Source organism: Pseudomonas sp. PS1(2021), assembly GCF_020405165.1.
Lineage (GTDB): Bacteria > Pseudomonadota > Gammaproteobacteria > Pseudomonadales > Pseudomonadaceae > Pseudomonas > Pseudomonas aeruginosa.
This window is the reverse complement of the sequence record NZ_CP084484.1, coordinates 5,488,583-5,544,918: the sequence shown is the minus strand read 5'-3', so window position 1 is coordinate 5,544,918 and position 56,336 is coordinate 5,488,583. Positions and strand designations below refer to the sequence as shown.

The window sequence follows — 56,336 nt, the reverse complement described above, 5'->3', positions numbered from 1 at the left end:
CAGTTCATCGACCCGCACCAGCCGCTGCTGGCGCAATACCTGATCATGGGCGGCACCATGATCGTCGTCGACCTGATCGTCATGGCCGGCTACACCGGGCTGGCTGCGCGCGTGCTACGCGTACTGCGTTCGCCGCGCCAGCAGAAGCTGGTGAACCGTACCTTCGCCAGCCTGTTCGTCGGTGCCGCGGGGCTGCTGGCGACGGTACGCCGAGCGCCGCTCTGAGCCGCCCGACACGCTGATGGGCGTGATTGTTACAGAGTATTTCTTGCATGGGCGGGAAGGCGAAGGGACAATTTAATCTCTTCCATTCTCACTTCGTCTTCGCCATGCACCCTCCGAAAATCCTGCTGTGGCTGCTGCCGCTGGTCTGCGCGTTCAGCCTTGGAGCTCTTGCCGACACGGCCGTCGACCCCTCCCAAGCCTTGCATCTGTTGAGTTACCTGGCGGCCGACTATCCGCCGACCGTGGCTGACGGCAAGATCGTCGACCCCAGCGAATACCAGGAACAGGTGGAGTTCGTCGGCAACCTGCAGGCATTGGTCCTGACCCTGCCGATGCGCCCCGAGCGCGCCGAGCTGGAGAGGGGCGTCGCCAGCCTGCGCCAGGCCATCGAGCAGCGCTTGCCGGGAAGGGACGTGGCCCTCCAGGCGCGCAACCTCGAGGCACGGGTGGCGGATATCTACCAGGTGGTGCAGACCCCCGCGATCACCCCCGACCCGAGCCGCGCGGCGCCGATCTATGCCCAGCAGTGCGCGATCTGCCATGGCGATGCGGGCAAGGGCGACGGCCCCGCCGGCATCGGCCTGGAACCGCCGCCAGCGAACCTCACCGATCGCCAGCGCCTCGACCACCTGAGCCTCTACGACCTGCGTAACGTCATCGGCCTGGGCGTGGCGGGCACCGACATGCCGGCGTTCGCCGACCAGCTCGACGAACGCCAGCGCTGGGATCTGGCCAGCTATGTGGCCGGCCTGAGCGCCCGCAGTGCGCAGCCGGACAAGGCCCATGCCTACCCGCTGGCGACCCTGGCCACGCAGACTCCGGCCGAAGTCGCCGAGTACGACGGCGAGGCCGCTGCGGAGAGCTTCCGCGCCCTGCGTGCGCATCCGCCGCTGGAGCAGCGCGGTCCTGGGCAGTTGATCGACTATACCACCGCCACCCTGGACAAGAGCTTCGCGGTCTATCGCGAAGGCGACCGCGACCAGGCCTACGACCTGTCGGTGGCGGCCTACCTGGAAGGCTTCGAGCTGGTGGAAAGCTCGCTGGACAACGTCGACGCCGATTTGCGCCGCTCCACCGAGAAGCAGCTGATGGCCTACCGCCAGGCGTTGCGCGATGGCCTCCCGGAAACCCAGGTGGCGCAACAGCTGGAGCTGGCCAAGGGCAAGCTGGCAGAGGCCGCCAAGCAGCTTGGCGGCGACTCGCTGAGTTTCTCCATCAGTTTCGTTTCCGCCTTGTTGATCCTGTTGCGCGAAGGGGTAGAGGCAATCCTGGTGCTTGCCGCCATCCTCGCCTTCCTGCGCAATACCGGGCAGGAAAGTGCCGTGCGTGGCGTGCACGTCGGCTGGGGGCTGGCCTTCGTCGCCGGCTTCGCCACCTGGGCGTTGGCCGCCTATGTGATCGATATCGGCGGTGCCCAGCGCGAGCTGATGGAGGGCTTCACCTCTCTGTTCGCCTGCGTGATGGTGCTCTGGCTCGGCGTCTGGATGCACGACCGCCGCCACGCGGCAGCCTGGCAGGACTACATCCGCAGCAGCCTGGTGGGCGGTGGCGGACGCTTCGGCTTCGCAGTGCTGGCGTTCTTCTCGGTCTACCGCGAGTTGTTCGAGGTCATCCTGTTCTACGAAACCCTCTGGTTGCAGGCCGGACCGGCCGGGCACAATGCCGTGATCGGCGGTGCGGCGACCGCCGTGGTCCTGTTGATCGGCCTGGCCTGGGTGATCCTGCGTGGTTCGGCGAAACTGCCGCTGGGGTTGTTCTTCAGCATCAACGCGGCGTTGCTCTGTGCGCTCTCGGTGGTGTTCGCCGGACATGGCGTCATCGCCTTGCAGGAAGCCGGGGTGATCGGCACTCGTCCGGTCCCGTTCTTCGACTTCGACTGGCTGGGGATCAAGGCCGACGCCTATTCGCTGTCGGCCCAGGCCATGGCGCTGGTGGCCATCGCGCTGCTCTACGGACGTAGCCGGATCGTCGAGCGCCGGCGTGCGGCGGCCAACGCGGCCGACTGAGCGGGTTCGCGCAACCACGACGGCCAGTGCGATACTGGCCGTCGTCATTTCTACGGAAGTCCGTTCATGCGTATCTGGATCGATGCCGACGCCTGCCCCAAGGCGGCCAAGGAACTGGTCTGCAAGTTCGCCCTCAAGCGCAAGCTGGAAGTCTGGATGGTCGCCGGCCAGCCGCAGGTCAAGCCGCCGTTCGCCTGCGTGCGTCTGGTGGTGGTGGAAAGCGGGATGGATGCGGCTGACGATTACCTGGTGGAGCAGGCCGAGCCGGGCGACCTGGCGATCTGCAGCGACGTACCGCTGGCCGATCGGCTGATCAAGAAACAGGTTGCCGCCCTCGATCCTCGCGGCCGCGAGTTCGACGCGCGGAACATGGGCGATAAGCTGGCCATGCGCAACCTGATGGCCGACCTGCGTGACCAGGGGCAGATGGGCGGCGGCCAGGCGCCCTACGGTGAGCGTGACCGCCAGGCGTTCGCCAACGCCCTGGACCGCCTGCTCACCCGCCTGCAGCGGGAAGCCGATCTACGCGCGAGTCAGCCGCACAGATAGGTACCGGTACCGACGGCGACCAGCGTGCCGTCGTCGCTATGCAGTTCCGAGCGCACCACTGCGACCTTGTTGCCCGAGCGAAGCGGCACCGCATGGGCGGTGAACGTCCGGCCGCGTCCCGGGCGCAGGTAGTCGACGCGCAAGTCGATGGTGCCGAGTTTCGACAGCCGCGCCATGCGCTCGTGGCCTGGCAGTTCGCGATGCCGTTCGAGGGCGCCGATCAGGGCCATCGCTCCGCCGGTGACGTCGAGCAGGCTGGAGATCACCCCGCCGTGGAGAATGCCCTGGACGAAGTTGCCGATCAGTTCGTCCTTCATCGGCAGGTCGAGGACTACCCGCTCGCGGCCCAGGCTCGCCACGCGGATGCCGAGCATGCGGTTGAAGGGGATGCGCTGGAAGAAATCCGCCACCAGTTGGTGGACGTCGTCAGGCAGGGCGGAGGAGGGCGTTTCGCTCATCGCGGCGTCTCGATTCGATGGTTTCGAGACGCACGCTGGCGTAGCGGCACGGATTTGAAAAGGGCGGCGGCGCGACCGCCCTCGTGCTTGGCCGATCAGGCCTTGTCCTGGTCCACCAGTTCGAGCACCCGGTCGACCAGCTTGTTGATCCCGGAAGCGGCTTCGGCTATCGACTGGGCGAGCATGTAGGCCGGGGTGGTCACCAGCTTGCGCGCGCTGTCTTCGACGATCTCGTCCACCGGCGCGTCGATGTGCTCGGCACCCATCTGCTTCAGCGCGTCGGCGGTGTCGGCGTCGTTGCCGATGGTGCATTGGACGCCGGCGCCGTAGATCTTCGCCGCCATCGCCGGAGCGATGCAGATCAGCCCGACTGGCTTGCCGGCTTCGGCGAAAGCCTTGGCCAGCGCCAGCACGTCCGGCTGCACCTGGCATTGCGCGCCGTTGATGGCAAAGTCGCTGAGGTTCTTCGCAGCGCCGAAGCCACCGGGCACGATCAGCGCGTCGTAGTCCTCGGCGCGGGCTTCGCGCAGGTCCTTGACTTCGCCGCGGGCGATACGCGCGGACTCGACCAGGACATTGCGGCTTTCCGGCATTTCCTCGCCGGTCAGGTGGTTGACCACATGGTGCTGGGCGATGTTCGGCGCGAAGCATTGTGCCTCGGCGCCACGCTGGCTGAGGCGGAGCAGGGTGATCACGCTTTCGTGGATTTCCGCGCCATCGTAGACGCCACAACCGGAGAGGATGACGGCAACTTTCTTGTGCATGAGGCTTACTCCTTGGGAACGCAGGATCCGGACCGGACGGGCCTGGCCGGGGTCGGTATCGCGCAAGCATAGCGAGCCGCCGGCCCCGGCGGCCAGCCGGAGCGGAGGGTACAAGGAGTTGGAGTGTACGAAGGGGCCGGCTGTTCAGTCGCGTCGGCGCGGGTTCACTCGGATTTGTCGGCGTTGCCGCCCGCGCCGTTGCCGCGCGGTGTCTTGAAACGCCGCCATAGCCAGAGCAGCAGGCCCAGCACGATCAGGCCGCCGAGGACCATGAGTTCGTATTTCTTGATGTTGCCGAGCATGCCTTCCAGTACGCTGCCGAAATAGTAGGCGGCGGAGCCCAGCGCGGCGGCCCAGACGATGGCGCCGATGCCGTTGAGAAGAAGATAGCGGGCCGGTGGATAGCCGGACAGGCCGATGGCCACCGGCATCACCGTACGCAGGCCATAGACGAAGCGGAAACTCAGCACCCACAGGTCGGGATGGCGGCGCACATGGTCCAGCGCCTTGTCGCCGAGCTTCTGCCAGCGCGGCTTGCGCGCCAGCAACCGGCGGCCGTGGCGGCGGCCGAGGAAGTACCAGAGTTGGTCACCGGCGTAGCTGCCGAGGAAGGCGGTGAGAATCACGGTATCCAGCTGCATGTAGCCGCGGAAGGCAAGGAACCCGGCCAGCACGAGAATGGTTTCGCCCTCGAAGAAAGTACCGAGAAAAAGGGCGAAATAGCCGAAGTCCTGCAGGAATTGTTGGAGCATCATCGGGGCAGCGAAGCGAAATGAACGCGCAGCCTAACTCGGTTGAGGGCGTGGGGAAAGCGCGATCGTCACGGCCCAGGTCATTGATTGTGCAATGAATGGCCTTTGCCGCTGGCTTTTTGCGATGATTGGCGGTGCGGCAGGATGCCGCGACCTTGAGTCACTGTCGTCGCTTGTTGCCAATCCGTCATAATCAGGGACTATAACTGTCACACTGTGCCCGTTATCTGGGCCCTGGAGTAAACCGTGAGCTTCACTCCCGCCAATCGCGCCTATCCCTACACCCGCCTGCGGCGCAATCGCCGCGATGACTTCTCCCGCCGCCTGGTCCGCGAGAATGTCCTCACCGTCGACGACCTGATCCTGCCGGTGTTCGTCCTCGATGGGGTCAACCAGCGTGAAAGCATTCCGTCGATGCCCGGCGTCGAGCGCCTGTCCATCGACCAGTTGCTGATCGAGGCGGAAGAGTGGGTGGCCCTGGGCATTCCGGCGCTGGCGCTGTTCCCGGTGACCCCGGTGGAGAAGAAGTCCCTGGACGCCGCCGAGGCATACAACCCGGAAGGCATCGCCCAGCGCGCCACCCGCGCCCTGCGCGAGCGCTTTCCGGAGCTGGGCATCATCACCGACGTGGCGCTCGACCCGTTCACCACCCATGGCCAGGACGGCATCCTGGATGACGATGGCTACGTCCTCAACGACGTCAGCATCGACGTGCTGGTACGGCAGGCGCTGTCCCACGCCGAGGCCGGCGCCCAGGTGGTAGCGCCCTCGGACATGATGGACGGTCGCATCGGTGCGATCCGCGAGGCCCTGGAGTCTGCCGGCCACACCAATGTGCGGATCATGGCCTACTCGGCCAAGTACGCCAGCGCCTACTACGGTCCGTTCCGCGATGCGGTCGGCTCGGCTTCGAACCTCGGCAAGGGCAACAAGGCCACCTACCAGATGGATCCGGCGAACAGCGACGAGGCACTTCACGAAGTGGCCGCCGACCTGGCCGAAGGCGCCGACATGGTGATGGTCAAGCCGGGCATGCCCTACCTCGACATCGTGCGTCGGGTGAAGGATGAATTCCGCGCCCCGACCTTTGTCTACCAGGTCAGCGGCGAGTATGCGATGCACATGGGCGCCATCCAGAACGGCTGGCTGGCCGAATCGGTGATCCTCGAGTCCCTTACCGCCTTCAAACGTGCCGGCGCCGATGGCATTCTGACCTACTTCGCCAAGCAGGCCGCAGAACAATTAAGACGGGGGCGTTGACCCCCTCGGGAAGATGAATGAATACGCAGCAAGGACTTGATGAGATCGAACGTATCGCCGCCGACGAAACCGTAGTGGCGAACGTGGAAAGCGAAGCAGAAGTGAAGATGGCCGAAACGATCCCGGTGGAAACGCCACCTGCGGTGGTTCCCAGCGTGGATGACAGCAGCCTGTACATTCATCGCGAGCTCTCCCAGTTGCAGTTCAACATCCGCGTGCTGGAACAGGCGCTGGACGAGTCCTACCCGCTCCTGGAGCGGCTGAAGTTCCTCCTCATCTTCTCGAGCAACCTCGACGAGTTCTTCGAGATCCGCATCGCCGGCCTGAAGAAGCAGATCACCTTCGCCCGCGAGCAGGCCGGCGCCGACGGCCTGCTGCCGCACCAGGCACTGGCGCGGATCAGCGAGCTGGTCCACGAGCAGGTGTCGCGGCAGTACCGGATCCTCAACGAGACCCTGTTGCCGGAGCTGGCCAAGCACCAGATCCGCTTCATCCGCCGGCGTCACTGGACGCTGAAGATCAAGACCTGGGTGCGGCGCTTCTTCCGCGACGAGATCGCGCCGATCATCACCCCGATCGGCCTCGACCCGACCCACCCGTTCCCGCTGCTGGTGAACAAGAGCCTCAACTTCATCGTCGAGCTGGAGGGGATGGATGCCTTCGGCCGCGACTCCGGCCTGGCGATCATCCCGGCGCCGCGCCTGCTGCCACGGATCATCAGGCTGCCGGAAGACGTTGGCGGCGAGGGCGACAACTACGTGTTCCTGTCGTCGATGATCCACGCCCACGCCGACGACCTGTTCCCCGGCATGAAGGTGAAGGGCTGCTACCAGTTCCGCCTGACCCGCAACGCCGACCTGTCGGTGGACACCGAGGATGTCGAGGACCTGGCCCGCGCGCTGCGCGGCGAGCTGTTCTCGCGTCGCTACGGGGATGCGGTACGCCTGGAGGTGGTGGATACCTGCCCGCAGAACCTGACCAACTACCTGCTCAAGCAGTTCGGCCTGTCCGAAAGCGAGTTGTACAAGGTCAGCGGCCCGGTCAACCTGACCCGCCTGTTCAGCGTCACCGGCCTGGAAAGCCATCCGGAGCTGCAGTACCCGCCCTTCACCCCGGCGATCCCGCGTCTTTTGCAGAAGAAGGAAAACCTCTTCAACGTCCTCAGCAAGCTCGACGTGTTGCTGATGCACCCGTTCGAGTCCTTCACTCCGGTGATCGACCTGCTGCGCCAGGCCGCCAAGGATCCGAACGTGCTGGCGATCAAGCAGACCCTGTACCGCAGCGGCGCCAACTCTGAGATCGTCGACGCCCTGGTCGAGGCGGCACGCAACGGCAAGGAGGTCACCGCGGTGATCGAGCTGCGCGCCCGCTTCGACGAAGAGTCCAACCTGCAACTGGCCAGCCGCCTGCAACAGGCCGGCGCGGTAGTGATCTACGGCGTGGTCGGCTTCAAGACCCACGCCAAGATGATGCTGATCCTCCGTCGCGAGGACGGCGAACTGCGCCGCTACGCGCACCTGGGCACCGGCAACTACCATGCCGGCAACGCTCGCCTGTACACCGACTACAGCCTGCTGACCGCCGACGTGGCGCTCTGCGAGGACCTGCACAAGCTGTTCAACCAACTGATCGGGATGGGCAAGACGCTGCGCATGAAGAAGCTGTTGCATGCGCCGTTCACCCTGAAGAAGAACCTGCTGGAAATGATCAACCGCGAGGCGGCCCAGGCGGCGCTCGGCCAGCCGGCGCACATCATGGCCAAGGTCAACTCGCTGACCGATCCGAAGGTCATCCGCGCCCTGTACAAGGCCAGCCAGGCCGGGGTCAGGATCGACCTGGTGGTGCGTGGCATGTGCTGCCTGCGGCCAGGCATCCCGGGGGTCTCGCACAATATCCACGTGCGCTCGATCATCGGACGCTTCCTCGAGCACAGCCGCATCTACTACTTCCTCAACGGCGGCGACGAGAAGCTCTATCTATCCAGCGCCGACTGGATGGAGCGCAACCTCGACATGCGCGTCGAGACCTGCTTCCCGGTGGAAGGCAAGAAGCTGGTGCAGCGGGTCAAGAAGGAACTGGAAACGTATCTGACCGACAACACCCAGGCCTGGGTGTTGCAGGCCGACGGTAGCTACCAGCGGCTCAGCCCCACCGGTAACCAGAACCCCCGCAATACCCAGGCGACCCTGCTGGAGAAGCTGGCCGCGCCAGTGCTTACCGCACGTTGAGGCTGTAGCCGACTCGCTTGAGCCATTCGGCTTCCTGGGCGAAGTCGGCCTGGGTCAGCGGGTTGGCTTCCAGCCAGCCCTCGGGGAAGGTCACCGAAAGGCTCTTGGGCTCTGCCTTCAGGCGCACCGAGGGCATTTCCTGGGTGCCGCGAATGTGGTGGAAGAGGATCGCGAAGCGCAGCACGATGCACAGGCGTACCAGCTTGTCGCCTTCCTCGGCGAACTCCGCCAGCTTGTCCGCCGGAATGTTGCGGCGGTGGCCGCGTACCAGTAGCGACAGCATCTGCTGGTCCTGGCGCGAGAAGCCAGCCAGGTCGGAGTGCTCGATCAGGTAGGCGCCGTGCTTGTGGTAGTGGTAATGGGCGATGTCCAGGCCGATCTCGTGGACCCGTGCGCCCCAGCTCAGCAGGTCGCGGTGCAGTTCGCCGTTCAGCTCCCAGGCGTCGCCGACTTCGGCAAGCACCTTGAGGGCCTTGGCCTCCACCCGCGAAGCCTGCTCCGGATCGACGTGGTAGCGCTGCATCAGCGAGCTGATGGTGCGTTCGCGCACGTCCTCGTGCTGGTGACGGCCGACCAGGTCGTAGAGAACGCCTTCGCGCAGGGCGCCCTCGGAGTGAACCATCTGTTCCAGTTCCAGCGCGTCGAAGATCGCTTCGAGAATGGCCAGTCCGGCCGGGAAGATGGTCCGGCGGTCCGGCTTGATCCCTTCCAGATCGAGCTTCTCCACGTCGCCGAGCTTGAGCACCTTGCGCTTCAGCCAGGCCAGTCCGTCCGGGCTGATCTCGCCGTTGCCGTGGCCGCCGGCCTTGATCGCCAGCGCCACTGCGCGGATGGTGCCGGAGGCGCCGACCGCCTGTTGCCAGCCGAGGCGCCGCAGGCTGTTCTCGATGCCCATCAGTTCCAGGCGTGCAGCAGTGTACGCCTGGGCGTAGCGGGCCGGGGTGATCTTGCCGTCGCGGAAGTAGCGTTGGGTGTAGCTGACGCAACCCATCTGCAGGCTTTCCCGCAGCTCGGACTCGAAACCCTGGCCGATGATGAACTCGGTGCTGCCGCCGCCGATGTCGCTGACCAGCCGGCGACCGCCGCTGTCGGGCATGCTGTTGGCGACGCCGAGGTAGATCAGGCGGGCTTCCTCGCGGCCGGAGATGACTTCCACGGGATGGCCGAGAACCTCTTCCGCACGACGGATGAAATCGCTGCGGTTGCGCGCCTCGCGCAAGGCGTTGGTCGCGACCACGCGTACGGAACCCTGGGGCATGCCGCTGATGAACTGGGCGAAGCGGCGCAGGCAGTCGAGGCCGCGCTGGGTGGCCTCTTCGCTGAGATTGCGCTCCTCGTCGAGGCCGGCGGCCAGTTGGACCTTCTCGCCCAGCCGTTCGAGGATGCGGACTTCGCCGTGGATATTGGCCTTGGCCAGACAGAGGTGGAAACTGTTGGAACCCAGGTCCAGGGCGGCAATCAGCGGGAATGCCTCGGCAGGTTTTTGCGGCATGCTTTGCAAGTCCATTGGAAAACTGCGCCATCCTGCCACGATAGGGCGAGGGTCGCCAATGCGGCAGCCGATCAATCGGGAATCAGCCGACCAACGATAGAGACTCTCAATCGGCTGCGCCTTCCGGCGAGGGTCAAGGCGGGATATGATGGTCGGCACTTTCGCGTTTCAATTCGCGTCCGACTACGGAGAGATTTCATGAGCGAACATATCGTCAACGTTACTGATGCCAGCTTCGAGCAGGACGTGCTGAAGGCCGACGGCCCTGTGCTGGTGGACTACTGGGCCGAGTGGTGCGGTCCGTGCAAGATGATCGCGCCGGTGCTGGACGAAGTCGCCAGGGACTATCAGGGCAAGCTGAAGGTCTGCAAGCTGAACATCGACGAGAACCAGGATACCCCGCCGAAATACGGCGTGCGTGGCATCCCTACCCTGATGCTGTTCAAGGACGGCAATGTCGAGGCGACCAAGGTCGGCGCACTGTCCAAGTCGCAGCTGGCGGCCTTCCTCGACGCCAATATCTGAGCCGGGCCCAGGCCTCGCTGGAAAGCCCCGCGATTCGCGGGGCTTTTTTTTGCGTTTCTATAGACGCCACGCGGCCACGGTGTTAAATTCGGGTTCGCGACGTTTTTTCCGTCGCCTTCTGCATGCCGTCCCGGACGCACTTCCTACTCGAACTTTCTAGCGCTCCTGTCGCCCCCTTGCGACACGGCTTTCCCAAGCTCGACGCTTTCTCCAATTCCTCTTTCTGCGTACCTATCTCTTTCCTATGAATCTGACCGAACTCAAGCAAAAGCCGATTGCCGAACTGCTGGAAATGTCCGATGCCATGGGCCTGGAAAACATGGCCCGTTCGCGCAAGCAGGACATCATCTTCGCCCTGCTGAAGAAGCACGCGAAAAGTGGTGAAGAGATCTCCGGCGATGGCGTGCTGGAGATTCTTCAGGACGGCTTCGGCTTCCTGCGCTCCGCCGACTCTTCCTACCTGGCCGGCCCCGACGACATCTATGTCTCGCCGAGCCAGATCCGGCGCTTCAACCTGCGCACGGGCGACACCATCATCGGCAAGATCCGGCCGCCGAAAGAGGGCGAGCGTTACTTCGCCCTGCTCAAGGTCGACTCGATCAACTTCGATCGTCCGGAGAATGCGAAGAACAAGATTCTCTTCGAGAACCTGACGCCGCTGTTCCCCAACGAGCGGATGAAGATGGAAGCCGGCAACGGCTCCACCGAAGACCTGACCGGCCGCGTCATCGATCTCTGCGCGCCGATCGGCAAGGGCCAGCGCGGCCTGATCGTGGCGCCGCCGAAGGCGGGCAAGACCATCATGCTGCAGAACATCGCCAGCAACATCACCCGCAACAACCCCGAATGCCACCTGATCGTCCTGCTGATCGACGAGCGCCCTGAGGAAGTGACCGAAATGCAGCGCACCGTGCGCGGCGAAGTGGTCGCCTCGACCTTTGACGAACCGCCGACCCGTCACGTACAGGTCGCCGAGATGGTGATCGAGAAGGCCAAGCGCCTGGTCGAGCACAAGAAGGACGTGGTCATCCTGCTCGACTCCATCACCCGTCTGGCGCGGGCCTACAACACCGTGATCCCCAGCTCCGGCAAGGTGCTCACCGGCGGTGTCGACGCCCATGCCCTGGAGAAGCCGAAGCGCTTCTTCGGCGCCGCGCGGAACATCGAAGAGGGCGGTTCTCTTACGATTCTCGCCACGGCGTTGGTGGAAACCGGCTCGAAGATGGACGAGGTGATCTACGAGGAATTCAAGGGTACCGGCAACATGGAACTCCCATTGGATCGCAAGATCGCCGAGAAGCGCGTGTTCCCGGCCATCAACATCAACCGTTCGGGTACCCGCCGCGAAGAGCTGCTGACCAGCGAGGACGAGCTCCAGCGCATGTGGATCCTGCGCAAGATCCTGCACCCGATGGACGAGATCTCCGCGATCGAATTCCTCATCGACAAGCTCAAGCAGACCAAGACCAACGATGAGTTCTTCGATTCGATGAAACGGAAGTAGTCTTCCAGGGAATTGAAGAAGGCGCTCCGGTTTGACCGGAGCGCCTTTTTTCATGCCTGGAGAAAAATAGATGTCGAGCCTGCCTTATCGAAGAGATATCGATGGATTGCGCGCACTGGCCATCTTGCCGGTGGTGTTCTATCACTTGGGCTTGGGCGGTTTCACCGGCGGGTATGTCGGCGTCGATGTCTTTCTGGTGATTTCCGGCTACCTGATCACTTCGATCATCCGGCGCGATCGGCAGGCCGGGCGTTTCAGCTTCGTCGATTTCTGGGCTCGCCGGGCGCGACGCATCCTCCCCGCTTTGTTCGTTATGATGGCCGTCAGCCTGGCGGCCGGCTGGTTCCTGATGGAGCCGCGGGACTACGAGCAACTGGGTCGTGCGGTGCGTTACCAGACGATGGTCGCCTCGAACATCCTGTTCTGGAAGCAGGATGGCTATTTCGACGCCGCGTCCGAATTCAAGCCGCTATTGCATACCTGGTCGTTGTCGGTGGAAGAGCAGTTCTACATTCTCTTCCCGCTACTGCTGGCCGCGATCTCCGGGCGCCTGCTGCGCTGGCGGCTCGCCATCCTCCTCGCGGTTCTGGCGCTATCGCTGGCGGCCAGCGTCTGGGCGGTGAGCCAGCGACCTGGCAGTGCATTCTTCCTCCTGCCGATGCGCGCCTGGGAACTCCTGGCGGGTGCCGCGCTGGCGTTGCTGCCGGGCGCTAGCCGCGGTCATTCGCAGTGGTCCCTGCAACTGGCGGCCACCCTCGGCATAGCGGCGATTCTCCTGCCGGTGTTCTTCTACGACAGCGACACTCCTTTCCCCGGCCTCGCGGCGCTGCCGGCGGTGCTTGGCACCGCCCTGCTGATCTGGGCCAACGGCGCAGGCGACACCTGGGCTCGCCGCCTGCTGGGCTGGCAACCGCTGGTCTGGTTCGGTCTGATCTCCTATTCGCTGTACCTCTGGCACTGGCCGCTGTACGTCTTCGTCCAGTACCACGCACTGGAAACCCTGGGCCTGCCGGCACGCCTGGGGTTGCTGGCGGCGAGCATCGGCCTGGCGGCACTGTCGCTGTACTGCGTCGAGGCACCGTTCCGCGAGCGCAAGCTGTTCGCCGGGCGCCGGCAGATGCTTGGCGCGGCGCTGTGCAGCTTGCTGCTGCTGGGAGTCATCGGCCAGTTGGTGCGGCATTACGACGGCGTGCCGTCGCGTCTTTCCGAGGAAGCCTTGCGTTATGCCAAGGCGTCCAAATGGCGCGATGGGCAGACCGACTGCATGTTCGACAAGAAGGCGCTCAGTCAGGAAAGCATCTGCCGCTTCCCGGCGGAACTGGCTGCCGAACGACCGCTGCTGGTCAGTTGGGGCGACAGCCATTCCGCGGCGTTGAGCCCGCTGCTGCGCGAACTGGCTACCAGTCGCCGACTGCCGATCTGGCAGGCTTCGCTGGCGGGCTGTCCGCCGTTGCTGGGGATGCTGGAAAAGGACAATTGCCTGCGTTTCAACCAGCAGATGCTCGAGTTCGTCGAACAGCAGCGGCCGGGCGGGGTGATCCTCGCCGGGCGCTGGGACATGTATATATACGGCGACTCGCAGGATGGTACCCGCAACATTCTCCGCGAGCCGGACGACACGCCGGACAGCTCGATCGCCGAGGCGCTGCTGCGGCAACGCCTGAGCGGGATGATCGAAAGGCTGAACGCGGCCGACGTACATGTCTGGCTGGTCAAGGACGTACCGCTGCTGCCATTCAAGGCACCGGCGCGGCTGGTGCGGCTGAGTCTGAGCGGGGAGGATGTCGGGCGCGCACGTTTTCCCTTCGCTGAGCACGCCGCGCGCGTCGCCTACGTGAATGCGCTGTTCGATGCGTTGGCCGAAGGCAACCCGCGGGTGAGCGTGCTCGACCCCTCCAGCGTGCTCTGCGATGGCCTGGATTGTTTCGCCGAACGTGATGGCTGGTCGCTGTACATGGATAACAACCACCTTTCGACCCAGGGGGCCCATGAACTCGGGCCTTTGTTCGAGCCGATGCTACAGAGCCTCGACGACTCGAGGATCGCCAGCCAGCAGTGACCGAATGCCGCGTTTGCCTGCTGCCGGATGGGCCGGGAGCAGGTAGGATGTGGGGTCTTGCAGTGAATGGTTAGGCCAATGACGTTCAAGGATCTCCGCGATTTCATCGCCCAGCTGGAGCAGCGCGGTGCGTTGAAGCGCATCCAGGTGCCGATTTCCCCCGTGCTCGAGATGACCGAGGTGTGCGACCGCACGTTGCGCGCCAAGGGCCCGGCATTGCTGTTCGAAAAGCCGACCGGCTTCGACATGCCGGTGCTCGGCAACCTGTTCGGTACGCCGGAGCGCGTGGCGCTGGGCATGGGCGCCGAGGACGTCGGCGCGCTGCGCGAGATCGGCAAGCTGCTGGCGCAACTCAAGGAGCCCGAGCCGCCGAAGGGCCTCAAGGACGCCTGGGCCAAGCTGCCGATGTACAGGAAGGTCCTGTCCATGGCGCCGAAGGTGCTCAAGGACGCTCCCTGCCAGGAAGTGGTCGAGGAGGGCGAGGACGTCGACCTCGGCCGGCTGCCGGTCCAGACCTGCTGGCCGGGCGATGTCGGGCCGCTGATCACCTGGGGCCTGACCGTTACCCGCGGGCCGAACAAGGAACGGCAGAACCTGGGCATCTACCGCCAGCAGGTGATCGGCCGCAACAAGGTGATCATGCGCTGGCTCAGCCATCGCGGCGGCGCACTGGACTACCGCGAGTGGTGCCAGAAGCATCCGGGCCAGCCCTATCCGGTAGCCGTGGCGCTGGGCGCCGATCCGGCGACCATCCTCGGTGCGGTGACGCCGGTGCCGGACACCCTTTCCGAATACGCTTTCGCCGGCCTGTTGCGCGGGCATCGTACCGAGCTGGTCAAGTGTCGCGGGAGCGACTTGCAGGTGCCGGCCAGCGCCGAGATCGTCCTCGAAGGGGTGATCCACCCCGGCGAGATGGCCGACGAAGGTCCCTATGGCGATCACACCGGCTACTACAACGAGGTCGATCGCTTCCCGGTGTTCACCGTCGAGCGCGTCACCCGCCGGCAGAAACCGATCTACCACAGCACCTACACCGGGCGTCCGCCGGACGAGCCGGCGATCCTCGGGGTGGCGCTGAACGAAGTGTTCGTGCCGATCCTGCAGAAGCAGTTCCCGGAAATCGTCGATTTCTACCTGCCGCCGGAAGGTTGTTCCTACCGGATGGCGGTGGTGACCATGAAGAAGCAGTACCCAGGGCACGCCAAGCGCGTGATGCTCGGGGTCTGGTCGTTCCTGCGGCAGTTCATGTACACCAAGTTCGTCATCGTCACCGACGATGACATCGATGCGCGCGACTGGAACGATGTGATCTGGGCCATCACCACGCGGATGGACCCCAAGCGCGACACGGTGATGATCGACAACACGCCCATCGACTACCTCGACTTCGCCTCGCCGGTTTCCGGCCTCGGCTCGAAGATGGGGCTTGATGCCACCCACAAGTGGCCGGGCGAGACCAGCCGCGAATGGGGGCGCGCCATCGTCAAGGACGAAGCGGTGACACGGCGCATCGACGCGCTCTGGTCGAGCCTCGGGATCGACTGATGCGTATCGTCCTGCAACCGTCCGGCGCCTGCCTCGAGCTGCTGCCGGGGGAACGCATCCTCGATGGCGCCCGGCGGCTTGGCTACGACTGTCCGCAGAGCTGCCGCAACGGCAACTGCCATATCTGCGCGGCGCTGCTGGTGGAGGGGCGGGTACGCCAGAACGGCGAGGTACGCGATCATGGCGAACTCTTCACCTGCCTCGCTGAGCCGCTGGAAGACTGCGTGCTGCATTGGGACGGGGTGCTGGCGCCGGGTGAACTGCCTCTGCGCAAGCTGACCTGCCAGTTGAGCTTCTGCGAAGAGGTCGGCGGCGACGTCTACCGGGTCGGCCTGCGCGCGCCGGCCGGCAAGCCGCCACGCTATCACGCCGGGCAGTACCTGTTGCTGGAGCGTGACGGCGGCGACAGCGCGGCGTTTTCCCTGGCCTCCGCGCCGCATGCGGGACGCGACCTTGAGTTGCACATCCTGGCCAAGGAAGACAGTGCCGTCGCGCTGATCGCGCAATTGCAGCGCGAGCGCCTGGCACGGATCCAGCTGCCGTTCGGCGACGCGCACCTGGCGGAACTGCCCGACGGTCCGCTGGTGCTGATCGCCGCGGGAACCGGCATGTCGCAGATGCACAGCCTGATCGAGCACTGCCGCGCCGCCGGCTTCGCCCATCCTGTACATCTCTACTGGGGCGTTCGGCGTCCGGAGGATTTCTACCGTCTGCCGCACTGGACGGAGTGGGAAGGCCTGCCGAACCTGTTCCTGCACCGGGTGGTCAGCGACCTCTGTGGCTGGGAGGGGCGTTGCGGCTTGCTGCACGAGGCGGTGCGCGAGGATTTCGCCGACCTGTCGAGCCTGCATGTGTATGCCAGCGGCTCGCCGGCGATGGTCTACGCGACCCTGGATGCCCTGGTCGAAGCAGGGATGGATGCGCACCAGATGCGCGCCGACGTGTTCGCCTACGCGCCGCGGGACTGAACGCGGCTCCGGCCTGGCGCCGGAGCCGCCGCGTCATCAGCCGGCTTGCTGCGGCGCGGCCTGGACCGCGGGTTTGCGCAGGGTCAGGCAGAGGAACAGGATGGCCAGCAGGCAGGCGCCGATCAGCAGCTTGAAGCCACCGTCCCAGCCGAAGTGGTCCACCGTGTAGCCGACCAGGGCGTTGGCCGCCACCGAGCCGCCGAGGTAGCCGAACAGACCGGTGAAGCCGGCGGCGGTGCCGGCCGCTTTCTTCGGCGCCAGTTCCAGGGCCTGCAAGCCGATCAGCATCACCGGGCCGTAGATCAGGAAGCCGATCATGATCAGCGCAGCCATGTCGATCGCCGGGTTGCCGGCCGGGTTCAGCCAGTAGATCAGGGTGCCGACGGTCACCAGGATCATGAACACCACGCCGGTGGCGCCGCGATTGCCCTTGAACAGCTTGTCCGACAGCCAGCCGCAGAGCAGGGTGCCGGGAATCCCCGCCCATTCGTAGAAGAAGTACGCCCAGGACGACTTGTCGACGTTGAAGTGCTTGGCCTCCTTGAGGTAGGTCGGCGCCCAGTCGAGCACACCGTAGCGCAGCAGGTAGACGAACACGTTGGCCAGGGCGATGTACCAGAGCAGCTTGTTGCGCAGCACGTAGGTGACGAAGATCTCCTTGGTCGACAGCTCGCGCTCGTGGTGTTCGTCGTAGCCTTCGGGGTAGTCGTCCTTGTGCTTCTCGATCGGTGGCAGGCCGCAGGATTGCGGGGTGTCGCGCATGGCGAAATAGGCGAACACGGCTACGCCCACGGCGACGATGGCCGGCACGTAGAAGGCCGAGCGCCAGTCGCCGAACAGCGCCAGGCCGAGCAGGAACAGCGGGCCGATCAGGCCGCCGCCGACGTTGTGGGCGACGTTCCACACCGAGACCACGCTGCCGCGCTCCTTCTGCGACCACCAGTGGACCATGGTCCGTCCGCTCGGCGGCCAGCCCATGCCCTGGGCCCAGCCGTTGATGAAGAGCAGGACGAACATGATGGCGACGCTGGAGGTAGCCCAGTGCGCGAATCCGAAAATGAACATCACCGCCGCCGACACCAACAGGCCGAACGGCAGGAAGACCCGTGGGTTGGAACGATCCGAGACCAGGCCCATGATGAATTTCGACAGGCCGTAGGCGATGGCGATGGCCGACATCGCGACGCCCAGTTGACCGCGGCTGTAGCCGTCCTCGATGAGGTAGGGCATGGCCAGGGAGAAGTTCTTGCGCAGCAGGTAGTAACCCGCGTAGCCGATGAAGATACCGGCGAAGATCTGCCAGCGCAGGCGCCGGTAGGTGCTGTCCACCTCGGCATCGGGCAGTGGCGCCTGGTGTGGCGCGGGACGAAAGATTCCGAACATCGCGAGCTCCGCTTGTTGTTGTGTCGCGCCTTTTTGCGCGGTTGCGAACACTACATTTTTCGTAAATGAAAAAATAGCGGAAATGTTACAGGTTGAGTGCATTGGTCGGAAATAAGAAAGCCCCGGTCGGAAACCGGGGCCTTCATAGGGGAAAAACATCTGACAGCGTGGGCCTCGGCCGGTGTATCGCTCCGGCCCGCCATGCCTTTCTCCGCACGGGCGGGAGGCAATACTCGCCGCCTTCGTGGCTCAGCGAACCTCCACCACCACCTTGCCGACCGCCCTGCGCTGGCCGAGGGCGTCGATAGCGTCGCCGGCCCGTTCCAGCGGGAAGCGCTGCGACACCAGCGGCTTCAGTTTGCCTTCGGCGTGCCAGGCGAACAGCTGGCGGAAGTTGTCAGCGTTGTCCTGCGGCTGGCGTTGGGCGAACGATCCCCAGAACACGCCGACCAGCGAGGCGCCCTTGAGCAGGGTCAGGTTGGCCGGCAGCGAAGGGATGCTGCCGCTGGCGAAGCCGACCACCAGCATCCGTCCGTTCCAGGCGATGCTGCGGAAGGCCTCCTCGAACAGTTCGCCGCCCACCGGATCGTAGATCACATCGACGCCCTGGCCGCCGGTCAAGGCCTTGAGCTGCTCGCGCAGGCTACCTTCGCTGTAGTTGATCAGTTCGTCGGCGCCGGCGGCCTTGGCCACGGCGAGCTTGTCGGGGGTACTGGCGGCAGCGATCACCCGCGCGCCCATGGCCTTGCCGATCTCCACGGCAGCCAGCCCGACCCCGCCGGAAGCGCCGAGCACCAGCAGGGTCTCGCCGGGTTGCAGATTGGCGCGCTGTTTCAGGGCGTGCATCGAGGTGCCGTAGGTCATGCCGAAGGCGGCGGCGCTGGCGAAGTCCATGCCTTCGGGAATCGGCATCACGTTATAGCCGGGCACCTTGACCTGCTCGGCGAAGCTGCCCCAGCCGGTCAGGGCCATGACCCGGTCGCCGGGCCTGACGTGGGCGACCTTTTCACCGACCGCGGCGACCACCCCGGCCGCCTCGCCGCCCGGGGAGAAGGGGAAGGGTGGCTTGAACTGATACTTGCCCTCGATGATCAGGGTGTCTGGGAAGTTGACCCCGGCGGCGTGCACATCGAGGAGGATTTCGTTCTTCGCCGGGCTCGGGCTGGCGATTTCTTCCAGGACCAGGCTGCTGGCCGGGCCGAAGGCTTTGCAGAGGACGGCTTTCATCGGGGACGCTCCAGTTTGCGGTCCGGCCAGTGTAGGAGGGAGACGCCGGGGGTCAATCAGCATCGCCGCAACTGATGGTTGTCCATAAACCCCGGGCTTGGGCCCGGCCGAGAGTCTGGCTATGCTTGCCGGCATTCGTCGAGGAGATGCGCCCGTGAGAACCCCCATTGCCCTGTCGCTGGCCCTGTGCCTGAGTCTGTTCCCGTCGTTCGCCTCGGCCGAGGAGGCCGCGCCGGAAGGCGAGGGCGCGAACAAGCCGGTCTACGTCGACCTGACCCCGGCGCTGGTCGGCAACTACGGCAGCGGGCCGCGCCTGCAGTACTACAAGGCCGACATCGCCCTGCAGGTGGCCGACAAGGACGCGGCGACCAAGGTCGAGCATCACGAGCCCTTGATCCGCAACCAGTTGATCATGCTGTTCGCCCAGCAGACCGACCAGAGCCTGGGTACGGTCGAGGCCAAGGAAAGCCTGCGCCAGGAGGCGCTGAAGCAGGTCCAGCAGACCCTCGAGCAGGAAGAGGGCAAGCCGCTGGTGACCGACCTGCTGTTCAACAACCTCATCGTCCAGCCCTGAGGTCAACTATCCGTTCTGTCCCGCGCTCCCGGATGCGAGGCACCGGCGATTCTGCTTTCCTGTGAGATTCGGTCGGGCGCGTCTGACGTGCATCAACACCCGCGCGCCGCCCTGGAGGGACAATCGAGCCAGTGAAGTCCGCGGCGGCCGCGCTTTCCAGCGTGAGCGCCATCGCCGCGGCCTGGCCGGACGTGCGAGGAGAAGGGATGAAACAGGAAAGCAAACGGTGGCTGAGCCGTGCCTTGATCGTGGCGGCGCTGCTCGGCGTAGGCGTGCTGGTCTGGCAGGTATCGCGACCGACCGGCCTGGGCGAGGGATTCGCCAGCGGCAACGGACGCATCGAGGCCACCGAGGTGGACGTGGCGGCCAAGCTTCCCGGGCGGGTCGCCGAGATCAAGGTCGACGAGGGCGACTTCGTCAAGGCCGGCGAAATCGTCGCGCGGATGGATACCCAGGTGCTCGAGGCGCAGTTGGCCCAGGCCCAGGCCCAGGTGCGCCAGGCGGAGAACGCCAAGCTCACCGCGACCTCGCTGGTGGCCCAGCGCGAGAGCGAGAAGAGCACCGCCCAGGCCGTGGTGGCGCAGCGCCAGGCAGAGCTGACAGCGGCGCAGAAGCGCTTCACCCGTACCGAGGCGCTGGTCAAGCGCAATGCCCTGCCGCAACAGCAACTCGACGACGATCGGGCGACCCTGCAGAGCGCCCAGGCGGCGTTGTCCGCGGCACGCTCGCAAGTGATTTCGGCGCAGGCGGCGATCGAGGCCGGGCGTTCCCAGGTAATCGAGGCGCAGTCGGCCATCGAGGCGGCCAAGGCCAGCGTCGCCCGGCTCCAGGCGGATATCGACGACAGCCTGCTCAAGGCGCCGCGCAACGGCCGCGTGCAGTACCGCGTGGCACAGCCGGGGGAAGTGCTGCCGGCCGGTGGCAAGCTCCTCAACATGGTCGACCTGGCCGACGTCTACATGACTTTCTTCCTGCCATCCATGCAGGCCGGCAGGGTCGGACTGGGCCAGGAAGTGCGCTTGGTGATCGACGCGGTGCCGGACTACGTGATCCCGGCCAAGGTGTCCTATGTCGCCAGTGTCGCCCAGTTCACCCCGAAAACGGTGGAAACCGCCAACGAGCGGGAGAAGCTGATGTTCCGGGTCAAGGCGCGGCTCGATCCGGCGCTGCTGGAAAAATACATCACCTACGTCAAGACCGGCGTGCCCGGAATGGCCTACCTGCGACTGGACCCTGAGGTCGAGTGGCCGGCCAACCTGCAGATCAAGGTTCCGCAATGACCGCTGGCGGGAGCGGCGTGGCGAGCCTCCGGGGCGTTTCGCTGCGCTACGGCGAGACGCGTGCGGTTGACGACGTCAGCCTGGAGATCCCGGCCAACCGCATGGTCGGCCTGATCGGTCCGGACGGGGTCGGCAAGTCCAGCCTGCTGGCGCTGCTGGCCGGCGCACGGAAGATGCAGGATGGCGAGATCCGCGTACTCGATGGCGACATGCGCGACCGCCGCCACCGCCGGGCGGTCTGCCCGCGCATCGCCTACATGCCCCAGGGGCTGGGCAAGAACCTCTACCCGACGCTCTCGGTGTTCGAGAACGTCGACTTCTTCGGTCGGCTGTTCGGCCACGACAAGGCCGAGCGCGAGCGGCGCATCGCCGATCTGCTGCAAAGCACCGGATTGGCGCCGTTCGCCGAGCGTCCTGCGGGCAAGCTGTCCGGCGGCATGAAGCAGAAGCTCGGGCTGTGCTGCGCGCTGATCCACGATCCCGACCTGCTGATCCTCGACGAGCCGACCACCGGCGTCGACCCGCTGTCGCGCAACCAGTTCTGGGAGCTGATCGGCCGTATCCGCGCGGGCCGCGAAGGCATGAGCGTGCTGGTCGCCACCGCCTACATGGAGGAAGCCGAGCGCTTCGACTGGCTGGTGGCGATGGACGACGGAAAGGTCCTGGCCACCGGTACGCCGCAGGAGCTGCGCGAGCGTACCGGGACGCAGAGCCTCGAGTCGGCGTTCATCGCCCTGCTGCCGGAAAGCAAGCGCGCCGGCCACCATCGATTGGTGATCCCGCCGCGACCGCAGAGCGAAGGCGCGCCGCGGATCGCCATCGAGGCCGAGGGCCTGACCTGTCGTTTCGGCGACTTCGTCGCGGTCGATCACGTCAGCTTCCGTATCGAGCGTGGGGAGATCTTCGGCTTCCTCGGCTCCAACGGCTGCGGCAAGTCCACCACCATGAAGATGCTCACCGGCCTGCTGCCGGCCAGCGAAGGCACGTGCGCGCTGTTCGGCCAGCCGGTGGACGCCAGCGACATGGCGACCCGTCGCCGGGTCGGCTACATGTCCCAGGCCTTTTCCCTGTATGCCGAGCTGAGCGTGCGGCAGAACCTGGTGTTGCACGCCCGGCTGTTCCACCTGCCGGCGGATGGCATCCCGGCACGGGTCGGCGAAATGCTCCGGCGCTTCGACCTGGAGAAGGTGGCCGACGAGCTGCCCAACGACCTGCCGCTGGGCATTCGCCAGCGTCTGTCGTTGGCGGTGGCGGTGATCCACAAGCCGGAGATCCTGATCCTCGACGAGCCCACCTCGGGGGTCGATCCGGTGGCTCGCGACGGCTTCTGGGAACTGATGGTCGAGCTGTCGCGCCGCGACGGGGTGACCATCTTCATTTCCACCCACTTCATGAACGAGGCCCAGCGCTGCGATCGCATCTCGCTGATGCATGCCGGCAAGGTACTGGCCAGCGATACTCCCGATGAGCTGGTGCGCCAGCGTGGCCTGCCGACCCTGGAAGCGACCTTCATCGCGTACCTGGAAGAAGCCGCCGGTGCCGCCGCGCCAGCGCAACCGGCCGAGGCGCCGGCCGTCGCGGAGCAGCCCGGCGATGGCCAGGGGCGCCAGGCGCAACGCGAACGCTTCAGCCCCCTGCGGCTGTTCAGCTATGCGCGCCGCGAAGCCATGGAACTGCGCCGCGACCCGATCCGCCTGACCCTGGCCCTGCTCGGCACCGCGCTGCTGATGTTCATCATCGGCTACGGCATCAACATGGACGTCGAGGACCTCTCCTGGGCGGTCCTCGACCGTGACCAGACCACCACCAGCCAGGCCTACGCGCTGAATATCGCCGGCTCGCGCTATTTCGTCGAACATGCGCCGATCACCGACCCGGACGACCTCGACCGGCGCCTGCGCAGCGGCGAGCTGAGCCTGGCGGTGGAGATTCCGCCGAACTTCGGGCGCGATCTCAAGCGTGGCTCCGATCCGGCCATCGGCGTGTGGATCGACGGAGCGATGCCGACCCGTGCCAACACCGTGCTCGGCTACGTGCAGGGTCTGCACACCAGCTACCTGGCGGACCTCTCGCGGCAGGCGGGTGGGGCCGAGGCCAGCGCGGCGGCCAGCACCGAGGTGCGCTATCGCTACAACCCCGACGTGGAAAGCCTGAAGGCGATGGTGCCGGCGGTGATCCCGCTGCTGCTGATCATGATCCCGGCCATGCTCACCGCCCTCGGCGTGGTGCGCGAAAAGGAACTGGGTTCGATCACCAACCTCTATGTCACCCCGGTGACGCGCCTGGAGTTCCTGGTCGGCAAGCAGCTGCCCTACGTCGCCATGGGCATGATCAACTTCCTGCTGATGCTGGTCCTGGCCATCGTGGTATTTCGCGTGCCGCTCAAGGGCAGCTTCCTGGCGTTGACCATCGGCGCTTTCCTCTATGTGGTCACCAGCACTGGCCTAGGGCTGTTCCTCTCGACGTTCATGCGCAGCCAGATCGCCGCTGTATTCGGCGTGGCGATCGCCACCATGATCCCGGCGATCCAGTTCTCCGGGCTGATCCACCCGGTGTCCTCGCTGGAGGGTGCGGCGGCCTGGATCGGCAAGCTCTATCCGACCTCGCATTTCCTGGTGGTCAGCCGCGGCGCCTTTTCCAAATCGCTGGGCCTGTCCGATCTCTGGGCCTACTACCTGCCGCTTGCCGCTTCCATCGTGGTGCTGACCCTGCTCAGCGTGGCCTGCCTGAAGAAGCAGGAGGACTGAGCGATGCGCAGCCTGGCCAACATCTTCAACCTGGGCATCAAGGAGTTCCGCAGTCTCGGCCGCGACTACGCGATGCTGGCACTGATCGTCTGGGCCTTCACCCTGGGCGTCTACAGTTCCGCCACCGGTATTCCGGAAACCTTGCATCACGCGCCGATCGCGGTGGTCGACGAGGACCGCTCGCAGCTCTCGTCGCGTATCGTCAATGCCTTCCAGCCCCCATACTTCCGGCCGCCGGAAATGATCGGACATGCCGAGATGGATCGCGGCATGGACGTCGGCCTGTATACCTTCACCCTCGATATTCCGCCGGACTTCCAGCGCGACGTGCTCGCCGGGCGCAAGCCCTCGATCCAGGTCAACGTCGACGCGACCCAGACCGGGCAGGCCTTCTCCGGCGCGGGCTACATCCAGAACATCGTCGCCACCGAGGTGCGCGAATTCGTCAGCCGCTACCGCGCGGAGCCGAGCATGCCGGCGCAGATCGAGGTGCGCATGGAATTCAACCCGAACCTGACCCAGGCCTGGTTCGGTGGGGTGATGGAAGTGATCAACCAGATCACCATGCTGTCGATCATCCTCACCGGCGCCGCGCTGATCCGCGAGCGCGAGCACGGCACCGTCGAGCACCTGCTGGTGATGCCGCTGTCGGCCTTCGAGATCATGATGGCCAAGGTCTGGTCGATGGGGTTGGTGGTGCTGGTGGCGGCGGGGCTCTCGTTGCAGTGGGTGGTGCGTGGCTGGCTGGACGTGCCGATCAGCGGCTCGGTGGGACTGTTCCTGCTCGGCGCCGGATTGCATCTGTTCGCCACCACCTCCATGGGCATATTCCTCGGCACGGTGGCGCGTTCGATGCCGCAGCTCGGACTGTTGACCATCCTCGTGCTGCTGCCGCTGAACATTCTTTCGGGCGGCACCACGCCACGGGAAAGCATGCCGGAACTGGTGCAGAACATCATGCTGGCGGCGCCGACCACGCATTTCGTCAGCCTGGCCCAGGCGATCCTGTTCCGCGGCGCCGGTTTCGACATCGTCTGGCCGCAGTTCGCCGGTATCGTGGTGATCGGTTCGGCGTTCTTCTTCGGCGCGCTCTGGCGTTTCCGCCGGACCATCTCGCAGATGGCCTGAGCGATGGCTTCAGCGTTTCGCCAGCGGCAGGATCGCCTGCCATTCCTCGGCGCTGACCGGCATTACCGAGAGGCGGCTGCCCTTCTGCACCAGGGCGAGGTTGGCCAGGGCGTCCTGGGCCTTCAGCCGGGCCAGTGGAACGACCTCGGCGAAGGCTTCGACGAAGCTGACGTCGCGGGCGCTCCAGGGGTTCTTCCCGGCGCTGGCCTTGGGGTCGTGGTAGGGGCTGGCGGGATCCAGGGCCGTGGGATCGGGGTAGGCTTCGCTCTCGATGCGGGCGATACCGGCGATGCCGGGCTGCGGGCAACTGGAGTGGTAGAAGAAGAACAGGTCGCCGGGGTTCATGCTGCGGATGAAGTTGCGCGCCTGGTAGTTGCGCACGCCATCCCAGCGGGCGGTTCCGAGGCGCTGCAGGTCGCGGATCGAGAGTTCGTCCGGCTCGGATTTCATCAGCCAGTAGGCAGGCATGAACTTTGCTCCTCTTTCGTAGATGTACGTAGGAAACGTCTGCGCGTGACCACCGGTCGCCGGTGTAATTGCGTATGACTTCAGCTTATCGGAAAATGCCGTTTTTCAGCGGGGCAGGGTGCTCAGGCGATAAGATAATCGCAAGGACCGGCCTCGAAAATTGCCTGGAAGGGGGAGGCAATCGATGAAGCGCAAGCCAGACTTGCTGTGGGTTTTGGTCATCATCTTCGGACTTGGGGTCGTCACCACCGGTTATACCCAGAGCCTCTGGGAACGACAGGCCAGTACGCCCGCCCAGGTGACGCAACAGCCGTAAGACTCGCCGGGTATCGCATGGAACGCGGTACCCAGGGTTCTCCCTCCTTCCTAGCGTTTCCCTGCCACGTACCAGCCCGCATCGGTCACCGTTCCCGCCAGGGGAATGTCCCAGCTGGCCAGCGCCAGTCGATCCACCTTCTGACATTCATGGGCCAGGCCGATCAGCGTCGGTTTGTGACCATTTTTGCGCCTCGCCAGGTAGGCCAGGCTGCGGTCGTAGAAGCCGCCGCCCATGCCCAGGCGCCCGCCCTGTTCGTCGAACCCCACCAGCGGCAGCAGTACCAGGTCCAGCGCCCAGGCCTTGCGCTGGCGGCCGGCGTCGGCCAGCGGTTCGCTGATGCGGAAGCGGTTGCGGGTCCAGCGTTCGCCGCTGCCGACCCGCTGGAATACCATGCGCGTCCGCGGCCAGGGCGCCAGCACCGGCAGGTAGGTGGCCTTGCCGCGCTTCTGCGCCGCACGCAGCAGCGGACGCGGGTCGATCTCGCCGTCGTTGGGCAGGTACAGGGCGATATGGCGGGCACGGCGGAAAAGGGGATGCTGCGCCAGTTGTCGATAGAGGGCGCGGGCGGCGAGGCGTTGCTGCAGGGGGGAGAGCGCGCGGCGCGCCTGGCGGAGCTTGCGGCGCAGGGCCGGGCGGCTGAGGTCTTGCGATTCGATCATGTGGAAAGGTAGCTCCCCGGTCGTGCCGCTGTCGGGTTAGCCCTTGAACCCGAAAGTTCAAGGTGGCGGTTGCAGTAGACCTTAAGGCTTTCCGTCGTGCGGACATGCACACCGGTCCAACTGGCAACCTCCGTTGTTGCAGTTATCGGCTCAGGGACATCACCGACTGGCCAACACACCAGGGAGCGGAGGCCAGTATACCCGAATTGGCCGCGCCCGGGTCAGGCTTCGCCGGCATCGGCCGGATTCGCCAGGGCGCGGTCGACGCGATCGAGCAGTTCGCGCACGCGCTCGCGGGTCGAGCTGCTTTCCTGGTCCAGGCGCTCCTTGCGGTGCAGCAGGTCGTGGGTGATGTTGAGGGCGGCCATCACGGCAACCCGGTCGGCGCCGATGACTTTGCCGCTGGAGCGGATCTCGCGCATCTTGCCGTCCAGGTAACGGGCGGCGCTTTCCAGGTTGGCGCGCTCGTCGTCCGGGCAATTGATGCAGTATTCCTTGTCGAGAATCTGCACGGTGAGGGTATTCGACTGGCTCATGTGTCCTGCTCCAAGGCTTTCAGACGCAAAATCATCGCTTCGACCTTGTGTCTCGCCATTTCGTTCTTTTCGATCAGATGAGCGCGCTCTTCGCGCCAGGACTTTTCGTTCGCCCGCAGCAGCCGGTTCTCCGCCTTGAGCTGTTCCAGCTTCTGGAGCAGCTGGTCGAACTTGGCCGTCAACAATTGCAGATCGGCGTCTTCCATGGGCTCTCGCTTGGGAATTGGGGTGATTGGACAACTATATAGGATCGTCCCCGGTCGGGGCCAATGCCCCGGCCGGGCCGGCGCGCCGGCAACCGGTCGCATGGTCTTGCCGGGGCGGGCGGTGCTAGGATAACCATCTTCATTTCACGTGTAGCGCCCCAATGGCGCCCAGCCGTCAGGGTCCCGAGATGTCCACTCAGAATTCCGCCTACAGCGCCTTTTCCTCCCTTCTCGCCGAGGCGGCCATGCCGGTCTCGCCGGCCGAACTGCACGGCCATCTGCTGGGTCGGGTCTGCGCCGGCGCCGGCTTCGACGAGGCCGCCTGGCAACACGCTGCCGCCGAACTGCTCGGCGGCGCGCCGGGCGAACGACTCAAGGCCGCGTTGTCCGGCCTGCTCGGCATGGTCCGGCAGGACTTTTCCGCCGGCGAGGTCGCCGTCGTCATGCTCCTGCCCGACGACGAAACCCCGCTCGCCCAGCGCACCGAGGCGCTCGGCCAATGGTGCCAGGGTTTCCTCGCCGGTTTCGGCCTCACCGCCCGCGAAGGCAGCCTGACCGGCGAAGCCGAGGAAGTGCTGCAGGACATGGCCGCCATCGCCCAGGTCCAGGGCCAGCTGGAAGACAGCGAGGACGGCGAGACGGACTATATGGAAGTCATGGAATACCTGCGGGTCGCTCCGCTGCTGCTGTTCGCCGAGTGCGGCAAGCCGCTGGAGCCCGCTCCCAAGCCTTCACTGCACTGAGGTTTCTGCATGATCCGTATCCCCAAGTCGGAGTACGCCCGTCGGCGCAAGGCGCTGATGGCGCAGATGGAACCCAACAGCATCGCCATCCTGCCGGCGGCGCCGATGTACATCCGCAATCGCGACGTCGAGCATGTCTACCGCCAGGACAGCGACTTCCAGTACCTCACCGGCTTCCCCGAGCCGGAGGCGGTGATGGCGCTGATTCCCGGCCGTGCCCACGGCGAATACGTGCTTTTCTGCCGCGAGCGGGATCCGGAGCGTGAACTGTGGGACGGCCTGCGCGCCGGCCAGGACGGTGCGATCGGCCAGTACGGCGCCGACGACGCCTTTCCCATCGGCGATATCGACGACATCCTGCCCGGCCTGATCGAAGGCCGCGACCGGGTCTACTACGCCCTTGGCGCCAATCCCGACTTCGACCGCCGGCTGATGGACTGGATCAACGTGATCCGCTCCAAGGCCCGCCAGGGCGCGCAGCCGCCGAACGAGTTCGTTGCCCTCGACCACCTGCTGCACGACCAGCGGCTGTACAAGAGCGCCAACGAAGTGAAGGTCATGCGCTACGCCGCCGAGGTCTCCGCCCGGGCGCACATCCGGGCGATGGAGGTGTGCCGGCCGGGGCTGTTCGAGTACCACCTGGAAGCCGAACTGGAATACGAGTTCCGCAAGGGCGGGGCGAAGATGCCGGCCTACGGCTCGATCGTCGCCGCCGGACGCAACGCCTGCATCCTGCACTACCGCGAGAACGATGCGGCGATCAAGGACGGCGACCTGATCCTGATCGATGCCGGCTGCGAGATCGACTGCTACGCCAGCGACATCACCCGTACCTTCCCCGCCAATGGCCGCTTCAGTCCCGAGCAGAAGGCGATCTACGAACTGGTGCTGGAAGCCAACATGGCGGCGTTCGACTACATCGCCCCCGGTCGCCACTGGAACGAGGCCCATGAGGCCACCGTACGGGTCATCACCGCCGGGCTGGTGCGCCTGGGCCTGCTGGAGGGCGACGTCGACGAGCTGATCGCCCACGAGGCCTACAAGGCTTTCTACATGCACCGCGCCGGCCACTGGCTGGGGATGGACGTGCACGACGTCGGCGAGTACCGCGTCGGCGGCGAATGGCGGGTGCTCGAACCGGGCATGGCGATGACCGTCGAGCCGGGCATTTACATCGCCCCGGACAATACCTCGGTGGCGAAGAAGTGGCGCGGTATCGGCGTACGCATCGAGGACGACGTGGTGGTCACCCGCAATGGCTGCGAAGTGCTGACCAACGGCGTGCCGAAGACCGTCGCCGAGATCGAGGCGCTGATGGCCGCGGCCAAGAGCGAGGCAGCCTGAGGTGACGATGAGCAAGGTCAACCTGGCGATCATCGGCGGGGGCCTGGTCGGCGCCTCGCTGGCGCTGGCCCTGCAGGCCGGCGCTCGGGAGCGCGGCTGGTCGATCGTGCTGATCGAACCCTTCGCCCCCGGCAATGCCTACCAGCCCAGCTACGACGCCCGCTCTTCGGCGCTGTCCTACGGCAGCCGGCAGATCTACGAGCGACTCGGCCTGTGGCCGGCGATCGCCGAGCGCGCCGAGCCGATCCTGCATATCCATGTTTCCGACCGCGGCCGCTTCGGCGCCACCCGCCTGACCGCCATTGAGGAAGGCGTGCCGGCGCTGGGCTACGTGGTGGAGAACGCCTGGCTCGGCCAGTGCCTGTGGAAGGCGCTCGACCCCGAGGTGGTGCGCTGGCACTGCCCGGCCGAAGTGAAGACCCTGGAAGCCCGGGAGGGCGGTTACCGGCTTACCCTCGACGACGAGACGCAACTCGATTGCGAGCTGGCGATCCTCGCCGATGGCGGTCGTTCCGGGCTGCGCGAACAACTCGGCATCGCCGTGGAGCAGACGCCGTACCGGCAGACTGCGCTGATCGCCAACGTATCGCCCTCCGAGGCGCACCTCGGGCAGGCCTTCGAGCGCTTCACCCCCAGCGGTCCGATGGCCCTGCTGCCGTTGCCGGAGAACCGTTGCGCGCTGATCTGGACCCGCCCAGGCAAGGACGCCGAACGTCTGCGTGGCCTCGATGACGCGGCCTTCCTCGGCGAGCTGCAGGCTGCCTTCGGCTACCGCCTCGGCGCCTTCCGCCAGGTCGGCGCACGGCACTGCTACCCCTTGCACCTGGTCGAGGCCCGCGAGCAGGTGCGTCCGCACCTGGTGGTGCTGGGCAACGCTGCGCACAGTCTGCACCCCATCGCCGGCCAGGGATTCAACCTGTCGTTGCGCGACACCCTGGCGCTGGTCGACGCCCTGCTCCACGACGACGCGCCGCTGGGCGAGTTCGCCGTGCTGCAGCGCTACCTCGATGGGCAGCGCCTGGACCAGCAGATGACCGTCGGCTTCTCCGACCGGGTGACCCGGCTGTTCTCCAACGACCGCGCGCTGCTCGGCGCCGGGCGCAACCTCGGCCTGCTCGGGCTCGACCTGCTGCCGCCGGCCAAGCGCTGGTTCGCCCGTCAGGCCATGGGCCTCGGCGCGCGGCCGCTGTAGCGCCATGCCGGTCTGGTCGAGGGCGCGCAAGGCCCGCCTGCTGCGCTTCGCCATGAACCTCTACCCGCCCTTCCTGGGGGCGGGCATCCGTGTGCGGCACATCGCCGGCGATTTCCGCGAGGTTCGGGTGCGCATGGGCCTGAACCGGCTCAATCGCAACTATGTAGGCACCCAGTTCGGTGGCAGCCTCTACGCGATGACCGACCCGTTCTTCATGCTGATGCTGATGGAGAACCTGGGCCGCGACTACGTGGTCTGGGACAAGGCGGCCAACATCGAGTTCGTCAGCCCGGGCAAGGGCCCGGTGCATGCGCATTTCAGCATCGACCAGAAGCTGCTCGACGAGGTCCGTGAGCGGACCGCCGGCGGCGAGAAGTACCTGCCCCGGCTGCACGCCGAAGTGCGCGACGACGCCGGCACCCTGGTGGCGCGGGTTCAGAAAACCCTGTACGTGCGGCTCAAGCCGCGCCTGCGGAACGCGGCCTGAAGAGGGCCCACGAGTGGAGAACGAGGATATGCACGCGGATCTGGTCATCGTCGGCGCCGGCATGGTCGGTAGCGCCCTGGCCCTGGCCCTGGAGGGCAGCGGCCTGGAGGTGCTGCTGGTGGACGGCGGCTCGCTCGACGTGGCGCCGTTCAAGCCGGAGGCGCCCTACGAGCCGCGGGTCAGCGCGCTGTCCGAAGCCAGCCGGCGGATTCTCCAGCGCCTGCACGCCTGGGACGGCATCGTCGCGCGCCGCGCCGAGCCCTATCGCGAGATGCAGGTGTGGGATGGCTCCGGCACCGGGCGGATCGGCTTCAGCGCCGCCAGCGTGCACGCCGAGGTGCTCGGCCATATCGTCGAGAACCGGGTGGTGCAGGACGCTCTGCTGGAACGCCTGCACGATTCCACCACCGGCCTGCTGGCCAACGCGCGCCTGGAACAGATGCGCCACTCCGGTGACGACTGGCTGCTGACCCTGGCCGACGGCCGTCAGTTGCGCGCGCCGCTGGTGGTCGCTGCTGACGGCGCCAACTCGGCGGTACGCCGCCTGGCCGGCTGCGCCACCCGCGAATGGGATTACCTGCACCACGCCATCGTCACCAGCGTGCGCTGCGAGAACGCGCACCGCGCAACCGCCTGGCAGCGCTTCACCGACGACGGCCCGCTGGCCTTCCTGCCCCTGCCGGACCGCGGCGACGAACACTGGTGCTCGATCGTCTGGTCGACCACCCCGGAACAGGCAGAACGGCTGATGGCGCTGGACGAGGATGGCTTCCGCGCTGCCCTCGGCGAAGCTTTCGAACGGCGCCTGGGCGCCATCCTGCATGCCGACCGGCGCCTGTGCATCCCGCTGCGCCAGCGGCACGCCAAGCGTTACGTCGAGCCGGGCCTGGCGCTGGTCGGCGATGCTGCGCACACCATCCACCCGCTGGCCGGACAGGGCGTGAACCTGGGCTTCCTCGATGCGGCGGTGCTGTCCGAGGTCCTGTTGCACGCCCTGGAGCGCGGCGAACGGCTTGCCGACGAACGCGTGCTGAGTCGCTTCGAGCGGCGGCGGATGCCGCACAACCTGGGCATGATGACGGCGATGGAAGGCTTCGAGCGCCTGTTCCAGGCCGACCGGTTGCCGCTGCGCTGGCTGCGCAACGCCGGCCTGCGCCTGGTCGACGGCCATCACGAGGCGAAGGCGCTGTTCGTCCGCCAGGCGCTTGGCCTCAGCGGCGACCTGCCGATGCTGGCACGAGTCTGAGCGGGGCGGCCCCCCTGACGGGAGGGCCGCCAGTCCTCAGAACAGCGCCGCGCAGTCACGCATGACCTGCGCCTTGTTGCGCAGGTAGAGCCCGAACAGGTTGCGCGCGGCTTCTTCGTTCACCTCGATTTCCATCGCCTCGACGAAGGCGTTCACCGCCGCCGTGGCGTGGGCGAAGTGATTGCTCTCGGTGCCGCCGGTGTGCACCGTTACCCAGGCCACGGTGGCGCGGGCGCGTTCGGCGGGTACGCCCATGTCGCGGCTGAACCATTCCTTGTACAGCGGGTGGATGTACTCCACCTCGCCGTGGGTATAGACCTCGTGTACCAGCGTGGTCAGCAGTCCCTGCATCAGGTCGCGCTCGCGCAGGCGCTGGCGGTCGGTCCAGTCCTTGAACGCCTGCGCCGAAGGCAGGCAGTTCTCGCGCAGCAGCCAGCGGTCGTCGCCGCAAAGGGTGGTGGCCATGGTGTAGAAAAGATCGGCATGCACGGTGTTGCCGAGGGCGCCGAGGTCTTCGTCGGTGATCCGTTGCAGGCTGCCGCAGGCTCGATAGAGCTGGTCTGCCGCTGCCGAACCCTGTTCCGAACGGGCCAGCAGGGTCAGGCGATTGGCCAGTCCGGAAACGCTGGCCGCCGAGTTGTTGGTCTTCGACCAACTGGCGAAGAACTTGCGCAGCGGCTCGACCGCCTGGCGCCGGGCGGTGACCCGGGCGAAGGCGTCCTCGATGTCCAGCAACGACGCCGTCTCGTCCCAGAAGGCCCGGAACAGTGCGTGGCGCAGGGTTCCGGCGGGCATGTCGTTGAGGACCGGCTCGATGACGCCGAGCAGCTTGCTGTGGGGGGTGATGACATGGTTCATGGCTAACCTCCTGTCGGTTCTTGTTGTTCTTGCGATGGTTACGGTCTTCCTTGCGACGCGCGCAGGGCCGCGCGTTCGGCCTGTGGTGCGGACCAGCCGTAGCGGGTCAGAAGCAACGGCAGCAACTGGGCCAGGAGGATCAGGCCCAGGCAGCCCGGCCAGCCCCAGCGCTCCCAGAATGGCGCCGGCAGTACCGCGCCGAGGCTGCCGCCGGCGTAGTAGCAGGTCAGGTAGAGGCCGACGGCACCGGCCTTGTCGGTCCCGGCGTTGCTGGCGGTGAAGGCGTTGACCGTGGACTGTGCGAGGAACACGCCGGTGGCGCTGAGGGCCAGGCCGACGAGAATCGTCGGCAGGCCCGGCGCCAGGGTCAGCAGCGAGCCGCACACGCCCAGCAGCGATGCGCCCAGCAGCAACTGGCGGTGCGGGCGGGTGCAGGCCAGGCGGCCGCTGGCGGGAATCACCAGCAGGGCGAGGAGGAACACCGCGTAGATCGAGCCGAGCTGAGCGGTGTCCAGGCTGTACGGCGGACGGCTGAGATGGATGCCGATATAGGTGAACATGGCGACCTGGGAAAAGAGGACACAGAACCCCACCGCGTAGGACGACAGCAGCGGAGCCCGGAACAGTTCACGGGATACTAAGGGGCGTTTCCCGGGCGCGGGCGCGTGCCTGCCAGAATTGGCAGGGAGCAGCGCACGGATGGCGACGGCGATGAGCAGGGTCAGCCCGGCGAGGATCCGGAAGGCGACGCGCCAATCCCATTCCTCGGTCAGCAGGCCGGTGAGGAAGCGTCCGGCGAAGCCGCCGAGGATGGTCCCGGCGACATAGAGGCTGGTCAGCTCGATGACCGCGCCGCCGCTCCAGCGTTCGCCGATGTAGGCCACGCTGCTGGCGAACAGCAGCGGAATCAGCATCCCCTCGGCGAAGCGCCAGAGCAGGAAGGCGGCGAAGCTGCCGGCATGGGCGGCCAGCAGCATGGGCACGCAGAGCAGGCTGGCGGCGAAGGCGATCACCCGGCTGCGCTCGCGGCCGCCGCTGAGCCGGCCGACGAAGGGCGCGGCGAGGGCCACCGCCAGGGTGGTGGCGGTGATGCTCCAGTTCGATTGATGGGCGCTGATGTGGAAGCTCGCCGCCAGTTCGTCGAAGATGCCCTGGGTGGTATAGAGATTGAGGAACGCAGCGCAACCGCAGAGAAACAGCGCGAGGCGGGGGAAACCCTGGGACGAATTCATGGAACGCTCTGCCTGGACGAGAAACCCCCTGTTATAGGGGCGCTCCCGACGGGCTGGCCAATACCGATTCAGGACCGATCGATACCGAGGAACCGCATGCTCGACCTACGCCGCCTGCGCTGCTTCGCAGCCGTTGCCGAAACCCTGCATTTCGGCCGCGCCGCCCAGCGCCTGCACATGGCGCAGCCGCCCTTGACCCGGCAGATATCCGCGCTGGAGGAAGAGCTGGGCTTTCGCCTGTTCGACCGCTCCAGCCGGGCGGTGACCCTCACCGCCGAGGGCAGCCTGTTCCTGCCTTACGCACGCGCCCTGCTGGACCAACTGGAGCGCACCGCCGGCTTCGCCCGCAAGCTGGCGCAGGGGCTGGCCGGCCACCTGACCCTCGGCTACGCCAGCTCCATCGCCCTGTCGGACCTGTTCACCGAGGCGATCCGACTGTTCCGCGAGCGCCATCCGGAGGTGCAACTGGAGCTGCTCGAAGGCGCTTCGGCGGCGCAATGGGCGCAGATCGCCGAAGGCGGCATCGATGTGGGGCTGGGGCGCCTGCCGCCGCCGGAAGGCCAGGTCGGCATCGAGGTGCTGGCCCTGGGCGGCGAGCCGCTGGTGGTGGCCGTGCCCAACGGCGATCCGCTGGCGCGGCAAGAGCGGATCGACCTGTACGATCTGCGTGATCGGCCGCTGATCCTGTTTCCACTGGACTACGGCTCCGGCCTCAACGAACTGATCGAGCGCCTCTACCGGAAGGCCGGGCTGGCGCTGACGAGGGGACCGGCCGGACGCCAGATCACCTCGATCATCGCCCTGGTCGCGGCCGGCCAGGGCGTTGCCCTGGTGCCGCGTTGCAGCACCGCGCTGGCCCGGGCCGGAGTCGTCTATCGCCCGCTGGCCGAGCCCGAGGCGCTGGCCGATTTCCTCGTCTTCACCCGCCGCCATGGCCGCAGCGCCGCGGTGGAGGCGTTCCTCGCCATCCTCGGTGGCTTGGACGCAGGCGAAACACCCCGACACATTTAGTCGCGCGGGTTCGCAAGCGAGATTTCTTATCATTCGTGCCTACGTTCCGCTGACGAGGCTGTTCTTCATGCAGGCAAGCAAAGCTCTACTCGCCGCCCTGGCCCTGGGCATTACCGGCCTGGCCCAGGCCGCCGACGAAGTGGTGGTGTATTCCTCGCGCATCGACGAGCTGATCAAGCCGGTGTTCGATGCCTACACCAGCAAGACCGGCGTGAAGGTCAAGTTCATCACCGACAAGGAAGCGCCGCTGATGGCGCGGATCAAGGCCGAAGGCGCTAACACCCCGGCCGACCTGCTGCTCACCGTGGACGCCGGCAACCTCTGGCAGGCCGAGCAGATGGGCCTGCTGCAACCGTTCAAGTCGGCCACCATCGAACGGAACATTCTCTCGCAGTATCGTTCCAGCACCGATAGCTGGACCGGACTGTCGCTGCGCGCGCGGACCATCGTCTACTCCACCGAGCGGGTCAAGCCGGAAGAGCTGAGCACCTACGAAGCCCTGGCCGACAAGCAATGGGAAGGCCGCCTGTGCCTGCGCACGGCGAAGAAGGTCTACAACCAGTCGCTGACCGGGACCCTGATCGAGACCCACGGGGCGCAGAAGACCGAGGAAATCCTCCAGGGCTGGGTGAACAACCTGGCCACCGACGTATTCGCCGACGACAACGCGGTGATCCAGGCGGTGGACGCCGGCCAGTGCGACGTCGGCATCGTCAATACCTACTACTACGGGCGCCTGCACAAGCAGAACCCGAACCTGCGGGTCAAGCTGTTCTGGCCGAACCAGGCCGACCGCGGCGTCCACGTCAACCTGTCGGGCATCGGCCTGACTCGCCACGCGCCGCATCCCGAGGCAGCCAAGGCGCTGGTGGAATGGATGACCGGGCCCGACGCCCAGGCGCTGTTCGCCGGGATCAACCAGGAATTCCCGGCCAACCCGCAGGTCGCGCCGTCAGCCGAAGTCGCCAGCTGGGGCAGCTTCAAGGCCGACAGCATCCCGGTGGAAGTCGCCGGCAAGCGCCAGGCCGAGGCGATTCGCCTGATGGACCGCGCCGGCTGGAACTGACCGCCGGTTATACTCGACGCCCCGGCTCGTCCGAGCGGGGCGTCGTTCGTTCCGCACCGAGGATTTCGTGGCCCATCCCGCTCCCCGCCGCTGGTACCCCATCACCTTCACCGTTGCCGCGCTGGTGCTGCTGCCGCTCAGCGTGCTGCTGCTGAGCTGGCTGGAGATCGACCGGGAAATCTGGAGCCACCTGTGGGATACCCAGTTGCCGCGCCTGCTCGGCAACACCCTGACCCTGGTGCTCGGCGTCGGCATCGGCGTGACTCTGCTCGGGGTCAGCCTGGCCTGGCTCACCAGCCTCTGCGAATTCCCCGGGCGGCGCTGGCTGGACTGGGCGCTGATGTTGCCGTTCGCGATCCCGGCCTACGTCCTGGCGTTCGTCTTCGTCGGCCTGCTGGATTTCGCCGGACCGGTGCAGAGCCTGCTGCGCGAGTGGTTCGGCAGCGGCCTGCGGTTGCCGCGCGTACGCTCCACCGGCGGGGTGATCCTGGTCCTGGTGCTGGTGTTCTATCCCTATGTCTACCTGCTCGCGCGCAGCGCCTTCATCGCCCAGGGCAAGGGCCTGATGGAAGCCGCGCGGGTTCTCGGCCTGTCGCCCTGGCAGGCGTTCCTGCGGGTCGCCCTGCCGATGGCGCGGCCGGCGATCGGCGCCGGCCTGGCGCTGGCGGTGATGGAAACCCTGGCCGACTTCGGCGCGGTATCGGTGTTCAACTTCGACACCTTCACCACCGCCATCTACAAGACCTGGTACGGCTTCTACAGCCTCTCCAGCGCCGCCCAGCTGGCCAGCCTGTTGTTGCTCGGGGTATGCCTGGTGCTGCTCGGCGAGCGCCACACGCGAGGCCGAGCCAAGGCCGCCAGCGAGCGTCCGCGCGGCGCGCCGCTGTATCGCCTGCGCGGCGCCAGGGCGCTGGCGGCGAGCGCCTGGTGCGGGCTGGTGTTCCTCTGCGCCTTCGTGATTCCCGTGGCGCAACTGGTTGTCTGGTTCTGGCGTCAGGGCCGTTTCGACCTCGACGAGCGCTACTGGGACCTGATCGGCCATACCCTGACGCTGGGCGGCATCGCCGCGCTGGCGACGGTCGCCGTGGCCCTGCTGCTGGCCTTCGCCGTGCGCCTGGCGCCGACCCGTGCTATCCGCGGCGCGGTGGGCCTGGGCAACCTCGGTTATGCGCTGCCGGGCTCGGTCCTGGCGGTTTCGATCATGCTGGCCTTCAGCTGGCTGGACAATCACTGGGTGATCCCGCTTTCCAGCGCCCTCGGCGGCGCCGGCAAGCCGCTGCTGCTGGGCAGTCTGTTCGCCCTGCTGCTGGCCTACCTGATCCGTTTCATGGCGGTGGCCTACGGGCCGCTGGAAAGCGGGCTGGCGCGGATCCGCCCGTCGCTGCCGGAAGCCTCGCGCAGCCTCGGCGTGGGCGGCCCGCTGCTGTTCCTGCGGGTCTACCTGCCGCTGTTGCTGCCGGCCTCGCTGAGCGCCGCGCTGCTGGTCTTCGTCGACGTGCTCAAGGAGATGCCGGCGACCCTGCTGATGCGTCCCTTCGGTTGGGACACCCTGGCCGTACGGATCTTCGAGATGACCAGCGAGGGCGAATGGGCGCGCGCCTCGCTGCCGGCCCTGACCCTGGTGCTGGTCGGCCTGCTACCGGTGGTCGGGTTGATTCGTCGTTCTGCCCATCATTCAGATCGCTGAGCCAGTATCCATGCAGGTCGTAGGGTCTATGCACGGATCGCGGCACGCTTCCATGGTGTCCTGCTCCGGGGCTTGCGGCTACAATGCGCGCGATTTCGTGCCGGCGGTCCCTGCCGACGGCACCCGCTACGCCCGGAAGGAGAATACCCATGGGATTGCGCACCCCGCTTTACGAGCTGCACGTCGCGCTCGGCGCCAAGATGGTCGATTTCGGCGGTTGGGACATGCCGCTGCACTACGGTTCGCAGGTCGAGGAGCACCATCAGGTCCGGCGTGACTGCGGCGTCTTCGACGTGTCCCACATGACCGTGGTCGACGTCGCCGGCGAGCAGGCCACGGCCTATCTGCAGCATCTCCTGGCGAACGACGTGGCGCGTCTCGGCGAAACCGGCAAGGCGCTCTACAGCGCGATGCTCAACGAAGAGGGCGGGGTGGTCGACGACCTGATCGTCTACCTGACCGAGCACGGCTACCGGGTGGTGGTCAATGCTTCCACCCGCGACAAGGACATCGCCTGGATGCAGGCGCAGGCCGCCGGCTTCAAGGTCGACCTGCAGGAACGCGGCGACCTGGCGATGCTCGCCATCCAGGGCCCCAACGCCCGCGTGCACAGCTCCGAACTGGTGTCCCCGGCACGCGCCGCACTGATACGCGAACTCAAGCCGTTCCAGGGCCGTGCCGAGGGCGACTGGTTCATCGCCCGCACCGGCTACACCGGCGAGGACGGCCTGGAAATCATGCTGCCGGCCGCCGAGGCGCCGGGTTTCCTCAACGAGCTGGTTGGCGCCGGGATCTCCCCGGCGGGCCTGGGTGCGCGCGATACGCTGCGCCTGGAGGCCGGGCTCAATCTCTACGGCCAGGACATGGACGAAAGCGTTTCCCCGCTTGCCGCCAACATGGGCTGGACCGTAGCCTGGGAGCCGGTTGCGCGGGACTTCGTCGGCCGCCGCGCGCTGGAAGCGCAGAAGGCCGCCGGCGACCAGCCGAAGCTGGTCGGCCTGGTTCTGGAGGAGCGCGGCGTGCTGCGCGCCCACCAGGTGGTGCGGGTAGCTGGCATTGGTGAGGGGGAGATCACCAGCGGCAGCTTTTCGCCTACCCTGAACAAGTCCATCGCGCTGGCCCGCGTGCCGGCCGCCACCGGCGACCGCGCCGAGGTGGAAATCCGCGGCAAGTGGTACCCGGTACGGGTGGTCCAGCCCAGTTTCGTGCGTCACGGCAAGCCCCTGATCTAACCTGGCAATGGCGACCGCCGTCGCCCCCGACTTCGAGGAAAACAAGATGAGCAATATTCCCGCCGAACTGCGTTACGCCCAGAGCCACGAATGGGCTCGCCTGGAAGCCGACGGCAGCGTTACCGTGGGCATTTCCGACCATGCCCAGGAAGCCCTTGGCGATGTGGTCTTCATCGAGCTGCCGGAGCTGGGCAAGACCCTCGCCGCCGGGCAGGAAGCGGGCGTGGTCGAGTCGGTGAAGGCCGCCTCCGACATCTATTCGCCGATCGGCGGCGAAGTCATCGCCATCAACGAAGCCCTGGCCGACACCCCGGAAGACGTCAACAACGACCCGTACGCGTCCTGGTTCTTCAAGCTCAAGCCGAGCAATCCGGCCGAGCTGGACAAGCTGCTCGACGCCGCTGGCTACCAGGCCGCCGTCGACGCGGAAGGCTGAGCCGCCGCGTAGTCGCGACAAAACCCGCTATCCTTGGACAAGGCCTCGATCATTCGAGGCTTTGTTCTTTTTGCAGCGGCGAAATGCGTTTTCGCCGTCGTTGCTTTCTCATTCGATATCCGTTCGGCGACGATCGCTGGCAGGGCGATGCCGCCCCCAACGAGACCGAAGCCATGTCGCAGACGCCGTCCCTCGCCCAGCTCCAGCCCGCCGATGCCTTCCTGCGCCGCCACCTCGGCCCCGATCCTGCGGAACAGCAGGCCATGCTGGACTTCCTCGGAGTTTCCACTCGCGCCGAACTGATCGTGCAGACGGTGCCGCCGGCGATCCGCCTCAACCGGCCGCTGGAACTGCCCGCCGCGCTCGACGAACAGGCCGCCCTGGCGCGCCTGCGCGGCTACGCCGGGCTCAACCAGCGCTGGACCAGCCTGATCGGCATGGGCTACTACGGCACCGTGACGCCGTCGGTGATCCTCCGCAACGTGCTGGAGAATCCCGGCTGGTACACCGCCTATACGCCCTACCAGCCGGAAATCGCCCAGGGCCGCCTGGAAGCGCTGCTGAATTTCCAGCAACTGACCATCGACCTCACCGGACTCGACCTGGCCAGCGCCTCGCTGCTCGACGAAGCCACCGCCGCCGCCGAGGCCATGGCCCTGGCCAGGCGGGTGGCGAAGGCCAGGAGCAACCGGTTCTTCGTCGATGCGCATTGCCATCCGCAGACCGTTTCGGTGTTGCGGACCCGCGCCGAGGCGTTCGGTTTCGAGCTGGTCGTCGACGAGCCGGACAATCTTGCCGCCCACGCGGTGTTCGGCGCCTTGCTGCAATACCCGGACAGTCGCGGCGAGATCCGCAACCTGTGCCCGCTTATCGAGGCGTTGCACGGCCAACAGGCGCTGGCTTGCGTCGCCAGCGACCTGCTCGCCCTGTTGTTGCTGACCCCGCCGGGGGAACTCGGTGCCGACGTGGTGCTCGGCAGCGCCCAGCGCTTTGGCGTACCGATGGGCTACGGCGGGCCGCACGCGGCGTTCTTCGCCACCCGCGAAGGGTACAAGCGGGCAATGCCGGGGCGGATCATCGGCGTTTCCCGCGACGCCCGCGGCAACCCGGCGTTGCGCATGGCCCTGCAAACCCGCGAGCAGCACATCCGTCGGGAAAAGGCCAACTCGAACATCTGCACCGCCCAGGTGCTGCTGGCCAACATTGCTTCGCTGTATGCCGTCTACCATGGGCCGCAGGAGCTGAAACGCATCGCCCAACGCGTCCAGCGCCTGACCGCGCTGCTGGCGGCGGGCCTGGAAAGCAAGGGACTGCGGCGGCTCAACCGGCACTTCTTCGACACCCTGACCTACGAGGTCGGCGAGCGTCAGGCGGCGATCCTCGAACGGGCGCGGGCGGCACGGGTCAACCTGCGCGTGGTCGACGACCGGCGGCTGGCCCTGAGCCTCGACGAAACCTGTGACGCGGCGACCCTGGCGACCCTGTTCGAGATCTTCCTCGGCGCCGGCCACGGGCTGGATGTCGCGCACCTGGATGGCGGGGCGGTGGCCGACGGCATCCCGGCGGTCCTGCAACGCACTTCGGCCTACCTGCAGCATCCGGTGTTCAACGCCCACCACAGCGAGACCGAGATGCTTCGCTACCTGCGCCAGCTGGAAGGCAAGGACCTGGCGCTGAACCAGGCGATGATCCCGCTCGGCTCCTGCACCATGAAGCTCAACGCCAGCAGCGAAATGATCCCCATCACCTGGCCGGAATTCGCCGAACTGCATCCGTTCGTGCCGCGCGAGCAGGCCGAGGGCTATCGCCGCATGATCGACGAACTGGAAGCCTGGCTGCGGGCGATCACCGGCTTCGACGCCATCTGCATGCAGCCGAACTCGGGAGCACAGGGCGAATATGCCGGGTTGCTGGCGATCCGCCGCTACCACCAGAGCCGCGGCGATAGCCAGCGCGACATCTGCCTGATCCCCGCATCGGCGCATGGCACCAACCCGGCCTCGGCGATCATGGCCAGCATGCGGGTGGTGATCGTCGAGTGCGATCCCCGCGGCAACGTCGACCTCGACGACCTGCGCCTCAAGGCGGCCGAGGCGGGCGACCGGCTGTCCTGCCTGATGATCACCTATCCCTCGACCCACGGCGTCTACGAAGAGGGGATAGGCGAGATCTGCGAAGTGGTCCACCGCCACGGCGGCCAGGTCTACATGGACGGCGCCAACCTCAACGCCCAGGTCGGCCTGGCGCGACCGGCGGACATCGGCGCGGACGTCTCGCACATGAACCTGCACAAGACCTTCTGCATCCCCCATGGTGGTGGCGGGCCGGGCATGGGGCCGATCGGGGTCAAGCGGCACCTGGCGCCGTTCGTCGCCAACCATCCGGTGATCCGCGTCGAAGGGCCGAACCCGCTGAACGACGCGGTCAGCGCGGCGCCCTGGGGCAGCGCCAGCATCCTGCCGATCAGTTGGATGTACATCGCCATGATGGGCCCGCAGCTGGCCGACGCCAGCGAGGTGGCGATCCTCTCCGCCAACTACCTGGCGAACCGCCTGGACGGGGCGTTCCCGGTGCTCTACCGCGGGCGCAACGAGCGCGTCGCCCACGAATGCATCCTCGACCTGCGACCGCTCAAGGCGCAGACCGGGATAACCGAGGAAGACGTGGCCAAGCGCCTGATGGACTACGGCTTCCACGCCCCGACCATGTCCTTCCCGGTGCCGGGCACGCTGATGGTGGAGCCGACCGAGAGCGAGTCGAAGGCGGAGCTGGATCGCTTCGTCGAGGCGATGCTGAGCATCAGGGCCGAGATCGGCAAGGTGGAGAGCGGCGCCTGGCCGGCGGAGGACAACCCGCTGAAACGGGCGCCGCATACCCTGGCCGACGTCACCGGGATCTGGCAGAGACCCTACGAGATCGCCGAGGCAGTGACCCCGAGCGAACATGCGCGGGCGTTCAAGTACTGGCCGGCGGTTAACCGGGTGGACAACGTCTACGGCGACCGCAACCTGTTCTGCGCCTGCGTGCCGCTGGACGACTACCGCGAGTGACCTCGCCTCCGGGCGGAGGCGAGGTCGCCGGGGCCTACTGCTGGACGGCGGACTGCTCGCCGCCGGCGAGGATCGCGCTGGCCAGTTCCATGTCGCTGGCCTGCAGGTCCGGGTTGTCGTTGCGCAGCTTCTGCAGGGCGGCTTCCAGGTACGGCCCGCGGATCGCGCCGTCGCTGGCGATGTAGCTGCCGGCGTCGTCCTGCGCGGCGACGATCAGCTTGTGGTCGTGGCGGAAGGTCAGGTAGGTGGAGGCCGTGGTGGCACCCGAGGAAATGATGTTGCGCCAGAAGGTATCGGCCATGGCCGAGCCCAGCGGCAGGGCGGCGATGACCAGGGTGGCGGCGGCGAGTTTGACGGAACGCATGGGGGAACTCCTGATAGGGGGCTGCGTGTTACATCAGATCGCGTTTGCCGTCCCGGAGTTCCAGCGGGGATGACCGTCCTGTCGCTTTTTCCGCTGCCGTACAGCCCCCGCCGGCCGGGAGCTACAGCGATTCAGGGCGTGGCAGGCTCGACGTGCAGCAGGGCGCCGTCCTGGCCGGTGACCCGGACCAGGGCGCCGCGCGGCAGGTCGGGACCGCTGACCAGCCACGACGCGTCCTCGACGCGCAGCTCGCCGAGCCCGCCGACGATCGCCCGGTGCAAGGGAAAGGTGCGGCCGAACAGGTCGTCGCCGCGTCGCTGCAACCCTGGCGTTTCCTCGACGCTACCGGCCTTGCGGCGACGGCGTCGATGCAAGGCGGCGACCAGCCCGGAGAGCAGGACGAACAGCCCTACCTGCCAAGGCCAGGCCAGTCCCGGCAGGAGCGCGCCGAGCGCACCGACACAAGCGGCGGTGAGGCCGACCCGCAGCAGATAGCCGCCGGCACCGAAGATTTCCAGGAGCAGGAGGACGGTACCGAAGGCCAGCCAGTCCCAGAAGTCCAGGCGTAGCAGCAGGATTTCCATCGGCCGGTCCTCAGCGCCGGCTCGGCGGCCGGCCGAGCCACATCGAGCCAGGGACGCCGCTCGCGGCTCGCCGCAGGTGCGGTGCGCCGCGGCTGGGGAGCGTCGGCGCGGGGACGGCGGGGGGAACGCTCGTCATCGTCTACATCCTTGTCTGTGGGCCTGGCAGGCCCGTCCGGCGTTGTGCCGTGCAACCGTCGGAACTCCGCCGACGGGATGTGCCGCTACTTCTGTTCGCTCTGCGGGGTCACCCGCAGTACTTCCTCCAGCGTACTGATACCTGCGGCGACCTTCTGCGCGCCGGACAGGCGCAGGCTGCGGGTGCCTTCCTTGTACGCCTGGCGGCGCAGGGCGACCAGGTCGGTGTCGGCGGTGATCAGTTCTTTCAGGCTATCGCTGAGCAGCATGATTTCATAGACGCCGGCGCGCCCGCGATAGCCGGTGTCGCGGCACTCCAGGCAACCCACGGCCTGGTGCGCGCCGCTGGGCGGCGGGGCGCTCCAGGGGCGGGTCAGTTCGTGCCAGTCGCTGTCCGCCAGTTGCATCGGCGCCTTGCAGTGCGGGCAGAGCGTGCGCACCAGGCGCTGGGCCATGACCCCTAGCACCGTGGCGCGGATCAGGTAGTAGGGTACGCCCAGTTCGAGCAGGCGGGTGATCGCCGTGGGGGAGTCGTTGGTGTGCAGGGTGGAGAGCACCAGGTGCCCGGTGAGCGCCGCCTGGATCGCCATCTCGGCGGTCTCCAGGTCGCGGATCTCGCCGACCATGATGATGTCCGGGTCCTGCCGCAGCAGGGCGCGTACGCCGCTGGCGAAGGTCAGGTCGATGTTGTGCTGGACCTGCATCTGGTTGAACGAGGGCTCGATCATCTCGATCGGGTCCTCGATGGTGCAGACGTTCACCTCATCGGTGGCCAGTTGCTTGAGCGTGGTGTAGAGCGTGGTGGTCTTGCCCGAGCCGGTGGGGCCGGTGACCAGGATGATGCCGTTGGGCTGGCTGGTCATGCTCTGCCAGCGGCGCAGGTCGTCGGCGGAGAAGCCGAGCTGGTCGAAGCTCTTGAGCAGCACCTCGGGGTCGAAGATGCGCATCACCATCTTCTCGCCGAAGGCGGTGGGCAGGGTCGACAGGCGCAGCTCCACCTCGGCGCCGTCCGGGGTCTTGGTCTTGACCCGGCCGTCCTGCGGCTTGCGTTTCTCCGCCACGTTCATCCGTCCCAGCGACTTCAGGCGGCTGACCACCGCCATGGTCACCTGCGGCGGGAACTGGTAGACGTTGTGCAGCACGCCGTCGATACGGAAGCGCACGGTGCCCTGCTCGCGGCGCGGCTCGATGTGGATGTCGCTGGCGCGCTGCTGGAAGGCGTACTGGAACAGCCAGTCGACGATGGTGACGATGTGCGCGTCGTTGGCGTCCGGCTCCTGGTCGGCGGCGCCGAGGTTGAGCAACTGTTCGAAGTTGCCGACGCCGCTGATCTTCTGGTCCGGCGAGGTGGCGCCGCTGACCGAGCGGGCCAGGCGGAAGAACTCGACGGTGTAGCGCTGGATGTCCGCCGGGTTCGCCACCACCCGCTTGATCGGTCGCTTGAGCACATGCACCAGGTTGCTTTCCCAGCCCTGTACGAAGGGCTGGGCGCTGGCGATGGTGACTTCCTCCGGACTCAGCGCGACGGCGAGGATGCCATGGCGCTGGGCGAAGGCGTAGGACATCAGCGGAGTCACCGCGGCGACGTCGATCTTCAGCGGGTCGATGCGCAGGTAGGGCTGGCCGGCGTACTCGGCCAGCCACTGGGTGAGGGTCTCCAGGTCGAGCTTGCGTCCGGGGCGCTTGAGATCCTCGACCTGCTGCGCGGCGAGGAACTCCAGCGGATGCTGCTGGTTGCGCACCGCGCTGCGGCGGATCGCCAGGCACTGTTCGGCCTGCTCCTGCCCGACCCGGCCCTGAGCGACCAGCTCGCGGAGCAGGTCGCCGAGGTCCAGCAGGCGGTCCTGGGCGGCGGTGGCGAACACGGACATGCAGACTCCCTTCGGATGATGGCGGTAGCGGCGAAGCTTATTTCATCAGCGCCTTCCAGGGTTTGAGCGTCAGCACAGTATGGGCCTGCGTGGCGCGGGCAGCCAGGCGCTCGGCATCGACAGGTTGCCGCAGCAGCTCCAGCAACTTGGCCAGTTCGCCGTAGAGGCGGTCGGCTTCCGGCAGGTCGAGCACGCCGCGCGCCAGGCGCAACCAGGTAAGCATGCGCTGCAGGCGCGGCGCTTGGTCGGGGAGCAGCTCGGGATGCTGGTGGGCGCGCGCCAGCGGCGTGGCCTGGGCTTCTTCGGCAAGGCTGCGCAGCAGCCACTTGCCCAGCGCGGCAGAGCCCTGGCGGTTGCCGCGCTCGTTGCGCGACTCGGTCCAGGCCTTGGCCAGCAGCCAGCGCGAGGCATTCAGGGAGAACAGGCCCCAGCGGGTCTCGTCGAGTTCGCCGCGGAACAGTTGCGGCGCCTGCTGGCGTAGCGTCTCGTCGTCACGGCCGCGCTCGATGCGCGGCGCCCAGTCGGCGAGGAGAGCGTCCAGCGCTTCGCGCAGCTCGCGACTGCTGGCGCGTGGCACCGCCTGGCCGAGGCTGCCGAGCAGGGTACGCAGGTCCTGCAGGTGTTGCAGCCAGTCCTCCAGCAGGCGCCAGTGGCCGTTGAAGCGATACTGTTCGGCCAGTCGCTGGCTGCTGCCGAGCAGGTACCAGGCGATGGCGGCGAAGGCACCGTCCAGCGGGGTTTCCGCCAGCAGTTTCTGGGCCGGGGGATCGACCTCGTAGCTGTTCGGATCGAACAGGCGGTAGCCGCGCTCGGCCTTGCTGATGTCGCAGGGCATCAGCGGCAGGTCGGCGGCCAGTTCCGCGGCCAGCTCCAGCAGCGCGGCGGCATCGCCCTGGCGCAGTTCCAGCTCCAGTTCGCAGATTTCCTCCTGGTTGTCGCCGGCGACCACCTTGCCCAGGTCGAGCGCCGCCTCCACGACTACCCTGGCCTTGCCGCGGCCCCAGGCGATCTCGGCGCGCTGGCGGACGAAGTCGGTGCTGAAGATCGGCTTGAGCTGCTTCTTGTCGAGATCCTTGAGGGCCGCCGGCCAGCACTTGTCGTCGAGTTTCTTCAGGTCGAGCTTGTTCTTTTCCAGGTACCAGTCCCACTCGTTGCGTTCGGACAACCCGGCCACGCTCTGCCCGCGGCTTTTCAGCGTCTGGATGTACTGCTCGCCGTCGCGGCGCATGCGCAGCGCGACCTTGGCCCGGGCCAGCTCGCGGCCGGGGGTGTCGTAGTACTGGTTGTACAGTTCGCGGCGCTCCCAGCCCGATTTGTTGCGCTTCTTCAGCAACGGGTGCTCCTGCAAGGCTTCCAGGGTGGCGCGGCTGACGCGGAGTTTGATTTCGGTTTCTTTCTGCATGGGGCGATGTCCGGCTCGGGACGCCAGGCGTCCGCGGGTGAAGGTGTTCCAGATCAAAGGCGCGCGGGGTGGGTGGCCTATACTTTTCGGCATTTCCACCAGGGAGGCGTTCCATGCCGACCAATCCGTTCATCAGCCTGTTCGGCCGTTCGCCGATCGGGCCGATGCAGCAGCACATCGCCAAGGCCCACGAATGCGCGGCCGGCCTGTTGCCGTTCTTCCGCGCGGTGATCGCCGAGGACTGGGCGCAGGTCGAACAGGTTCAGCAGGACATGGTGCGACTGGAGCAGGAAGCCGATCGGCTGAAGAAGAACGTCCGGATGCACCTGCCCAAGAGCCTGTTCCTTCCGGTGCCGCGCTCCGATCTGTTGGAGCTGCTCAGTGTACAGGACAAAGTCGCCAATCGCGCCAAGGACATCGCCGGGCTGATGCTGGGCCGGCGCATGCGCATCCCGCTGCCGCTGCAGGGCCAGATGCTCGCCTACGTGCAGCGCTCGGTGGACGCCAGCGCCCAGGCGTTGCGGGTAGTCAACGAACTCAACGAACTGCTCGAGACCGGCTTCGGCGGGCGCGAGACCAGTCTGGTGGAGAGCATGGTGGAGGAACTCGAGGCGATCGAGAACGACACCGACCGCATCCAGGTCGAGGTGCGCCGCGAGCTGTTCCGCCTGGAAAGCGAGCTGCCGCCGGTGGACGTGATGTTCCTCTACCAGATCATCGAATGGATCGGCGATGTCGCCGACCGCGCCCAGCGGGTCGGCAACCGCCTGGAGCAATTGCTGGCGCGTTGAGCGCCAGGTTTCTTTCCGCCTTCTGCCCGCATACGGATCCCCGCCCATGTCCCTGATCGCCGACCACGGCTTCGCCTTCCTCGTACTCGCCTGCCTGTTCGGTTTCTTCATGGCCTGGGGCGTCGGCGCCAACGACGTCGCCAACGCCATGGGCACCTCGGTGGGCTCACGGGCGCTGACCATCCGCCAGGCGATCCTGGTGGCGATGGTCTTCGAGTTCTGCGGTGCCTACTTCGCCGGCGGCGAGGTCACCGAAACGATCAGGAGCGGCATCGTCGACCCGCAGTACATGACCCCCGACCTGCTGGTCTTCGGCATGCTCTCGGCCTTGCTGGCCGCCGGGGTCTGGCTGTTGCTGGCGACGATCAAGGGCTGGCCGGTGTCGACCACCCACTCCATCGTCGGCGCGATCATCGGCTTCGCCTCGGTCGGTGTCTCGGTGCACGCGGTGCACTGGGGCGCGATCGGCCCGATCGTCGCCAGTTGGGTGGTGACGCCGGTGCTGTCCGGGCTGCTCGCCTTCGCCCTGTTCAGGAGCGTGCAGTGGCTGGTACTGCATGCCGAGGACCCGTTCCGCAGCGCGCGCCGCTACGTGCCGCTGTACATGTTCCTGGCGGGCTTCATGGTCGCGCTGATGACCGTCGGCAAGGGCCTGAAGCATGTCGGCCTGGAGCTTTCCGGCCTCCAGACGCTGGGCCTGGCGTTGCTCGCCGGCGGCCTGGTGATGGGCCTGGGCATCGTCCTGCTGTTGCGCATCCGACCCACTGGCGGAGCCGATCCGCGTGGCGGCTTCGCCAGCGTCGAGCGGGTCTTCGCGGTGCTGATGATCTTCACCGCCTGCTCCATGGCTTTCGCCCATGGTGCCAACGACGTGGCCAACGCCATTGGCCCGGTGGCGGCGGTCGTCGCGGTGGTCCAGGCCGGCGGCGACCTGGATCTGGTGAGCCGTTCGCCGGTGCCGTCCTGGGTACTGCTGCTGGGCGCGGTGGGCATCGTCATCGGCCTGGCTACCTATGGCTACCGGGTGATCGCCACCATCGGCCGGGAGATCACCGAGCTGACCCCCAGCCGCGGCTTCGCCGCCGAGCTGGCGACCGCCTCCACGGTGGTTGGCGCCTCGGCCATCGGCCTGCCGGTATCCACCACCCATACCCTGGTCGGCGCGGTGCTCGGCATCGGCATGGCGCGCGGCATCGGCGCGCTCAACCTGCGGGTGATCGGCTCGATCTTCCTGTCCTGGGTAGTGACCCTGCCGGCCGGCGCGGTGCTGGCGATCCTGTTCTTCCTGGTCCTGCGCGCGCTGTTCGGCGCCTGAGCGCGATCTTCGTCGGCTGGCGCAGGCGGAACCGGAACGGACGGTTTTATCCACTGTCGCGATAGGCCATGATGGGGCTCGATCCGTGTGGAGAGTCCCATGCCGTTGCCGTCTCTGAAAGACCAGTTCGGCGCGCTGATCGCCGCGTCTTCCGTCAGTTGCACCCAGCCCGAGCTGGACCAGACCAACCGCCCGGTGGTCGACCTGCTGGCCTCCTGGCTGGGCGATCTAGGCTTCCGCTGCGAGATCCGGGAAGTCTCGCCGGGCAAGTTCAACCTGCTGGCCAGCTACGGCAGCGGTCCCGGCGGGCTGGTGCTGGCCGGCCACACCGATACCGTGCCCTACGACGAAGCGCTGTGGAGCAGCGATCCGCTGCGCCTGGACGAGCGCGACGGCCGCTGGTACGGCCTCGGCAGTTGCGACATGAAGGGCTTCTTCCCGCTGGCCATCGAGGCCTTGCTGCCGCTGCTCGACCAGCCGTTCCGCCAGCCGCTGATGATCCTCGCCACCTGCGACGAGGAAAGCTCGATGGCCGGCGCCCGTGCCCTCGCCGAAAGCGGGCGACCGCTGGGTCGCGCCACGGTGATCGGCGAGCCGACCAACCTGCGGCCGATCCGCCTGCACAAGGGGGTGATGATGGAGCGCATCGAGATTCTCGGGCAGAGCGGCCATTCGTCCGATCCGAACCTCGGCCGTAGCGCCCTGGAGGCCATGCACGCGACCATCGGCGAGCTGATGGCGCTGCGCGGGGAATGGCAGCGGGCCTGGAACAACCCGCAGTTCAGCGTGCCCCAGCCGACCCTGAACTTCGGTTGCATCCACGGTGGCGACAATCCCAACCGCATCTGCGGCCAGTGTTCGCTGGAATTCGACCTGCGCCCGCTACCCGGCATGCAGCCTGAGCAGTTGCGCGAGGCGATCCGCCAGCGCCTGCGGCCGCTGGCCGAACGGCACCAGGTGAGCATCGACTACCAGCCGCTGTTCCCTGCCGTGCCGCCGTTCGAACAGGCGCAGGACAGCGAACTGGTACGCGTCGCCGAACGCCTGACCGGGCATCGCGCCGAGGCCGTGGCGTTCGGTACCGAGGCGCCGTACTTCCAGCGCCTGGGCAGCGAGACCCTGGTCCTCGGTGCCGGCGACATCGCCTGTGCCCACCAGCCCGACGAGCACCTCGAACTGGCGCGTATCGAACCGATGGTCGGCGTGCTGCGCCGGCTGATCCAGCATTACTGCCTGACGCCCGCCGCCGACTGAAGCGCGGCGTGGCCGGCGACCAGCTCGAAGCCGCCGTTGATGACGAACTGCACGCCCATCGCCACCAGCAGGAAGCCGACCACTCGCGAGATGGCGTCGATCCCGGATTCGCCGAGGAACTTCATGATGCGCCCGGAGCTTTGCAGGGCGATCCAGAAGATCAGCGCGGTGAGCAGGGTGACGGTGATCGCCGCGAGGTGGATGAACAGCGGAATGCTTCCGTAGGTGGATTGCAGCGTCGACGCCGAGCTGACCACCAGGGCGATGGTCCCCGGCCCCGCGGTACCCGGCAGGGCCAGCGGAACGAAGGACAGGTCGCGGAAGTGCGGGGTGATCTTTTCCTCGTCCGACAGCAGGTCGTGCTGGACTTCGGTCTCGTCCGGCGTGGTGGCGGGGAACAGCATGGTGAAACCGATATAGGCGACGATCAGCCCGCCGGCGATGCGCAGGCCGGGAATGGAGATGCCGAACACCTGCATCACCAGGCTGCCGCCGTAGAAGCTGACCAGCATGATCAGCGCCACGTAGAGGCTGGCCTTGAATATCTGCCGGTTGCGCTCCGCCGGCGGCAGGCTGCCGCCGAGGCCGAGCAGTAGCGAGACGCTGGTCAGCGGGTTGGCCACCGGAAGCACGGCGAGCAGTCCGATCAGGACGTGATGGAAGTATTCGCTCATGGATTTTCCTCGTTCGCGTGGTTGCGCGCCGGACGGCACGGCGAACGAGGCAGCCTAGCGAAAAAGCGCTGTGCGAGTTAACCGGGGTTTTCGGATAGTTTTTTTCAAAAATAATGGTAAAACGGTTCGTTCCAGCCCCAGGCCCCGTACCATGGGCGAATCCCGCGGCCGGGGGGCCGCCGAGGGTTTAAACTCGCGCGTGATCCATCCGTCTCGTTAACCAGAAAGTGAGGAGAAGCCTGTCGATGTTGCTGCGACGACGATAACGGCGCCCTTCGGGCCGTCCCGGCCGCTCACGCTTTGCTCTCGCTCACGAAACGACAGGCTTTCCCCACCATGCCCGACTACGTCAACTGGTTACGTCACGCTTCGCCCTACATCAACTCGCACCGGGACCGCACCTTCGTGGTCATGCTCCCCGGCGAAGGGGTGGAGCATCCCAATTTCGGCAATATCGTCCACGACCTGGTCCTTCTCCACAGCCTCGGTGCGCGCCTGGTGCTGGTGCACGGTTCGCGTCCGCAGATCGAGGCGCGCCTGGCCGCGCGCGGCCTGGCTCCGCGCTATCACCGCGACCTGCGAGTGACCGATGCACCGACCCTGGAGTGCGTCATCGACGCCGTGGGTAGCCTGCGCATCGCCATCGAGGCGCGGCTGTCGATGGACATGGCCGCCTCGCCGATGCAGGGCGCGCGCCTGCGGGTCGCTGGCGGCAACCTGGTCACCGCGCGGCCGATCGGCGTGGTCGAGGGTGTCGACTACCACCATACCGGCGAGGTCCGTCGCATCGACCGCAAGGGCATTGGCCGCCTTCTCGACGAGCGCAGCATCGTCCTGCTCTCGCCGCTGGGCTACTCGCCGACCGGGGAAATCTTCAACCTGGCCTGCGAAGACGTGGCCATGCGCGCCGCCATCGACCTGGAAGCGGAAAAGCTGATTCTCTACGGCGCCGAACAGGGCCTGCTGGACGCATCCGGCAAGCTGGTCCGCGAACTGCGCCCGCAGCAGGTGCCCGCGCACCTGCAACGGCTGGGCAACAGCTACCAGGCCGAGCTGCTGGACGCCGCGGCGCAGGCCTGCCGGGCCGGGGTCAAGCGCAGCCATATCGTCAGCTACACCGAGGACGGCGCGCTGCTCAGCGAGCTGTTCACCCGCACCGGCAACGGCACCCTGGTCGCCCAAGAGCAGTTCGAACAGTTGCGCGAGGCGGGCATCGAGGACGTTGGCGGGCTGATCGAGCTGATCCGCCCGCTGGAAGAGCAGGGCATCCTGGTACGCCGTTCCCGCGAGGTGCTGGAACGCGAGATCGAACAGTTCAGCATCGTCGAGCGCGAAGGGCTGATCATCGCCTGCGCCGCGCTCTACCCGATCGCCGATTCCGAGGCGGGCGAGCTGGCCTGTCTGGCGGTCAACCCGGAGTACCGCCACGGCGGGCGTGGCGACGAACTGCTGGAGCGGATCGAGGAGCGCGCGCGCGGACTCGGCCTGAAGACCCTGTTCGTGCTCACCACGCGGACCGCGCACTGGTTCCGCGAGCGCGGCTTCCAGCCCAGCAGCGTAGAGCGGCTACCGGCGGCGCGGGCCTCGCTGTACAACTTCCAGCGCAATTCGCAGGTATTCGAGAAGAGCCTGTGATCCGCCGGCGCGTCCCTGGGCGCGCCGGCTTCGCTCAGTTGCTGATCAGGCCGAGGATGCTCGCCTGGTAGGCGGCGACGAAGGTATCGAAGTCGCCATCCTGGTCGCGTTCCAGCTCCGTCTGTTCGGCCAGGGAGTCGCTGGCCATCTTCTCGAAGCGTGCCTGCTCTTCGGCGGCCAGCGGATGCTGGCGGAAATACTCCGCGTGTTCGCGGCTCTGGCGCAGGGAGAACGCTTCGAAGCTCTCGCCGCGCTCGCGCATGACCTTCAGCACCTGCGCCGAAGGCGTCAGTTCCGCATCGGCCACCTTCGCCCGCTGCGCTGCCAGCGCCGCCGCGTGGGCTTCGCCGCCGCGCGCGCGGTCGAGCAGCGCCGCGGTGTCGGCGATTCGTTCGAGCAGCTCGTTCGCCCAGACCTGCAATTCCACCGGCTGGCCGCGACGTTGCAATTGCAGGCCCGGCCGCCTGCCTTCCTTGACCACGGCGAGGAAGTTGTCGGTGGCGTCGCTGCACTCGCCGTTCAGCAGCGGGCTGTCGCTGAACGCGCAGAACAGCAGGAAGGCGTCGAGGAAGCGCGCCTCGTCCAGGTCGATGCCCAGCGGCAGGAACGGGTTGATGTCCAGGCAGCGCACTTCCACGTACTGCACGCCGCGAGCGGCCAGGGCCTGCACCGGACGCTCGCCGGTGTAGGTGACGCGCTTTGGCCGGATGCTCGAGTAGTACTCGTTCTCGATCTGCAGGATGTTGGTGTTCAGCTGCACCCATTCGCCATCCTGCTTGGTGCCGACCTTCTCGTAGGGCGGGTAGGGCGTGCTGACCGCCTGGCGCAGGCTGTCGATGTAGCTCTGCAGGTCGTTGTAGCAGGGCGTCAGGCCGGCCTGGGCGTTGTTCTGGTAGCCCAGGTCGCTCATCCGCAGGCTGGTGGCGTAGGGCAGGTAGAGCGTGTGTTCGTCGAGGCGCTCCAACTGGCTCGGGCGGCCACGCAGGAAGCCGGCGTCGAGGGCCGGCGAGGCGCCGAACAGGTACATCAGCAGCCAGCTGTAGCGGCGGAAATTGCGAATCAGGGCGATGTAGGCGGCGGACTGGTAGTCGCGTTCCGACAGCTCGCTGCCTTCGGCCTGGCGCAGCAGCGGCCAGAGCCTCTCCGGCAGGGAGAAGTTGTAGTGGATGCCGGCGATGCACTGCATGGTCTTGCCGTAGCGCAGCGCCAGGCCCTTGCGGTAGACGTACTTCAGGCGGCCGATCATCGAGCTGCCGTAGCGGGCGATCGGGATGCTCTCCTCGTCCGGCAGCTCGCAGGGCATCGATGGGCTCCACAGGTATTCGCCGTCCAGTTTCGAACTGGCGAAGCGGTGGATGCGCTCGAGATCGCCCAGAGTGTCGGCGACGTCGGTTTCCGTGGGCGTGATGAACTCCAGCAAGGCCTCGGAGTAGTCGGTAGTGATCTGCGGATGGGTCAGGGTCGAACCCAGGGCCCGGGGGTGGGGGGTGAGCGCCAGCTTGCCGTCGCTATCGACTCGCAGGCATTCGCGCTCGATGCCATGCAGGCACTCGGTCAGCAGGGGCAGGTTGGCTGCGGCGCCGAGCAGAGCCAGGCGGCGGGAGAGAAGATCGCTCAAGTCGGGATTCCTTGTGATCGCGTCCCAGATCGGTCGCCCCAATATGAGGGTGGACCGAGCGGTCTACAAGAGGGAGGACGTAAATGCGTTTTCGCTTCGTCCTGGGGCCGGTCGCCGCGACTTCGGCGGGAGCCGTCGAGGCGGGCGCCCGGCACGGATCGGGATCGCCGTTGCGCGCCATTCTGCCGCATGGCGGCCGCGCCGGTTTACAACTGGGCGAAGGTACCTTGTCCTTTCGCGACCAGTTTGTCGCCTTGCCGCACCTCGGCTTCCACAACCAGGCTGCGGCGCCCGGCATGGAGGACGCGGGCGACGCAGCGCACCTCGCCGTCGGCGACGGCGCGGATGTAGTTGATCTTGCATTCCAGGGTGACGCTCTGGCGGTCGAAACCATGGGAACTGGAGCAGGCCAGCCCCATGGTCACGTCCATCAGCGAGAACAGCGCGCCGCCGTGCATGACCCCGCCGCGGTTGCGCAGGTGCGCGGCCATCGGCAGGCGTACCTCGGCGACGCCGTCGCCGAGGCTGACCGGGTCCAGGCCGACCAGTTCGCTGTAGGCGCTGATCATCTGCTCGCGGGCGGGCATCTCGCTCATGGACGGCTCCGTCACTTCTTCTTCAGTTGCTTGGCGTTGGCGAACAGCGCGGCCATGGCGTTGTTCGCCGGCGGCGCGCTCTGTCCGCGCGGGGCGCCACGCTCCTGGCGCGGCTGGCCGCTGCCGGTGGGACGCCCGCCGCGCTGGCCTTCGACCTTCTCGCCGGGGGTGTCGCTCATGCGCATGGACAGGCCGACACGGTTGCGCGGGATGTCCACTTCCATGACCTTGACCTTGACGATGTCGCCGGCCTTGACCACTTCGTACGGATCCTTGACGAACTTCTCGGACAGCGCCGAGATGTGCACCAGGCCGTCCTGGTGGACGCCGATGTCGACGAACGCGCCGAAGTTGGTGACGTTGGTCACCACGCCCTCCAGGACCATGCCCGGCTTGAGGTCCTTGAGGCTCTCGACGCCTTCCTGGAATTCTGCGGTCTTGAACTCCGGACGCGGGTCGCGGCCGGGCTTGTCGAGTTCCTTGAGGATGTCGGTGACGGTCGGCAGGCCGAAGGTCTCGTCGGTGAACTTCTTCGGGTCGAGGCGCTTGAGGAACGCCGAGTCGCCGATCAGCGAGCGGATGTCGCGCTCGGTGTCGGCGGCGATGCGCTGCACCAGCGGATAGGTCTCCGGGTGCACCGCCGAGGCGTCCAGCGGGTTGTCGCCGTTCATCACGCGGAGGAAGCCGGCGGCTTGCTCGAAGGTCTTTTCGCCCAGGCGGCTGACTTTCTTCAGCTCGTCGCGGGTGCGGAACGCTCCGTTGGCGTCGCGGTGCGCGACGATGTTCTGCGCCAGCGTCGAGTTGAGGCCGGAGATGCGTGCCAGCAGGGCGGCGGAGGCGGTGTTGACGTCGACGCCGACGGCGTTCACGCAATCCTCGACCACCGCGTCCAGGCTACGCGCCAGCTTCAGCTGGGACACGTCGTGCTGGTACTGGCCGACGCCGATCGACTTGGGCTCGATCTTCACCAGCTCCGCCAGCGGGTCCTGCAGGCGACGGGCGATGGATACGGCGCCGCGCAGGGACACGTCCAGCTCGGGGAACTCCTTCGCCGCCAGTTCGGAGGCGGAATACACCGATGCGCCGGCTTCGCTGACCATGATCTTGGTCAGCTTCATGCCCGGATACTTCTTGATCAGTTCGCCGGCCAGCTTGTCGGTCTCGCGGCTGGCGGTGCCGTTGCCGATGGCGATCAGCTCGACCTGGTGCTTGGCGCACAGCGCGGCGAGCACGGCGAGGGTCTGGTCCCACTGGTTCTTCGGCGCATGTGGGTAGACGGTGGCGGTGTCCAGCAGCTTGCCGGTGGCGTCGACCACCGCGACCTTGACCCCGGTGCGCAGGCCCGGGTCGAGGCCGAGGGTGGCGCGCGGGCCGGCCGGGGCGGCCAGCAGCAGGTCGTGCAGGTTGCGCGCGAACACGCTGATCGCCTCGTCCTCGGCGCCGTCGCGGAGCTCGCCGAACAGGTCGGTTTCCAGGTGGGTATAGAGCTTGACCTTCCAGGTCCAGCGCACCACCTCGGCCAGCCACTTGTCGGCGGCGCGGCCCTGGTTGGACAGGCCGAAGCGCTCGGCGATCATGACCTCGCATGGGTGCAGGGTGCCCGGCGCTTCCTCGCCGACCTTCAGCGAGGCGCTGAGGATGCCTTCGTTGC

Annotated in this window: 50 protein-coding genes and 1 other RNA gene (2 of these 51 running past the window's edge); 30 read left to right on the top strand and 21 right to left on the bottom strand. The window is 66.8% G+C overall.

Annotation, left to right across the window (positions count from 1 at the left end; translation table 11 throughout):
- From LE197_RS26415 to LE197_RS26405, 3 genes are all read left to right on the top strand, one after another.
- On the top strand, positions 1-225 hold the 3' portion of the coding sequence (locus LE197_RS26415; protein ID WP_003096365.1) for a LysE family transporter. Its footprint begins 405 nt before the window's first position; only the last 225 of its 630 coding nucleotides appear in the window; the start codon falls outside the window, past its left edge; it ends in the stop codon at positions 223-225.
- Positions 226-329: 104 nt separating this feature from the next.
- Positions 330-2,231 carry a cytochrome c/FTR1 family iron permease gene (locus LE197_RS26410; protein WP_031637896.1) on the top strand — a complete coding sequence of 634 codons (1,902 nt, stop codon included), beginning with the start codon at positions 330-332 and terminating at the stop codon, positions 2,229-2,231.
- Positions 2,232-2,297: 66 nt separating this feature from the next.
- Positions 2,298-2,780, top strand: coding sequence for a YaiI/YqxD family protein (locus tag LE197_RS26405; RefSeq protein WP_003099218.1), 483 nt, complete (start codon positions 2,298-2,300; stop codon positions 2,778-2,780).
- Here LE197_RS26405 and LE197_RS26400 read toward each other — a convergent pair.
- The 3 genes from LE197_RS26400 to LE197_RS26390 form a co-directional block, all read right to left on the bottom strand.
- Positions 2,765-3,238 (bottom strand): thioesterase family protein, encoded by a 474-nt coding sequence (locus LE197_RS26400; protein ID WP_003111254.1) that lies wholly within the window; start codon positions 3,236-3,238, stop codon positions 2,765-2,767. The two genes, LE197_RS26405 and LE197_RS26400, sit on opposite strands and share 16 nt — an antisense overlap.
- A gap of 95 nt (positions 3,239-3,333) precedes the next feature.
- Positions 3,334-4,002 (bottom strand): isoprenoid biosynthesis glyoxalase ElbB, encoded by a 669-nt coding sequence (gene elbB / locus LE197_RS26395; RefSeq protein ID WP_003099212.1) that lies wholly within the window; start codon positions 4,000-4,002, stop codon positions 3,334-3,336.
- 164 nt (positions 4,003-4,166) lie between these two features.
- Positions 4,167-4,757: a DedA family protein gene (locus LE197_RS26390; RefSeq protein WP_003096354.1), complete on the bottom strand. Its 591-nt coding sequence runs from the start codon at positions 4,755-4,757 to the stop codon at positions 4,167-4,169.
- 243 nt (positions 4,758-5,000) lie between these two features.
- On the opposite strand from LE197_RS26390, the gene hemB reads away from it, so the two are divergent.
- Both hemB and ppk1 read left to right on the top strand, forming a co-directional pair.
- Positions 5,001-6,014 (top strand): porphobilinogen synthase, encoded by a 1,014-nt coding sequence (hemB, locus tag LE197_RS26385; RefSeq protein WP_003096352.1) that lies wholly within the window; start codon positions 5,001-5,003, stop codon positions 6,012-6,014.
- A gap of 17 nt (positions 6,015-6,031) precedes the next feature.
- Positions 6,032-8,242, top strand: a complete 2,211-nt coding sequence (ppk1, locus tag LE197_RS26380) for a polyphosphate kinase 1 (RefSeq protein WP_003099209.1) — start codon at positions 6,032-6,034, stop codon at positions 8,240-8,242.
- Here the strand turns inward: ppk1 and ppx are convergent.
- Positions 8,229-9,734 (bottom strand): exopolyphosphatase, encoded by a 1,506-nt coding sequence (gene ppx / locus LE197_RS26375; RefSeq protein WP_003114040.1) that lies wholly within the window; start codon positions 9,732-9,734, stop codon positions 8,229-8,231. The genes ppk1 and ppx overlap by 14 nt on opposite strands.
- 198 nt (positions 9,735-9,932) lie before the next feature.
- Here ppx and trxA point away from each other — a divergent pair, with 198 nt between their 5' ends.
- The 5 genes from trxA to LE197_RS26350 all read left to right on the top strand — a co-directional run bounded on the left by trxA (position 9,933) and on the right by LE197_RS26350 (position 16,335).
- A complete protein-coding gene (gene trxA, locus LE197_RS26370; RefSeq protein ID WP_003096336.1) occupies positions 9,933-10,259 on the top strand; it encodes a thioredoxin TrxA in 327 nt (108 codons plus the stop codon).
- Positions 10,260-10,503: 244 nt separating this feature from the next.
- Entirely contained in the window at positions 10,504-11,763 is a 1,260-nt protein-coding gene (gene rho, locus LE197_RS26365; protein WP_003096334.1) for a transcription termination factor Rho, read from the top strand.
- A 70-nt stretch (positions 11,764-11,833) separates the two neighbouring features.
- A complete protein-coding gene (locus LE197_RS26360) occupies positions 11,834-13,822 on the top strand; it encodes an acyltransferase family protein (RefSeq protein WP_023108877.1) in 1,989 nt (662 codons plus the stop codon).
- 78 nt (positions 13,823-13,900) lie between these two features.
- Positions 13,901-15,367 (top strand): 4-hydroxy-3-polyprenylbenzoate decarboxylase, encoded by a 1,467-nt coding sequence (gene ubiD, locus LE197_RS26355; RefSeq protein WP_003096332.1) that lies wholly within the window; start codon positions 13,901-13,903, stop codon positions 15,365-15,367.
- The gene (locus LE197_RS26350; RefSeq protein ID WP_003096331.1) at positions 15,367-16,335 is read left to right on the top strand and encodes a CDP-6-deoxy-delta-3,4-glucoseen reductase; all 969 of its coding nucleotides are present in this window, start codon (positions 15,367-15,369) and stop codon (positions 16,333-16,335) included. The genes ubiD and LE197_RS26350 overlap by 1 nt, the downstream gene beginning before the upstream one ends.
- Before the next feature lie 36 nt (positions 16,336-16,371).
- On the opposite strand, the gene glpT is transcribed toward LE197_RS26350, so the two are convergent.
- Both glpT and LE197_RS26340 read right to left on the bottom strand, forming a co-directional pair.
- Complete coding sequence (glpT, locus tag LE197_RS26345; protein WP_003096330.1) at positions 16,372-17,718, bottom strand: glycerol-3-phosphate transporter; 1,347 nt, start codon at positions 17,716-17,718, stop codon at positions 16,372-16,374.
- Between the two features lie 249 nt (positions 17,719-17,967).
- Positions 17,968-18,945 (bottom strand): NADPH:quinone oxidoreductase family protein, encoded by a 978-nt coding sequence (locus LE197_RS26340; RefSeq protein WP_003114042.1) that lies wholly within the window; start codon positions 18,943-18,945, stop codon positions 17,968-17,970.
- A 154-nt stretch (positions 18,946-19,099) separates the two neighbouring features.
- Between LE197_RS26340 and LE197_RS26335 the strand changes: the two genes are divergently transcribed.
- The 4 genes from LE197_RS26335 (at position 19,100) to LE197_RS26320 (ending at position 24,674) form a co-directional block, all read left to right on the top strand.
- Positions 19,100-19,519, top strand: a complete 420-nt coding sequence (locus tag LE197_RS26335; protein ID WP_003096328.1) for a flagellar basal body-associated protein FliL — start codon at positions 19,100-19,102, stop codon at positions 19,517-19,519.
- Positions 19,520-19,725: 206 nt separating this feature from the next.
- Complete coding sequence (locus LE197_RS26330) at positions 19,726-20,799, top strand: HlyD family secretion protein (RefSeq protein WP_003099200.1); 1,074 nt, start codon at positions 19,726-19,728, stop codon at positions 20,797-20,799.
- Positions 20,796-23,546 carry a ribosome-associated ATPase/putative transporter RbbA gene (gene rbbA, locus LE197_RS26325; protein ID WP_003457794.1) on the top strand — a complete coding sequence of 917 codons (2,751 nt, stop codon included), beginning with the start codon at positions 20,796-20,798 and terminating at the stop codon, positions 23,544-23,546. Before LE197_RS26330 ends, rbbA begins: the two co-directional genes overlap by 4 nt.
- 3 nt (positions 23,547-23,549) lie before the next feature.
- Positions 23,550-24,674 (top strand): ABC transporter permease, encoded by a 1,125-nt coding sequence (locus LE197_RS26320; RefSeq protein ID WP_003099197.1) that lies wholly within the window; start codon positions 23,550-23,552, stop codon positions 24,672-24,674.
- 9 nt (positions 24,675-24,683) lie between these two features.
- Here the strand turns inward: LE197_RS26320 and LE197_RS26315 are convergent, their stop codons facing one another.
- Positions 24,684-25,142, bottom strand: a complete 459-nt coding sequence (locus tag LE197_RS26315; RefSeq protein ID WP_019681682.1) for an EVE domain-containing protein — start codon at positions 25,140-25,142, stop codon at positions 24,684-24,686.
- Between the two features lie 184 nt (positions 25,143-25,326).
- Here LE197_RS26315 and LE197_RS36955 point away from each other — a divergent pair, with 184 nt between their 5' ends.
- Positions 25,327-25,458, top strand: coding sequence for a hypothetical protein (locus LE197_RS36955; RefSeq protein ID WP_003096323.1), 132 nt, complete (start codon positions 25,327-25,329; stop codon positions 25,456-25,458).
- 50 nt (positions 25,459-25,508) lie between these two features.
- Here the strand turns inward: LE197_RS36955 and LE197_RS26310 are convergent, their stop codons facing one another.
- The 4 genes from LE197_RS26310 to LE197_RS26295 form a co-directional block, all read right to left on the bottom strand.
- Positions 25,509-26,120: a 5-formyltetrahydrofolate cyclo-ligase gene (locus tag LE197_RS26310; RefSeq protein ID WP_003096321.1), complete on the bottom strand. Its 612-nt coding sequence runs from the start codon at positions 26,118-26,120 to the stop codon at positions 25,509-25,511.
- Positions 26,121-26,129: 9 nt separating this feature from the next.
- A non-coding RNA gene (ssrS, locus tag LE197_RS26305) (6S RNA) lies at positions 26,130-26,308 on the bottom strand.
- A 33-nt stretch (positions 26,309-26,341) separates the two neighbouring features.
- Positions 26,342-26,656 (bottom strand): cell division protein ZapA, encoded by a 315-nt coding sequence (locus LE197_RS26300; protein ID WP_003096316.1) that lies wholly within the window; start codon positions 26,654-26,656, stop codon positions 26,342-26,344.
- A complete protein-coding gene (locus tag LE197_RS26295; RefSeq protein WP_003096314.1) occupies positions 26,653-26,862 on the bottom strand; it encodes a TIGR02449 family protein in 210 nt (69 codons plus the stop codon). Before LE197_RS26295 ends, LE197_RS26300 begins: the two co-directional genes overlap by 4 nt.
- Before the next feature lie 188 nt (positions 26,863-27,050).
- Between LE197_RS26295 and LE197_RS26290 the strand changes: the two genes are divergently transcribed.
- Genes LE197_RS26290 through LE197_RS26270 form a run of 5 tightly spaced genes read left to right on the top strand, consistent with a single transcriptional unit; the run spans position 27,051 to position 31,874 of the window.
- A complete protein-coding gene (locus LE197_RS26290) occupies positions 27,051-27,605 on the top strand; it encodes a YecA family protein (RefSeq protein ID WP_003099193.1) in 555 nt (184 codons plus the stop codon).
- Positions 27,606-27,614: 9 nt separating this feature from the next.
- The gene (pepP, locus tag LE197_RS26285) at positions 27,615-28,949 is read left to right on the top strand and encodes a Xaa-Pro aminopeptidase (protein WP_003096308.1); all 1,335 of its coding nucleotides are present in this window, start codon (positions 27,615-27,617) and stop codon (positions 28,947-28,949) included.
- 7 nt (positions 28,950-28,956) lie between these two features.
- Positions 28,957-30,141 carry a 2-octaprenyl-6-methoxyphenyl hydroxylase gene (gene ubiH, locus LE197_RS26280; RefSeq protein WP_003096305.1) on the top strand — a complete coding sequence of 395 codons (1,185 nt, stop codon included), beginning with the start codon at positions 28,957-28,959 and terminating at the stop codon, positions 30,139-30,141.
- 4 nt (positions 30,142-30,145) lie between these two features.
- Entirely contained in the window at positions 30,146-30,628 is a 483-nt protein-coding gene (locus tag LE197_RS26275) for a hotdog fold domain-containing protein (RefSeq protein ID WP_003099189.1), read from the top strand.
- Between the two features lie 28 nt (positions 30,629-30,656).
- Entirely contained in the window at positions 30,657-31,874 is a 1,218-nt protein-coding gene (locus tag LE197_RS26270) for a 2-octaprenyl-3-methyl-6-methoxy-1,4-benzoquinol hydroxylase (protein WP_023108876.1), read from the top strand.
- Between the two features lie 36 nt (positions 31,875-31,910).
- On the opposite strand, the gene LE197_RS26265 is transcribed toward LE197_RS26270, so the two are convergent.
- On the bottom strand, positions 31,911-32,732 hold the full coding sequence (locus LE197_RS26265) for a hypothetical protein (RefSeq protein WP_003118038.1): 822 nt from the start codon (positions 32,730-32,732) through the stop codon (positions 31,911-31,913).
- A gap of 38 nt (positions 32,733-32,770) precedes the next feature.
- Complete coding sequence (locus LE197_RS26260) at positions 32,771-33,964, bottom strand: MFS transporter (RefSeq protein ID WP_023108875.1); 1,194 nt, start codon at positions 33,962-33,964, stop codon at positions 32,771-32,773.
- 96 nt (positions 33,965-34,060) lie between these two features.
- On the opposite strand from LE197_RS26260, the gene LE197_RS26255 reads away from it, so the two are divergent.
- The 6 genes from LE197_RS26255 to gcvP all read left to right on the top strand — a co-directional run bounded on the left by LE197_RS26255 (position 34,061) and on the right by gcvP (position 42,446).
- A complete protein-coding gene (locus LE197_RS26255) occupies positions 34,061-34,975 on the top strand; it encodes a LysR family transcriptional regulator (protein ID WP_003099180.1) in 915 nt (304 codons plus the stop codon).
- A 67-nt stretch (positions 34,976-35,042) separates the two neighbouring features.
- On the top strand, positions 35,043-36,041 hold the full coding sequence (locus tag LE197_RS26250) for an extracellular solute-binding protein (protein WP_023108874.1): 999 nt from the start codon (positions 35,043-35,045) through the stop codon (positions 36,039-36,041).
- 67 nt (positions 36,042-36,108) lie between these two features.
- On the top strand, positions 36,109-37,728 hold the full coding sequence (locus LE197_RS26245) for an ABC transporter permease (RefSeq protein WP_003099178.1): 1,620 nt from the start codon (positions 36,109-36,111) through the stop codon (positions 37,726-37,728).
- Positions 37,729-37,877: 149 nt separating this feature from the next.
- Entirely contained in the window at positions 37,878-38,960 is a 1,083-nt protein-coding gene (gene gcvT / locus LE197_RS26240) for a glycine cleavage system aminomethyltransferase GcvT (protein ID WP_003114049.1), read from the top strand.
- Positions 38,961-39,006: 46 nt separating this feature from the next.
- On the top strand, positions 39,007-39,396 hold the full coding sequence (gcvH, locus tag LE197_RS26235; RefSeq protein ID WP_003107397.1) for a glycine cleavage system protein GcvH: 390 nt from the start codon (positions 39,007-39,009) through the stop codon (positions 39,394-39,396).
- Between the two features lie 173 nt (positions 39,397-39,569).
- A complete protein-coding gene (gcvP, locus tag LE197_RS26230) occupies positions 39,570-42,446 on the top strand; it encodes an aminomethyl-transferring glycine dehydrogenase (protein ID WP_023108873.1) in 2,877 nt (958 codons plus the stop codon).
- A 34-nt stretch (positions 42,447-42,480) separates the two neighbouring features.
- Here the strand turns inward: gcvP and LE197_RS26225 are convergent, their stop codons facing one another.
- From LE197_RS26225 to LE197_RS26210, 4 genes are all read right to left on the bottom strand, one after another.
- A complete protein-coding gene (locus tag LE197_RS26225) occupies positions 42,481-42,810 on the bottom strand; it encodes a DUF2388 domain-containing protein (protein WP_003096280.1) in 330 nt (109 codons plus the stop codon).
- A 131-nt stretch (positions 42,811-42,941) separates the two neighbouring features.
- On the bottom strand, positions 42,942-43,394 hold the full coding sequence (locus LE197_RS26220) for an NfeD family protein (protein ID WP_004352365.1): 453 nt from the start codon (positions 43,392-43,394) through the stop codon (positions 42,942-42,944).
- Positions 43,395-43,615: 221 nt separating this feature from the next.
- Positions 43,616-45,400, bottom strand: a complete 1,785-nt coding sequence (locus LE197_RS26215; protein ID WP_003096276.1) for a GspE/PulE family protein — start codon at positions 45,398-45,400, stop codon at positions 43,616-43,618.
- Positions 45,401-45,437: 37 nt separating this feature from the next.
- Positions 45,438-46,802, bottom strand: coding sequence for an inorganic triphosphatase (locus LE197_RS26210; RefSeq protein ID WP_003100082.1), 1,365 nt, complete (start codon positions 46,800-46,802; stop codon positions 45,438-45,440).
- Positions 46,803-46,915: 113 nt separating this feature from the next.
- On the opposite strand from LE197_RS26210, the gene LE197_RS26205 reads away from it, so the two are divergent.
- The 3 genes from LE197_RS26205 to argE all read left to right on the top strand — a co-directional run bounded on the left by LE197_RS26205 (position 46,916) and on the right by argE (position 50,162).
- On the top strand, positions 46,916-47,593 hold the full coding sequence (locus LE197_RS26205) for a TIGR00153 family protein (protein WP_003096272.1): 678 nt from the start codon (positions 46,916-46,918) through the stop codon (positions 47,591-47,593).
- Between the two features lie 46 nt (positions 47,594-47,639).
- Positions 47,640-48,908, top strand: coding sequence for an inorganic phosphate transporter (locus tag LE197_RS26200; protein WP_003100079.1), 1,269 nt, complete (start codon positions 47,640-47,642; stop codon positions 48,906-48,908).
- A 99-nt stretch (positions 48,909-49,007) separates the two neighbouring features.
- A complete protein-coding gene (gene argE / locus LE197_RS26195; protein ID WP_003100077.1) occupies positions 49,008-50,162 on the top strand; it encodes an acetylornithine deacetylase in 1,155 nt (384 codons plus the stop codon).
- Here argE and LE197_RS26190 read toward each other — a convergent pair.
- Positions 50,135-50,836, bottom strand: a complete 702-nt coding sequence (locus tag LE197_RS26190; protein ID WP_003114055.1) for a MarC family NAAT transporter — start codon at positions 50,834-50,836, stop codon at positions 50,135-50,137. The genes argE and LE197_RS26190 overlap by 28 nt on opposite strands.
- A gap of 336 nt (positions 50,837-51,172) precedes the next feature.
- Between LE197_RS26190 and argA the strand changes: the two genes are divergently transcribed.
- Entirely contained in the window at positions 51,173-52,471 is a 1,299-nt protein-coding gene (argA, locus tag LE197_RS26185) for an amino-acid N-acetyltransferase (protein ID WP_003096265.1), read from the top strand.
- Between the two features lie 34 nt (positions 52,472-52,505).
- Here the strand turns inward: argA and gshA are convergent, their stop codons facing one another.
- From gshA to LE197_RS26170, 3 genes are all read right to left on the bottom strand, one after another.
- A complete protein-coding gene (gene gshA, locus LE197_RS26180; protein ID WP_003109990.1) occupies positions 52,506-54,089 on the bottom strand; it encodes a glutamate--cysteine ligase in 1,584 nt (527 codons plus the stop codon).
- 206 nt (positions 54,090-54,295) lie between these two features.
- Complete coding sequence (locus LE197_RS26175) at positions 54,296-54,658, bottom strand: PaaI family thioesterase (RefSeq protein ID WP_042115369.1); 363 nt, start codon at positions 54,656-54,658, stop codon at positions 54,296-54,298.
- 38 nt (positions 54,659-54,696) lie between these two features.
- A protein-coding gene (locus LE197_RS26170; protein WP_003457766.1) for a Tex family protein crosses the window boundary here: on the bottom strand, positions 54,697-56,336 show its 3' portion. 700 nt of this gene lie beyond the right edge of the window; only the last 1,640 of its 2,340 coding nucleotides appear in the window; its start codon lies off the right edge, out of view; the stop codon is at positions 54,697-54,699.

What these genes read in the sequence shown, in the direction of transcription:
- LE197_RS26410 (WP_031637896.1), top strand. Translation starts at nt 330, where the DNA reads ATGCACCCTCCGAAAATCCTGCTGTGGCTGCTGCCGCTGGTCTGCGCG.
- LE197_RS26405 (WP_003099218.1), top strand. Translation starts at nt 2,298, where the DNA reads ATGCGTATCTGGATCGATGCCGACGCCTGCCCCAAGGCGGCCAAGGAA.
- LE197_RS26400 (WP_003111254.1), bottom strand. Translation starts at nt 3,238, where the DNA reads ATGAGCGAAACGCCCTCCTCCGCCCTGCCTGACGACGTCCACCAACTG.
- elbB (WP_003099212.1), bottom strand. Translation starts at nt 4,002, where the DNA reads ATGCACAAGAAAGTTGCCGTCATCCTCTCCGGTTGTGGCGTCTACGAT.
- LE197_RS26390 (WP_003096354.1), bottom strand. Translation starts at nt 4,757, where the DNA reads ATGATGCTCCAACAATTCCTGCAGGACTTCGGCTATTTCGCCCTTTTT.
- ppk1 (WP_003099209.1), top strand. Translation starts at nt 6,032, where the DNA reads ATGAATACGCAGCAAGGACTTGATGAGATCGAACGTATCGCCGCCGAC.
- ppx (WP_003114040.1), bottom strand. Translation starts at nt 9,734, where the DNA reads ATGCCGCAAAAACCTGCCGAGGCATTCCCGCTGATTGCCGCCCTGGAC.
- trxA (WP_003096336.1), top strand. Translation starts at nt 9,933, where the DNA reads ATGAGCGAACATATCGTCAACGTTACTGATGCCAGCTTCGAGCAGGAC.
- rho (WP_003096334.1), top strand. Translation starts at nt 10,504, where the DNA reads ATGAATCTGACCGAACTCAAGCAAAAGCCGATTGCCGAACTGCTGGAA.
- LE197_RS26360 (WP_023108877.1), top strand. Translation starts at nt 11,834, where the DNA reads ATGTCGAGCCTGCCTTATCGAAGAGATATCGATGGATTGCGCGCACTG.
- ubiD (WP_003096332.1), top strand. Translation starts at nt 13,901, where the DNA reads ATGACGTTCAAGGATCTCCGCGATTTCATCGCCCAGCTGGAGCAGCGC.
- LE197_RS26350 (WP_003096331.1), top strand. Translation starts at nt 15,367, where the DNA reads ATGCGTATCGTCCTGCAACCGTCCGGCGCCTGCCTCGAGCTGCTGCCG.
- glpT (WP_003096330.1), bottom strand. Translation starts at nt 17,718, where the DNA reads ATGTTCGGAATCTTTCGTCCCGCGCCACACCAGGCGCCACTGCCCGAT.
- LE197_RS26340 (WP_003114042.1), bottom strand. Translation starts at nt 18,945, where the DNA reads ATGAAAGCCGTCCTCTGCAAAGCCTTCGGCCCGGCCAGCAGCCTGGTC.
- LE197_RS26330 (WP_003099200.1), top strand. Translation starts at nt 19,726, where the DNA reads ATGAAACAGGAAAGCAAACGGTGGCTGAGCCGTGCCTTGATCGTGGCG.
- rbbA (WP_003457794.1), top strand. Translation starts at nt 20,796, where the DNA reads ATGACCGCTGGCGGGAGCGGCGTGGCGAGCCTCCGGGGCGTTTCGCTG.
- LE197_RS26320 (WP_003099197.1), top strand. Translation starts at nt 23,550, where the DNA reads ATGCGCAGCCTGGCCAACATCTTCAACCTGGGCATCAAGGAGTTCCGC.
- LE197_RS26315 (WP_019681682.1), bottom strand. Translation starts at nt 25,142, where the DNA reads ATGCCTGCCTACTGGCTGATGAAATCCGAGCCGGACGAACTCTCGATC.
- LE197_RS36955 (WP_003096323.1), top strand. Translation starts at nt 25,327, where the DNA reads ATGAAGCGCAAGCCAGACTTGCTGTGGGTTTTGGTCATCATCTTCGGA.
- LE197_RS26310 (WP_003096321.1), bottom strand. Translation starts at nt 26,120, where the DNA reads ATGATCGAATCGCAAGACCTCAGCCGCCCGGCCCTGCGCCGCAAGCTC.
- LE197_RS26300 (WP_003096316.1), bottom strand. Translation starts at nt 26,656, where the DNA reads ATGAGCCAGTCGAATACCCTCACCGTGCAGATTCTCGACAAGGAATAC.
- LE197_RS26295 (WP_003096314.1), bottom strand. Translation starts at nt 26,862, where the DNA reads ATGGAAGACGCCGATCTGCAATTGTTGACGGCCAAGTTCGACCAGCTG.
- LE197_RS26290 (WP_003099193.1), top strand. Translation starts at nt 27,051, where the DNA reads ATGTCCACTCAGAATTCCGCCTACAGCGCCTTTTCCTCCCTTCTCGCC.
- pepP (WP_003096308.1), top strand. Translation starts at nt 27,615, where the DNA reads ATGATCCGTATCCCCAAGTCGGAGTACGCCCGTCGGCGCAAGGCGCTG.
- ubiH (WP_003096305.1), top strand. Translation starts at nt 28,957, where the DNA reads ATGAGCAAGGTCAACCTGGCGATCATCGGCGGGGGCCTGGTCGGCGCC.
- LE197_RS26275 (WP_003099189.1), top strand. Translation starts at nt 30,146, where the DNA reads ATGCCGGTCTGGTCGAGGGCGCGCAAGGCCCGCCTGCTGCGCTTCGCC.
- LE197_RS26270 (WP_023108876.1), top strand. Translation starts at nt 30,657, where the DNA reads ATGCACGCGGATCTGGTCATCGTCGGCGCCGGCATGGTCGGTAGCGCC.
- LE197_RS26265 (WP_003118038.1), bottom strand. Translation starts at nt 32,732, where the DNA reads ATGAACCATGTCATCACCCCCCACAGCAAGCTGCTCGGCGTCATCGAG.
- LE197_RS26260 (WP_023108875.1), bottom strand. Translation starts at nt 33,964, where the DNA reads ATGAATTCGTCCCAGGGTTTCCCCCGCCTCGCGCTGTTTCTCTGCGGT.
- LE197_RS26255 (WP_003099180.1), top strand. Translation starts at nt 34,061, where the DNA reads ATGCTCGACCTACGCCGCCTGCGCTGCTTCGCAGCCGTTGCCGAAACC.
- LE197_RS26250 (WP_023108874.1), top strand. Translation starts at nt 35,043, where the DNA reads ATGCAGGCAAGCAAAGCTCTACTCGCCGCCCTGGCCCTGGGCATTACC.
- gcvT (WP_003114049.1), top strand. Translation starts at nt 37,878, where the DNA reads ATGGGATTGCGCACCCCGCTTTACGAGCTGCACGTCGCGCTCGGCGCC.
- gcvH (WP_003107397.1), top strand. Translation starts at nt 39,007, where the DNA reads ATGAGCAATATTCCCGCCGAACTGCGTTACGCCCAGAGCCACGAATGG.
- gcvP (WP_023108873.1), top strand. Translation starts at nt 39,570, where the DNA reads ATGTCGCAGACGCCGTCCCTCGCCCAGCTCCAGCCCGCCGATGCCTTC.
- LE197_RS26225 (WP_003096280.1), bottom strand. Translation starts at nt 42,810, where the DNA reads ATGCGTTCCGTCAAACTCGCCGCCGCCACCCTGGTCATCGCCGCCCTG.
- LE197_RS26220 (WP_004352365.1), bottom strand. Translation starts at nt 43,394, where the DNA reads ATGGAAATCCTGCTGCTACGCCTGGACTTCTGGGACTGGCTGGCCTTC.
- LE197_RS26215 (WP_003096276.1), bottom strand. Translation starts at nt 45,400, where the DNA reads ATGTCCGTGTTCGCCACCGCCGCCCAGGACCGCCTGCTGGACCTCGGC.
- LE197_RS26210 (WP_003100082.1), bottom strand. Translation starts at nt 46,802, where the DNA reads ATGCAGAAAGAAACCGAAATCAAACTCCGCGTCAGCCGCGCCACCCTG.
- LE197_RS26205 (WP_003096272.1), top strand. Translation starts at nt 46,916, where the DNA reads ATGCCGACCAATCCGTTCATCAGCCTGTTCGGCCGTTCGCCGATCGGG.
- LE197_RS26200 (WP_003100079.1), top strand. Translation starts at nt 47,640, where the DNA reads ATGTCCCTGATCGCCGACCACGGCTTCGCCTTCCTCGTACTCGCCTGC.
- argE (WP_003100077.1), top strand. Translation starts at nt 49,008, where the DNA reads ATGCCGTTGCCGTCTCTGAAAGACCAGTTCGGCGCGCTGATCGCCGCG.
- LE197_RS26190 (WP_003114055.1), bottom strand. Translation starts at nt 50,836, where the DNA reads ATGAGCGAATACTTCCATCACGTCCTGATCGGACTGCTCGCCGTGCTT.
- argA (WP_003096265.1), top strand. Translation starts at nt 51,173, where the DNA reads ATGCCCGACTACGTCAACTGGTTACGTCACGCTTCGCCCTACATCAAC.
- LE197_RS26175 (WP_042115369.1), bottom strand. Translation starts at nt 54,658, where the DNA reads ATGATCAGCGCCTACAGCGAACTGGTCGGCCTGGACCCGGTCAGCCTC.